The 56,903-nt window shown below is 47.2% G+C and carries 57 protein-coding genes (2 of these 57 cut by a window edge); 9 read left to right on the top strand and 48 right to left on the bottom strand.

Features of this window, described 5'->3' with window-relative positions:
* Both E4V70_RS07440 and E4V70_RS07435 read right to left on the bottom strand, forming a co-directional pair.
* On the bottom strand, positions 1–591 hold the 5' portion of the coding sequence (locus E4V70_RS07440) for an ABC transporter permease (RefSeq protein WP_122862496.1). 207 nt of this gene lie to the left of the window's left edge; only the first 591 of its 798 coding nucleotides appear in the window; it begins with the start codon at positions 589–591; its stop codon lies beyond the left edge, outside the window.
* The gene (locus tag E4V70_RS07435; RefSeq protein ID WP_122862495.1) at positions 588–1,550 is read right to left on the bottom strand and encodes an ABC transporter substrate-binding protein; all 963 of its coding nucleotides are present in this window, start codon (positions 1,548–1,550) and stop codon (positions 588–590) included. Before E4V70_RS07435 ends, E4V70_RS07440 begins: the two co-directional genes overlap by 4 nt.
* 641 nt (positions 1,551–2,191) lie before the next feature.
* Here E4V70_RS07435 and E4V70_RS11115 point away from each other — a divergent pair.
* A complete protein-coding gene (locus E4V70_RS11115; RefSeq protein WP_269472423.1) occupies positions 2,192–2,317 on the top strand; it encodes a hypothetical protein in 126 nt (41 codons plus the stop codon).
* Here E4V70_RS11115 and E4V70_RS07425 read toward each other — a convergent pair.
* The 15 genes from E4V70_RS07425 to selA all read right to left on the bottom strand — a co-directional run bounded on the left by E4V70_RS07425 (position 2,307) and on the right by selA (position 21,168).
* A complete protein-coding gene (locus tag E4V70_RS07425) occupies positions 2,307–4,160 on the bottom strand; it encodes a TonB-dependent receptor domain-containing protein (protein ID WP_122862494.1) in 1,854 nt (617 codons plus the stop codon). The two genes, E4V70_RS11115 and E4V70_RS07425, sit on opposite strands and share 11 nt — an antisense overlap.
* A gap of 446 nt (positions 4,161–4,606) precedes the next feature.
* The gene (locus tag E4V70_RS07420) at positions 4,607–5,200 is read right to left on the bottom strand and encodes a hypothetical protein (RefSeq protein ID WP_122862493.1); all 594 of its coding nucleotides are present in this window, start codon (positions 5,198–5,200) and stop codon (positions 4,607–4,609) included.
* 109 nt (positions 5,201–5,309) lie between these two features.
* On the bottom strand, positions 5,310–5,807 hold the full coding sequence (locus tag E4V70_RS07415; protein WP_122862492.1) for a TlpA family protein disulfide reductase: 498 nt from the start codon (positions 5,805–5,807) through the stop codon (positions 5,310–5,312).
* A gap of 13 nt (positions 5,808–5,820) precedes the next feature.
* Positions 5,821–6,558: an ABC transporter ATP-binding protein gene (locus E4V70_RS07410; RefSeq protein WP_122862491.1), complete on the bottom strand. Its 738-nt coding sequence runs from the start codon at positions 6,556–6,558 to the stop codon at positions 5,821–5,823.
* Between the two features lies 1 nt (position 6,559).
* A complete protein-coding gene (locus E4V70_RS07405; RefSeq protein WP_122862490.1) occupies positions 6,560–7,699 on the bottom strand; it encodes an ABC transporter permease in 1,140 nt (379 codons plus the stop codon).
* Positions 7,686–8,966, bottom strand: coding sequence for an ABC transporter permease (locus E4V70_RS07400; RefSeq protein WP_122862489.1), 1,281 nt, complete (start codon positions 8,964–8,966; stop codon positions 7,686–7,688). The genes E4V70_RS07405 and E4V70_RS07400 overlap by 14 nt, the downstream gene beginning before the upstream one ends.
* Positions 8,963–10,330, bottom strand: a complete 1,368-nt coding sequence (locus E4V70_RS07395) for a Fe-S-containing protein (protein WP_122862488.1) — start codon at positions 10,328–10,330, stop codon at positions 8,963–8,965. The genes E4V70_RS07400 and E4V70_RS07395 overlap by 4 nt, the downstream gene beginning before the upstream one ends.
* Positions 10,331–10,395: 65 nt before the next feature.
* Positions 10,396–10,917, bottom strand: a complete 522-nt coding sequence (locus E4V70_RS07390; RefSeq protein ID WP_009492319.1) for an iron transporter — start codon at positions 10,915–10,917, stop codon at positions 10,396–10,398.
* A gap of 77 nt (positions 10,918–10,994) precedes the next feature.
* Positions 10,995–12,971 carry an FTR1 family iron permease gene (locus E4V70_RS07385; protein WP_122862487.1) on the bottom strand — a complete coding sequence of 659 codons (1,977 nt, stop codon included), beginning with the start codon at positions 12,969–12,971 and terminating at the stop codon, positions 10,995–10,997.
* 200 nt (positions 12,972–13,171) lie between these two features.
* A complete protein-coding gene (fdh3B, locus tag E4V70_RS07380; protein WP_122862486.1) occupies positions 13,172–13,732 on the bottom strand; it encodes a formate dehydrogenase FDH3 subunit beta in 561 nt (186 codons plus the stop codon).
* Positions 13,733–13,742: 10 nt separating this feature from the next.
* A complete protein-coding gene (locus E4V70_RS07375) occupies positions 13,743–16,703 on the bottom strand; it encodes a formate dehydrogenase subunit alpha (protein WP_122863694.1) in 2,961 nt (986 codons plus the stop codon).
* A gap of 11 nt (positions 16,704–16,714) precedes the next feature.
* A complete protein-coding gene (locus E4V70_RS07365; protein WP_002948952.1) occupies positions 16,715–16,924 on the bottom strand; it encodes a twin-arginine translocation signal domain-containing protein in 210 nt (69 codons plus the stop codon).
* A 334-nt stretch (positions 16,925–17,258) separates the two neighbouring features.
* A complete protein-coding gene (locus E4V70_RS07360) occupies positions 17,259–17,966 on the bottom strand; it encodes a thioredoxin domain-containing protein (protein ID WP_122863134.1) in 708 nt (235 codons plus the stop codon).
* A gap of 59 nt (positions 17,967–18,025) precedes the next feature.
* Positions 18,026–19,846, bottom strand: a complete 1,821-nt coding sequence (gene selB / locus E4V70_RS07355; protein WP_122862483.1) for a selenocysteine-specific translation elongation factor — start codon at positions 19,844–19,846, stop codon at positions 18,026–18,028.
* The gene (gene selA, locus E4V70_RS07350; protein WP_122862482.1) at positions 19,843–21,168 is read right to left on the bottom strand and encodes an L-seryl-tRNA(Sec) selenium transferase; all 1,326 of its coding nucleotides are present in this window, start codon (positions 21,166–21,168) and stop codon (positions 19,843–19,845) included. Before selA ends, selB begins: the two co-directional genes overlap by 4 nt.
* Before the next feature lie 161 nt (positions 21,169–21,329).
* On the opposite strand from selA, the gene E4V70_RS07345 reads away from it, so the two are divergent.
* The 3 genes from E4V70_RS07345 (at position 21,330) to E4V70_RS07335 (ending at position 25,357) form a co-directional block, all read left to right on the top strand.
* Complete coding sequence (locus tag E4V70_RS07345; protein WP_122862481.1) at positions 21,330–23,000, top strand: 4Fe-4S binding protein; 1,671 nt, start codon at positions 21,330–21,332, stop codon at positions 22,998–23,000.
* Positions 22,993–23,712: a formate dehydrogenase-specific chaperone gene (locus E4V70_RS07340; protein WP_122862480.1), complete on the top strand. Its 720-nt coding sequence runs from the start codon at positions 22,993–22,995 to the stop codon at positions 23,710–23,712. Before E4V70_RS07345 ends, E4V70_RS07340 begins: the two co-directional genes overlap by 8 nt.
* A 268-nt stretch (positions 23,713–23,980) precedes the next feature.
* The gene (locus E4V70_RS07335; RefSeq protein ID WP_232037840.1) at positions 23,981–25,357 is read left to right on the top strand and encodes an ankyrin repeat domain-containing protein; all 1,377 of its coding nucleotides are present in this window, start codon (positions 23,981–23,983) and stop codon (positions 25,355–25,357) included.
* Between the two features lie 305 nt (positions 25,358–25,662).
* On the opposite strand, the gene E4V70_RS07330 is transcribed toward E4V70_RS07335, so the two are convergent.
* From E4V70_RS07330 to gltX, 7 genes are all read right to left on the bottom strand, one after another.
* Positions 25,663–26,361, bottom strand: coding sequence for an MqnA/MqnD/SBP family protein (locus E4V70_RS07330; protein WP_122862479.1), 699 nt, complete (start codon positions 26,359–26,361; stop codon positions 25,663–25,665).
* A 406-nt stretch (positions 26,362–26,767) separates the two neighbouring features.
* Positions 26,768–27,316, bottom strand: coding sequence for an NAD(P)H-dependent oxidoreductase (locus E4V70_RS07325; RefSeq protein ID WP_122862477.1), 549 nt, complete (start codon positions 27,314–27,316; stop codon positions 26,768–26,770).
* A 402-nt stretch (positions 27,317–27,718) separates the two neighbouring features.
* Positions 27,719–27,985: a barstar family protein gene (locus E4V70_RS07320; RefSeq protein WP_122862476.1), complete on the bottom strand. Its 267-nt coding sequence runs from the start codon at positions 27,983–27,985 to the stop codon at positions 27,719–27,721.
* Positions 27,982–28,512 (bottom strand): ribonuclease domain-containing protein, encoded by a 531-nt coding sequence (locus E4V70_RS07315; RefSeq protein ID WP_122862475.1) that lies wholly within the window; start codon positions 28,510–28,512, stop codon positions 27,982–27,984. The genes E4V70_RS07320 and E4V70_RS07315 overlap by 4 nt, the downstream gene beginning before the upstream one ends.
* Positions 28,513–28,734: 222 nt before the next feature.
* Complete coding sequence (gene upp / locus E4V70_RS07310) at positions 28,735–29,361, bottom strand: uracil phosphoribosyltransferase (protein ID WP_122862474.1); 627 nt, start codon at positions 29,359–29,361, stop codon at positions 28,735–28,737.
* Positions 29,362–30,615 carry a malic enzyme-like NAD(P)-binding protein gene (locus E4V70_RS07305; RefSeq protein ID WP_122862473.1) on the bottom strand — a complete coding sequence of 418 codons (1,254 nt, stop codon included), beginning with the start codon at positions 30,613–30,615 and terminating at the stop codon, positions 29,362–29,364. It abuts the gene before it with no gap.
* The gene (gltX, locus tag E4V70_RS07300; protein WP_122862472.1) at positions 30,612–32,003 is read right to left on the bottom strand and encodes a glutamate--tRNA ligase; all 1,392 of its coding nucleotides are present in this window, start codon (positions 32,001–32,003) and stop codon (positions 30,612–30,614) included. Before gltX ends, E4V70_RS07305 begins: the two co-directional genes overlap by 4 nt.
* Before the next feature lie 88 nt (positions 32,004–32,091).
* On the opposite strand from gltX, the gene E4V70_RS07295 reads away from it, so the two are divergent.
* Positions 32,092–32,928, top strand: coding sequence for a peptidylprolyl isomerase (locus E4V70_RS07295; RefSeq protein ID WP_122862471.1), 837 nt, complete (start codon positions 32,092–32,094; stop codon positions 32,926–32,928).
* A gap of 197 nt (positions 32,929–33,125) precedes the next feature.
* Entirely contained in the window at positions 33,126–34,106 is a 981-nt protein-coding gene (locus E4V70_RS10975; RefSeq protein WP_232037839.1) for a DUF3137 domain-containing protein, read from the top strand.
* A 105-nt stretch (positions 34,107–34,211) separates the two neighbouring features.
* Here E4V70_RS10975 and E4V70_RS07285 read toward each other — a convergent pair whose 3' ends face one another.
* From E4V70_RS07285 to aroQ, 13 genes are all read right to left on the bottom strand, one after another.
* Positions 34,212–34,694, bottom strand: a complete 483-nt coding sequence (locus E4V70_RS07285; RefSeq protein WP_122862470.1) for a nuclear transport factor 2 family protein — start codon at positions 34,692–34,694, stop codon at positions 34,212–34,214.
* A 229-nt stretch (positions 34,695–34,923) separates the two neighbouring features.
* Entirely contained in the window at positions 34,924–35,940 is a 1,017-nt protein-coding gene (gene mnmA / locus E4V70_RS07280) for a tRNA 2-thiouridine(34) synthase MnmA (RefSeq protein WP_122862469.1), read from the bottom strand.
* Positions 35,941–36,532: 592 nt separating this feature from the next.
* Positions 36,533–36,748: a hypothetical protein gene (locus E4V70_RS07275; protein ID WP_122862468.1), complete on the bottom strand. Its 216-nt coding sequence runs from the start codon at positions 36,746–36,748 to the stop codon at positions 36,533–36,535.
* 40 nt (positions 36,749–36,788) lie between these two features.
* Entirely contained in the window at positions 36,789–37,385 is a 597-nt protein-coding gene (locus E4V70_RS07270) for an LOG family protein (RefSeq protein ID WP_122862467.1), read from the bottom strand.
* A 132-nt stretch (positions 37,386–37,517) separates the two neighbouring features.
* Complete coding sequence (gene fliY / locus E4V70_RS07265) at positions 37,518–38,354, bottom strand: flagellar motor switch protein FliY (RefSeq protein WP_122862466.1); 837 nt, start codon at positions 38,352–38,354, stop codon at positions 37,518–37,520.
* Positions 38,347–39,450 (bottom strand): flagellar motor switch protein FliM, encoded by a 1,104-nt coding sequence (gene fliM / locus E4V70_RS07260; protein WP_122862465.1) that lies wholly within the window; start codon positions 39,448–39,450, stop codon positions 38,347–38,349. Before fliM ends, fliY begins: the two co-directional genes overlap by 8 nt.
* Entirely contained in the window at positions 39,450–40,145 is a 696-nt protein-coding gene (locus E4V70_RS07255) for an RNA polymerase sigma factor FliA (RefSeq protein WP_122862464.1), read from the bottom strand. Before E4V70_RS07255 ends, fliM begins: the two co-directional genes overlap by 1 nt.
* On the bottom strand, positions 40,129–40,482 hold the full coding sequence (locus tag E4V70_RS07250; protein ID WP_122862463.1) for a hypothetical protein: 354 nt from the start codon (positions 40,480–40,482) through the stop codon (positions 40,129–40,131). The genes E4V70_RS07255 and E4V70_RS07250 overlap by 17 nt, the downstream gene beginning before the upstream one ends.
* Before the next feature lie 15 nt (positions 40,483–40,497).
* Positions 40,498–41,364 carry a MinD/ParA family protein gene (locus tag E4V70_RS07245; protein ID WP_122862462.1) on the bottom strand — a complete coding sequence of 289 codons (867 nt, stop codon included), beginning with the start codon at positions 41,362–41,364 and terminating at the stop codon, positions 40,498–40,500.
* On the bottom strand, positions 41,361–42,767 hold the full coding sequence (flhF, locus tag E4V70_RS07240) for a flagellar biosynthesis protein FlhF (protein ID WP_122862461.1): 1,407 nt from the start codon (positions 42,765–42,767) through the stop codon (positions 41,361–41,363). The genes E4V70_RS07245 and flhF overlap by 4 nt, the downstream gene beginning before the upstream one ends.
* A 110-nt stretch (positions 42,768–42,877) precedes the next feature.
* Positions 42,878–43,378, bottom strand: coding sequence for a 2-amino-4-hydroxy-6-hydroxymethyldihydropteridine diphosphokinase (gene folK, locus E4V70_RS07235; protein ID WP_122862460.1), 501 nt, complete (start codon positions 43,376–43,378; stop codon positions 42,878–42,880).
* Complete coding sequence (locus E4V70_RS07230) at positions 43,375–44,400, bottom strand: M24 family metallopeptidase (protein WP_122862459.1); 1,026 nt, start codon at positions 44,398–44,400, stop codon at positions 43,375–43,377. Before E4V70_RS07230 ends, folK begins: the two co-directional genes overlap by 4 nt.
* A 13-nt stretch (positions 44,401–44,413) precedes the next feature.
* Positions 44,414–44,896 carry a type II 3-dehydroquinate dehydratase gene (aroQ, locus tag E4V70_RS07225; RefSeq protein WP_122862458.1) on the bottom strand — a complete coding sequence of 161 codons (483 nt, stop codon included), beginning with the start codon at positions 44,894–44,896 and terminating at the stop codon, positions 44,414–44,416.
* Between the two features lie 91 nt (positions 44,897–44,987).
* On the opposite strand from aroQ, the gene mqnF reads away from it, so the two are divergent.
* Together mqnF and sppA are read left to right on the top strand one after the other, a co-directional pair.
* Positions 44,988–46,211: an aminofutalosine deaminase family hydrolase gene (mqnF, locus tag E4V70_RS07220; RefSeq protein WP_122862457.1), complete on the top strand. Its 1,224-nt coding sequence runs from the start codon at positions 44,988–44,990 to the stop codon at positions 46,209–46,211.
* Positions 46,212–46,375: 164 nt separating this feature from the next.
* Positions 46,376–47,245, top strand: coding sequence for a signal peptide peptidase SppA (gene sppA / locus E4V70_RS07215; protein WP_122862456.1), 870 nt, complete (start codon positions 46,376–46,378; stop codon positions 47,243–47,245).
* A 372-nt stretch (positions 47,246–47,617) separates the two neighbouring features.
* On the opposite strand, the gene thiF is transcribed toward sppA, so the two are convergent.
* From thiF to E4V70_RS07160, 11 genes are all read right to left on the bottom strand, one after another.
* Entirely contained in the window at positions 47,618–48,472 is an 855-nt protein-coding gene (gene thiF, locus E4V70_RS07210) for a sulfur carrier protein ThiS adenylyltransferase ThiF (RefSeq protein WP_122862455.1), read from the bottom strand.
* Positions 48,473–48,519: 47 nt separating this feature from the next.
* The gene (gene ribD / locus E4V70_RS07205; protein WP_122862454.1) at positions 48,520–49,611 is read right to left on the bottom strand and encodes a bifunctional diaminohydroxyphosphoribosylaminopyrimidine deaminase/5-amino-6-(5-phosphoribosylamino)uracil reductase RibD; all 1,092 of its coding nucleotides are present in this window, start codon (positions 49,609–49,611) and stop codon (positions 48,520–48,522) included.
* Between the two features lie 291 nt (positions 49,612–49,902).
* The gene (locus E4V70_RS07200; RefSeq protein WP_122862453.1) at positions 49,903–51,234 is read right to left on the bottom strand and encodes an acetyl-CoA carboxylase biotin carboxylase subunit; all 1,332 of its coding nucleotides are present in this window, start codon (positions 51,232–51,234) and stop codon (positions 49,903–49,905) included.
* Positions 51,234–51,686, bottom strand: a complete 453-nt coding sequence (accB, locus tag E4V70_RS07195; RefSeq protein ID WP_122862452.1) for an acetyl-CoA carboxylase biotin carboxyl carrier protein — start codon at positions 51,684–51,686, stop codon at positions 51,234–51,236. Before accB ends, E4V70_RS07200 begins: the two co-directional genes overlap by 1 nt.
* 157 nt (positions 51,687–51,843) lie before the next feature.
* Positions 51,844–52,503 carry a molybdate ABC transporter permease subunit gene (locus E4V70_RS07190; protein WP_122862451.1) on the bottom strand — a complete coding sequence of 220 codons (660 nt, stop codon included), beginning with the start codon at positions 52,501–52,503 and terminating at the stop codon, positions 51,844–51,846.
* Positions 52,504–52,644: 141 nt separating this feature from the next.
* A complete protein-coding gene (modA, locus tag E4V70_RS07185; RefSeq protein WP_122862450.1) occupies positions 52,645–53,346 on the bottom strand; it encodes a molybdate ABC transporter substrate-binding protein in 702 nt (233 codons plus the stop codon).
* A gap of 110 nt (positions 53,347–53,456) precedes the next feature.
* Positions 53,457–54,107, bottom strand: coding sequence for an energy-coupling factor ABC transporter ATP-binding protein (locus tag E4V70_RS07180; RefSeq protein ID WP_122862449.1), 651 nt, complete (start codon positions 54,105–54,107; stop codon positions 53,457–53,459).
* On the bottom strand, positions 54,104–54,751 hold the full coding sequence (locus E4V70_RS07175; protein WP_122862448.1) for an energy-coupling factor transporter transmembrane component T family protein: 648 nt from the start codon (positions 54,749–54,751) through the stop codon (positions 54,104–54,106). Before E4V70_RS07175 ends, E4V70_RS07180 begins: the two co-directional genes overlap by 4 nt.
* Positions 54,748–55,200: a hypothetical protein gene (locus E4V70_RS07170; RefSeq protein WP_122862447.1), complete on the bottom strand. Its 453-nt coding sequence runs from the start codon at positions 55,198–55,200 to the stop codon at positions 54,748–54,750. The genes E4V70_RS07175 and E4V70_RS07170 overlap by 4 nt, the downstream gene beginning before the upstream one ends.
* Entirely contained in the window at positions 55,194–55,781 is a 588-nt protein-coding gene (gene cbiM, locus E4V70_RS07165; RefSeq protein ID WP_122862446.1) for a cobalt transporter CbiM, read from the bottom strand. Before cbiM ends, E4V70_RS07170 begins: the two co-directional genes overlap by 7 nt.
* Positions 55,781–56,527 carry a DUF4198 domain-containing protein gene (locus E4V70_RS07160; RefSeq protein WP_122862445.1) on the bottom strand — a complete coding sequence of 249 codons (747 nt, stop codon included), beginning with the start codon at positions 56,525–56,527 and terminating at the stop codon, positions 55,781–55,783. The genes cbiM and E4V70_RS07160 overlap by 1 nt, the downstream gene beginning before the upstream one ends.
* Before the next feature lie 245 nt (positions 56,528–56,772).
* On the opposite strand from E4V70_RS07160, the gene dcd reads away from it, so the two are divergent.
* Positions 56,773–56,903: the start of a dCTP deaminase gene (dcd, locus tag E4V70_RS07155; RefSeq protein WP_122862444.1), read on the top strand. It continues 430 nt past the right edge of the window; 131 of the gene's 561 nt are visible here — the first part of the coding sequence; its start codon is at positions 56,773–56,775; its stop codon lies off the right edge, out of view.

The raw sequence follows: 56,903 nt of genomic DNA, 5'->3' as shown, positions 1-56,903 counted from the left end.
GACGCTTAGAGAGCTGATGATATGGCTAGTTAGGTGCGGAACGTATAGGTGGCGAATCTTTTTGCAAATGCCTAGTTTGTAGGCGTCAAACATCTCCTTTAGCTCCTCGCTAACGCTCATCATGCCGACCATCGAGCTAGCAAAGGTTAGCGGCAAAACCGTGATAATGATCGTAAAGATGGTGCTCGCGTTTCCAAACCCGAACCAAAATATAGCTAAAACGATCCAAATAATAGGCGGCATAGAAAGCAGCGTCGTGATCACGGGCTTTAAAAACGCGGCAAAGCTTCTATATGCTCCCGCAACCAGACCTAGCGTGATACCGATAGCACAGGCCGTACCGACTCCGACTAGCGAGCGCACGAGAGTGATGTTTATCTCGCTGTTTTTATAATCCGCCAAAAGCTCGTAAGCCCGCACGAAAACCGCCTCGGGCGCGGGGAGTAAAAACTCCCCTCCCAGCTCGCTGCCGATCTGCCAAAGCGCGATAATAAGCGCTATCGTGGCAAGTCCGCTAAAGCCGCCCCAAAGGTAGTCTGCGACCTTTAAAAATGCGCCGCGCTCTTTTTTGACGTTATCTATAAGTATCATAAAAATAGGCTCTTATCGGGCATTTTGCCGCCGAGCAGCTTTGGATTAAACTCGAAAATTTGCTCAAAAAACGCCATCACGTCATCTTGCAACTCATGCGCTTTTGTTACTGTTAAATTTGCCTTATCAAAAGCCCCGGCTAGCGCAGGCTCTGGAGCCGGCAGATACTCGGCGCCGATTTTAGCCGCGCTTTGTTTGTTTTCTAGGATCCATTTTAGCGCGCTCGTTAGATCGGCGTGCAGAGTTTCAAAAAGCGTGCGATTTGCCTCGTAGTAGTCCACGTTTACGATGATTCCGGCCATCGGGATGTATGGTTTGGCATTAAAGCTCTCGCCCCAAGTTTTAGGAAAATCAAGCCCGTAATGCACCGCTACGCCCGCTTTTTTACCGCGCAAAATCGTCGCCTCGCTAAGAGGCTGCGGCACGATAAGCACGTCGTAGTCCTTTTGGATAAACAGCCCAACCGCTTCAGGCGGCGTCTGGGTATACGTGATATCAAGCTTGCTCGCGTCTATGCCGCGTTTTTTGCAAAGCGCGCGTAGCACGAGATCGGGCATATCGTTTTTAAACGGCATTATGATTTTTTTGCCGACGAAGTCCTCGAGCGTCTTGATACTCTCGTCTTTTATCATCGCGTTCATAACGCCTAGCGTGAGCAAATTTAACATCGCAAAATTTAACCCCTGATTTCGCAGGTTCGCAGCGACGTTTGAGGGCGACATAGTGACCTTGATATCGCCGCTAGCCACGCCCGCGCGCAGGACGTCCGGAGTGTTCCAGATGCGCAGCTTCACGTCGTGCGTCTTTGCTAGCTCGCCTTGCATGCTTGCTACTGCCATTATCACGCTAGGGATCGCAGGCGCGCCCCACATCGTAAAGTTTTCCTTCGCAAAAAGGCTAGGAGCCATCGTAGTCGCGCCAAGCGCCGCGCCGAGTCCTAAAAATCCTCGTCTGTTCATAACTTTCTCCTTGTATTAAGATTTTAAATTTTATTTCGTTTCGCTTTTGTTCACGGTTAAATTTGAGCTCAAATTTAACCGCGCCGCCCGCCAATTTTTACGCGCTACGCCCTTTATAAATTCGGCTTTGCTTAAATTTGAACTTGCCGCATAGCCGAGTTCGTAGCGCGACTTTGTAAATTTAGATTACGTCGCGTTAAATTTGACTTTTACGCGCCGACGCCTGCTTAAATTTAGCTTTGCGTTAAATTTGACCCACCCAGACCCGCACCGCAAAAATGCTAAATTTACTCGAGGCAAATTTGAGCTTACCTCAACTTATTTTTGATAATTATATCCAAGATTTAAATATAAAACCTTGATTTAAATCTTGGTTTTTTGTTGACTTGGTTCATTAAATTTAAGCTCTCAAATTTATTTTTTTCTTGGGAGGCGGAAGGGGTTTCTACTTACGAAGCGTCGCCCCTTCCGCCCCCAAACCCCCACCAACCCCACTGCACGTGAGAGGTGGCGACATAGCTTTGCTGACGCAAAGCGTTGCAAATTTAAATTTACGTTTTTGCGGTACGGGCCTCGGCGACCCAAATTTGCAAATTTGACTTCAAATTTGAACATAAAACGATAAGGCGAAGTATCGTGAGATGGATTTGAGGGTTGCGAAGAAATTTTCGATCGAAGATAGAACATATAGTTCATCGAGAGAGAAAATTTCTAGCTCCGTTAAAGACGCTCACGATACGAGCCGCCGCTCAAATTTTAAAAGCTAGAGTGGAAGCTAACAAACACCGCCCTCCCCGGCGCACGCACCACCGGATCAGGATCCAGCGCTCCTACGTGCTCGCCGCTGATAAACTCGGCGTAATCTTTATCAAAGATATTCGTCACGCCAAGCCTCACGCCCCAGCTGTTTTTAAACTCAAATCCGCCGTAAACGTCCATCGTCGTAAAGCTCTTAGCCGCTTCGCGCTTGTCGATGCCAAAGCCGGTGGATTTATCGAAATCGCCTCTGTTTTGCTTTGCTACGTAGCGTACCGCCGTGCCGATGTTGTAGCTGCCAAAGCTCGCGTAGTCTTTGTAATCAAAGGCCAAATTTGCCTCAAACGGACGGATCTGATAGAGCGGTCTGCCGTCGGTTTTGTTTTGCCCGTAGTTGTAAAATAACGAAGTTTTTAGCCCGAAATTTAGCGCGAAATTATACTCGCCGCGCAAATTTACGCTGTAAATTCTAGCATCGACGTTGCGCGTGATGACGGCGTTTTTATTCATCGGCGCGGCCGCGGCCGAGTGACGGCGATCGTAGATAACCAGATCCTGCGCATCGTCTGCGATAAAGTACCCGCCCACGCTAAAGCTATCCTCGCCCTGACGCGAACTCATGTATTCTTTATAAAATTCGCTCTTATAGGTAAAGCCCAAATTTACGCGGTTGTGACGCTCGGGCTTTAGCAGCGGGTTGCTCACCCAGCCGTTATTCATCGGACCGTAAAGTGTGTTAAATCGCTCCATGTTGCCAGGTATGCGCTGCAAGCTCTCAAGCGCCGCGTAGTAGCTATCTAGCTCGTTTGGCGTAAAATCGTATTTTAGACTGGCGCTTAGGCCGTCTTGCTTGACGCTACCGTCAAAATCGTAGCCGTAAACGCTACGGACGAGCCCTTTTACCGTCCGAAGCGGCGCGGCGGGCGCAAAATAGGGCTCGTTTAGCCCCTTTAAATTTGACTTCATCCAGTCGTAGTTTAGCGCAAGGCTAAGCTTGTGAGCGTCGCTAAATTTATAACTCAGCGTATCAAAAATCCTCGTTCGCTTATTTGTCACGTCGGCAAATCTATAGCCGTTAAAAACCCAGCCGCCGGGTTGCCTCTGATACCTTTTGCCCTCGTGATTATCGTGCTGATAGCTGATACCCGTAAGATTGTGAAAGTCGCCAAAATCCGCGTCGTATTTTAGCTCGGCATCCACGATTTTTCTATCTATCTCGGCCTTGACCGTTGGTGACGTGCTTCTTAGATGATAGTTGTCGGCGTTTCTGCTCACGTCGCGCAGCATCAGCTCGAAATTTAGCGTATTTGATAGATCCTCCGCGCCGATGCGAGCGTTAAATTTACCGACGTATCGCTCGGTTTTGACGGCGTCCATGAGATGGTGAGGCTGCTTGTCGTCGTCGATATTATCGTGCACGAGCGTAAATCTAAACTCGCTTAGCTCGCTAGGCACGAAACCCACGACCGCGCTTTGCCCCTGCCTGGCGTAGCCGTAGTTCCACGTCCTGCCGCCGCCGTCTTTGTAGCGGTTGGCTTTAGAAAAGTTCGCGTTTAAAATCGTGTAGAAATTTGCGCCGCGGTATTTAAAAAGTCCCGAACCGTAAAACGTCCTGCCGTAAAAGCCGCCCGCGACGTGAAATTTATCCATAGAATTATCGAGCAAATCCGTCACGAAAAAATAATCATCCCTTGGCGCGCGGTCGAATTGATTTTCGGGAAACGCGCTTTGGGCGATGTTTGGCGTATAAGGCGGCGGAGGCGTGAAATCCTTTACCGGCTTTATGACGTCGGGATTTGCGCCGTTTGCAAATAGCGCCGTCGCAGCCGCAGCCAGACTGATAGCTAATCTCATTTAAGATCCTTTATGATAATTTTGATTTTTCGTATCACAATTATATAGAAAAGTATTTGAGTATTTCTTGATTTTCATTAAGATAAGATTTATAAATTTTCGCGCGGCTTGGTTTGCAGACGGCGGCAAATTTGATGTTAGCGGAGTTAAATTTGATAAACGTAAATTTTAGGCAAAGAGTGAATGGCCTGAATCGATACGTCAAAATTAAAAACTCGTATTAACATTTTCAGGGTGCAGGTCTTGGTGACTCAAATTTATAAATTTAATGTCAAATTTGAACGTAAAACGATAAGGTGCAGTATTTTTTTGCTAGACAAGGCGGAATTTAAATTTTAAGCGCAGGCTAGACCTCTGCTTGCAGTTGCGAGCAAAGCGAAGCAAAGATAGTCTGCCGAGCTTAAAATTTAAATTTCAACGCAGTATAGCGGAAAAAGACAAGCCGTTTAAGGATAAAAGAAACTAAGTATCTGCGTCGCCGCCTTCTCTTCTATATACGGGATTATGTAGCTTGGCGAATAAAGATTTTGGCCGCTTTCGATCTCGAGATTCGTCCTTTGTTCGCTGCCGTTTGCACGGATCATCACGCTAATAAAGGCTCTGTAAAGATAATAATCCGTCCTGTCGTAAAAATCATCGTCAAACGGGTCACCAAAAAGCATACCAAAGCCCATACTGCGCCTGTATCCGTAGCTACCGAAACCATAACCCATGCTCATATATGCGCGCGGACGTTCGCGTCGCTCAAAGCGCTGCAAGCTCGCAAAATCGCCCATTATCACGATATCGGCGCTCTTTTGATCCATGCTTTGGGTAAAGCCGTTTTGCAGTAGTTTGTTTCGCACGGTATTTTCTAGCGTGTTTGCGTAGCCGCAGGAGTTTTTAAAATAAACATAGACGCTGCGAGAGGCTTTTTTTACGTCGCCGTTAGTGATAAAAATAGGCATCGTGCTTCTAGCGTAAAGCTCGGGCGTGCGGGGCTCGCCGCAGCCTACGAAAAAAATCGCAAATAGCAAAAAAGAGAAAATTTTTAGTTTCATTTCGCGTCTCCTTATTCAAATTTGACCGCCGCAAATTTAACGCGGACGGGTCAAATTTAGGATCAAATTTAAGCGTATTTTACTACTAAATCTTTACGTTTGAGTAAATTTATAATACCAGCTTGATCTCGTTTTCTAGAGCGGCTTTTGGAGTGAGTCCTATGAAGCGCTTTTTGAGATTACCCTCGCCGTCAAAGACGAAGATCGCAGGCACGCCCATCACACCGCCGACGGCCTTGCTGAAATAATCGACCGAAACTTTATCGCTAATGACGTCGTAGTCGATATGATGCTGCCTTACCATGTCGATATCTTTATCAAATCCAAGGCTGGGTCCAAATATCCCGTAAACACCAAATTTGTCCTTAAACTCGGAGTAAATTTCATTTACGATCGGAGCTTGCGCTACGCAGGCGCCGCAGGATGTGCCAAAGAAAAAGAGCATATAGGGCTTGCCGTCCGTTTTAAGCCGCCTGCCCTCGGGAAAATAGTGCGTATCGACGCCCTTTGGCGAGTTTAGGCTAATGTGGTGCTTGTCAAAGCCGCTATTTCCGCAGCCCGCTATCATCGCCGCCGCAAAGACTAATAATATATATTTTTTTATCATAATTCTCCCAAATTTAAACCGTCGCAAAGGCGCTTTGACCCTTTGGCTCACTTGCTAGCCTCTCGCATGCCTCCGCGCGCTCGCCGTCGCTCACGTGGTGAATATTTTCCATCTTGCCGTGCCTTAGATAGACGATCTTATCGCCAAACTGCCCAAGATCAGGGTTGTGCGTGATGAGCAGGATCGTTTTGCCCTCGCTTCGCAGCTTTTGAAACAGCTCCAAAACTACGCGCTCGTTTGCTTCATCTAGGTTGCCCGTCGGCTCGTCGGCTATCAAGATATCAGGATCGTTGATCAGGGCACGCGCGATGCACAGACGCTGCTGTTCGCCGCCGCTAAGCTGACTAGGGCGGTGATCTAGCCTGTGTCCTAGACCAACCCGCTCGAGCGCCTTTTTAGCGTCCTCTTCATCCACGCTGCTGTGGTAGTACTGCGCTATCATCACGTTTTCGACGCAGTTTAGGTAGGGGATGAGGTGAAACTGCTGAAATATCAGCCCGATCTTTTCGCGGCGAAATTTGAGCGTCTCCTCGTCGCTAAGTCTGCTAGCGTCGTCTCCGCCTAGCGTGTACGTGCCGGCTGTAGGCTCATCCATCAGCGAGAGGATATTTACCAGCGTACTTTTGCCGCTGCCGCTTGGCCCCATTATGCTGACCCACTCGCCGGCGTTTACGTCAAAGGTAATGCCCTCTAGCGCTCTTACTTCGCCAAATCTTTTTTCTATCCCGTTTAATCTTATCGCGTATTGCATATCATTCTCCTCTTAAAATATCAGCCATCTTGTTTTCCAGCGCCCGTTTGATCGGATAGATCGAGGCTACGCCTGCGAAAACGAGCGAGATAACCATCGCTATCGGTATGCTCATAAATCTAAAATCTATGCTCGAATCAAAAATCGCGTAACCTAAAATTTGCGCTAAGCCGTAGCCCAAAATAGCGCCCGCCAAAGCCGCCGCAAATGCCGTAACGAAGGTCTCGACGCCGAACAAATTTAGCACGTTTTTCTTGCTGGCTCCCAGCGCTCTAAGCAGCGCGATCTCCTTTGAGCGCGAGAACAAAATCGCGCTTAGCGTCGTGTTTACGCACATAGAAGTGATGAGCAAGATAACAAAGCTAACAAGCGCCATCAAAAGCTTAATCTTGTCTAAAATTAGACCCTCTGATTTTGAAATTTTAGCCACGGGTTTAACGGAAATTTGCTCGTCGCTAAGACTTTTGCCAAGCTCGCTTATGTAGTCAAATTTGCCCGTTACTACGGCCTCAGCGTAGTTTAGCGTGTTTGGCTCGTTTGCTATCTTTTGCGCTAGAGGTAGCGAGATGATGAGCAGCGAGTCCTCTTTGTCGCCATCTTGGACTATACCGCGGATTTTTACCTTTTCGCCAGCGTTCGCACCGATTTGTCTTATCTCGATCGTATCGCCGACCTTAAAGCCGCTTTGTTTGGCTAGATCGGTGCCGATTAGCACGTTTCTATCATCAAAATCAATCGTGATGTCCTGCCCTTCTTTGACCTCCAAAAACGGCTTGACCTTTTTTAGGTCGCTAAATTTAACACCCATCGCGATCGTGTTCGTCGGTCCGATATTTACCTGCGTGAAAAGATACCCGCTTTGCCCCAGCAGCTTATCGCTTGGGATTTTGGCGATCTTTTCGTTAAATTTAGTCTCATTTATCGTGTCGCTCACCGGATCAGCTGGCGCGAAAACCACGTTTGCACCGTAGCTTTTTAGCTCTTTTGTCACCTTTGAGTCGATGTCAAGATAGACATTTACAAACGCCGCCGTCACGCACGCACCAAGCAATATGGAGACGACGATGACGCCCACGCGAGCCGCTCCAAAGCGCAGACTTTTGAAAATTACATTGTAAAAAAAGCCGTTATTTGCGATCATATAAAACCTCCGCAGGCAAGAGTTTGACGACACTTCTCATCGGCACAAGTGAGCCCACGATCGAGATCAAAAGCGCAAAGGCGATACTTAGCGGCAGCACGATCCACGCCACGCCGATACCGTAGCCAAAGATACTATAAGCGATCGCGTAGCTTAGCGCGTAGCCCAAAAACGCTCCCAAAATGCCGGCAAAAAATGCCACGACAAGGCTTTCGCTGGCAAAAAGGGCGTAAATTTCAAAGTTGCTTGCCCCGATAGCTTTTAGCAGACCTATTTCTTTTTTGCGTCTGTAAATTTCGCTGGTCATTAGCGAAGTAATGCCGATAGATGCGACCGCGAGCGCGATGATGCTCACGATCCCCATCAGACTTTGGATTTTTTTCACGATATTGCTCTCAGCGTCGCTAACCTGCATCATCGCCTTTGCCGAGACGCCAGCATAGTTTTCCTCGATCTGATAGGCTATCGAGCTAACATACGCCGAGCAGTACCACATATCGTATTCTGCGCTGTCGAGGTTGTCAAGGTTGCGCCTCGCCTTTACAGAGAGGTCATTTTCAGGGATCGTTATGGCTGAGACTTCGGCTTTTGAGTAAAGTCCGGGCTTATTTAACAGCTCCTGCGCAAATTTAAGAGAAGTCACGATCTTGTAGCTCTCCTCGCCAGCTCCTTTTAAGATACCAGCGATCTTCGCGCTGCGTCCGTTTAAATTTAACTCATCGCCCGTTTTTAAATTTTGCTTTTTGGCTAAATTTTCGCCCACGAGCACGTTTTGTGTGTCATCATCCTCGATCCATTTGCCTTCAACCGCCCAAAATCCAAACAGCGTCTTCACGCCCGTTTTAAACTCGGCTTCATCAGCGACATTTGCAAATTTATCAAACCACGTTCCCACAATCTTGTATTTCTCGCCATTTGCGGACTTCACTTCGCCATAAAGAAACGGCGCAAACGCGACGATGTTGTTTCGCCAAAAAATTTCTTTTACCTTGTGCAAGTCCTCTTCGTTTAGGTAGTTTTGCGATTTGAGCGGAGTGAAATTTTTGCCCTCGATCTCGATGGCTAGAGCTTCGCCTTTTGGCAAGACGACGATGTTTGAGCCATATCCGCGCAGCTCGCTGGCTATTTGATCGCCGATTTTGAGCGTGATATTTAGCATGCACGCTATCAAAACCGTCGCCAAAAGTATCGTGATAAACGCCATACCTTTTTGCACTTTGCTGCCAGTTATGGAGCTTTTGATGAGTCTTAGTTGCATATTTTTCATTTTAAAGTCCCGTTTATATCGACGTATTTTTCAGGGTGGGCTTCAAATTCCGCCTGCGTTTTTTCATTTTCAAAAAAGTAAGTCCTGTTGTAGTAAAGATACGATTTTGACGTGAGATTGCTTACTTTTTTGCGGCTGACGGGGTCAAGCACCATTTTTTCGACTACTTTTGAGAAGAAATTTGCCCCACCTTGGATAGTTTCAAGGCTCACGGTTACAAATTTACCGTCGTAGTCAAATTTCATCGGTATCGGGTTGCAGCCACCGTCTTTGCCAACGGACGGCAAGAAAATGCGCACATTGCACGAAATGCAGATTAGGTCGTTGCCCTTTTTGACGTAGCCCATATCGCCGCATATCGCGCACGAGTCAAAGACTATGACGGGCGAGGCGCGGTCGGCGAAGCGATTTAACAAGAAAAAGCGGATTTCCTTGCCTTCGTCGTTGATGTAAGCGTAGCGGTGCAGGTCATTGTCAGCGAGCTGTGCCACGTCAAATTTAAACTCATTATTCACTGGCTCGACGATGATCGGGGTCGAGATCTCAGGCGGACGCGAGGCGTAAAGGTCGTAATAAAGCCCGAAAACTAGGGCGATAACGACGATGAGCGATGAGCCGTTTGAGTTTGTCGCCATAAAATCTCGCACGGCGTTGTTAAATCTAAATTTGTTCGAGCCCACGACTGATTTTACGAGTGGGGCGGGGCGTTTTTTAAAATTTATAGCCGCCAAAACTAAAACTAAAAATATAAAAAAATACTGCGAAAAGGTCGTGTAGTAAATGCCCTTAGCCACGAGCGAGAGCGCCCACGGATATGTAGGTATCATACCCGCTCGCATAAACTCGAGCCCCGTGTTTGAAAGAGCCTGCACTATCAAAACCGCAAGCGAAAGAAGCGAAAACATCCATAAGACGTGCTTGCATAGGCACTCTTTTAAATTTGAAACGACGAAAAATAAAATCAGTAAAAGCAAAAATGCAAATATCATCAAAAATAGGCTGATGATGGACTGCGTATCGAGTAGTTCGCCGGCAAATACCGGAAAATTCGCGCTAGCGTGAGCGTAGGTTAAACCGTAGCCCGCGCCCAAGGCGAAAAACGTTATCATCTTTGCAGGGTTAAATTTGATAAAAATCCAAAGCGCGCTAACTAGCAAAAATACCAAAGTAGCCGCATCAAATGCCATTTTCACGCCTGCGTCGTGAAGCGTGAGTCTAGCGATCTTAAAAACAACTATGCCTGCTGCAATACCCAAAACCGAGGGTAAAAACAGCGCTTTTAGGCTCTTTTTGTCGTTGTTTAACGCTGCAAAAAGGACAAATCCCAGTAACGATGAGATAACTTGGACAAAATATATAGACATGATTAGCCCTGTAATTTGAGAATTTGAATAAAATTTAGAGCGGACTTAGCCGCTCTAAGCCCGAATTATTTAGCAGGCGCTCCGGTATATTGGAATTTATAGGTTGTAGTGAACGGCTCAAACCATTTACCTACGCCGGTTTCTTTGTCCGCGTGACGACCGAAGCCTTGTTTTTCAGGATTTTCTATATGAAATTTTAGCTCGTAGTTGCCCACGCCTGCGTCCATTTTTAGGTTAGCGCCGTAGTGTGGGCCGTCGCTTGCAACCATAGGCATAAATGTTCCTTTTTTGACTTTGCCGTTATCAAGGTTTTTTAGCTCGTAGTTGATTTTTAGATACGGTATCCACTCGCCAGCACCAAAGCCGTTTTTGTTGCCTTCGATAGCGTGGATGTCAGCCTCTAGGTGGATGTCAGCTTTGCTTGGTGCAAGGTCGATGCCTTTTGGCTCCATGTCAATCGGCTCTAGATAGACCGCAGCTATCTCCATGCCGTTGATCTCTACCGGATCGCCGATAGGAAACTCGCCTGCAACGGCAACTGAAGCGGCAAGGCTAAATGCCAAAGCTGTTTTAACAAATTTGTTCATACTTTCTCCTTTAAATTTGGTTTGCAAATTTTAGTTTTACACCTTTCGGAAACCTGCGCGAGCAGGAAAGTTTAAATTTAAGCCTGCTTAGCTTGCTTTCTTTTCATTATGATTATACCAACGACCAAAGCCGTGATCATTAAAATTTGTGGTATCAAGCTCTCATAGTATGGCTTCAAGCCAAACCAATCGCCCATCCATTGCGGGAATTCTAGACCGTTTATGATACTCGGAACGAAAATTTTACCCTCGACCAGCTCCATCACGCCCTTGCCGACAAAGACGATCGACATATAAAATATGATCGCTGATGTAAAGATGAAAAATGGCTTGATGGGAATTTTGATAGAAAATTTCTTAAACACAAAATACACAACAAGCAGTATCGCAAGACCGATGACAAAGCCAGCGCCGATAGCCGAGTAGCCACTACTGTCTTTGGCATCAAATATAAGCGACTGATAAAATAGCACCGTCTCTGCGCCCTCTCTAAACACGGCTAAAAATACCGTCCACCAAAGTGCCGCAGTAGATTCATTTTTTAAAGACTCGCTGACATGAGATTTGATATATTCGTTCCATTTTTTCGCACCTGCGTTTGATAGTAGCCAAAAGCCAACGTAAAAGAGTAGCCCTGTGGCTATGAGCATGACGATGCCCTCCATCAGCTCGCGCTTTTGACCAGCTGCTTGACCAAAGATGACGTTCATGATCCACGCCATGACAAAGCTCAAAACGACTGCCACGCCGACCGAGCTATATACAACCTTGCCCATTTTGGCGTTATTGCCAGTTTTTATTAGGTAGGCAACGACGGCTGCTACGATGATGAGAGCCTCAAAACCCTCGCGCAAGATGATGGTAAATGCCGAGATGAATAAAAACCAAGGTGAAGTCGGAGTGCTGGTTTTGCCCAGAGCCGTGTTTAGCTGGTCGCTCATAGTGGCTGCGGCGGCTTCTATCTTATCTATGCTAGCACCTGATTTCATCAAAGCCGGGATAGCACCAAAGCTTCCCTCGATAGCGGTTTTTAAATTTACATCGCGAGCTCCGACGCTGTTTTCCATACCGCTGCCTTCAAACTCGTCAAAATATAAATCCTGCACGTCAGCGATCGCCTTTTGGACGTTTCCAGCCTTGTAGTCTTGTATCGCTTCTGCGATCTTGGCATTGATATTTGCGACAACTTGGGTAAAGTCTGTCGCGCCACTATCCTCGCCATCATCAGGCAAGGTTACATTTGTAGCCAGCGCGCCAGAGTCGGCAGGCAGCTTTGCTACGGTTTCAAATATGATCTTATCAAGCTCTTCTAAATTTGACTTTAACACATCAGCTGCGACGTCGCCGTTTATCGCGATGATCGCCGAGCCCATTCTTTTTTGGATGTCGCCATCTATTCCCTGCCCGCCATCTACAAATTTACGCACGGCCTCTTCGAGCTTGGTGTTGCGATAAAGCTCAAATTTAGCCTTGTTGTTTATCGCTTGTTTTGCGGCTTCTTTATCACCCTTTTCGTATGCGGCGGACGCGGCGTCAAGGGCTGATTTTATATCATTATAAACGACTTGCCAGTGTGGCTCAATGTTTGTGCTCGCTGTTTGCGTGGTGGCTGGCGCATTCGCGTCGGTAGCGGTATTTGCGGCAGTGTCAGCATTTTTTGGGTCGGAGTATTCGGCTATAAGCTTGTGTCCTGAATTTATGATAGGCAAGACCTCGTCCATCTCTTTTGAGAGATTATCCATAATCGCTTGTATCTCTTCGACCGACTTTTTGGCGACGATGGCTTTTCTTATATCACCAAATTGCTTCTCCATCGCATAGGCTTTTTTCTGTCCTAAATTTATCCTTATGCCAGCTTCTATATTTTCAAAATGCCCAAAATACGCATTTTGAACGTTTGTCTTGGCTTCATCTATCTTGCCGTCCTTGTACTGCTGCATGATACTTACAAACGAATCTTTTATGCTCTGTATCTCAGGACCGTAGTCGGCGTCCTGTGCACTTAGCATAAAGGGGATAAACAAAGCAAGTATAAATTTCAAAAATTTACTCATAAAAACTCCGATAAAATATGTTTTAATCCCCTATTTTATCATTTCAAAACTTTAGCGAAAATAAAAACGGCTATCAAGTATCAATCTTATCAACAAGCTATTTTTTTTGATTATCAGATTGATCCGACTTTGAAATTTGAGTAAATTTAAGAGGTAAAATTTGAAAGAAAATTCGGGAGCGAGCCGCCCCCGAAATTGAGTTAGATAGTAGTACCCGCTTGTCTCAGCATAACGCGCTTGCGAAATACATTTGAAACTTCGGCTGCGTCGCCCACAAGTAGAGCGTTCGTAGCGCAAACGGCGGCACACATAGGGACTTTGCCCTCTGAGATACGGTTTTGACCGTACATATGAAGCTCCTCGTGAGAGTTCGTCTCCTCAGGGCCTCCCGCACACATGGTGCACTTATCCATAGCGCCTTTTATACCAAACGCCCCGTCTCTAGGGAACTGCGGCGCACCGAACGGACATGCGTATAGGCAGTATCCGCAGCCGATGCATTTGTTTTTATCGTGAAGCACGATACCGTCGGCTCTGATGTAAAAACAATCCACCGGACACACCTGCTCGCAAGGAGCATCGGTGCAGTGTTGGCAGGCTATCGTAGTCGATACTTCCTTGCCCTCTATACCGTCGTTTAGCGTGATCACCTTGCGGCGGTAGAGCCCCACAGGGAGCTCGTGAGCCGAAGAGCAAGCGACCTGGCATCCAAAGCAGCTGATACATCTGTTTGTATCTACGAAAAATTTCATTCTTGCCATCTCTTACTCCTTAGACTCTATTTTCGCCATATTCGTGGAAGAAGGTGTTAAAGCCCTCTCCGTCCGCTTTTTCTATCCTGCAAAGTCCGGCGTTAAATTCCGAAATTTGAGTAACCGGGTCAAAGCCGTAGTTTGTTACGGTATTAAAGCTCTCGCCGATCGTATAAGGCTTAGTGCCCTCAGGATAGCGATCCTCTAAGCTCACGCCTTGCATAACGCCCGCGAAGTTATACGGCATACAAATTCTATCCGGCGTAACCATCTGAGTATGGTAGCAACGAACCTTGATCTTAGTGCCTTGCGGAGAGTGGATCCACATCATATCGCGATCTTGGATGCCGTATTTTAGAGCAAGCTCAGGGTGAACGTTAGCAAACATCTCAGGTGTGATCGCCGCTAGATACTTACTCGTTCGCTCGATCATACCAGCACCGCTTAGGTTTACTAGGCGCAATGTACTAAATACGATAGGGAATTCCTTACTCCAGTCTTTTGCTTGTTGCTCGGATTTATATTTCGTTTCGACGCGGAAGTTTCTAGCCTGATCGTCGAAAGTCGGGTATTTTTGTACCAAATCCCAGCGCGGAGAGTGGATAGGCTCGCGGTGTTTAGGGATTGGATCTAGGAATTCCCAAACGATCATTCTAGCCCTTGCGTTACCAAACGGCACTACGCCTTTTTCGCGGCATTTTTCTAAGATAAGTCCGCTATGGTCCGTACTCCAAGTAGCTCCCATCAGCCTTTTTTCTTCTTCGGTTAAGGTTATGCCTAGGACTTTTTCGATATTTTCTTTAGTAATTTGCGGATAGCCGCCTTTTACGTCCGATCCTACCAAAGTCGTATCCTCGCTAGCTAGCTGACTAACGCCGTTATGCTCTAAGCCGAAACGATTTCTAAATCCGCAACCGCCCTCTGCGTAAGACTTGCTCATATCATAAAGTATCGGCGTACCAGGGTGTTTTTCGTCCCATGCCGGCCAAGGCTTACCGTAGTATTCGCCTTTTACGTCGCCGCCGATACCCATTAGCGTATCAGGGTCGAAATTTTGCCAGTTAGCCTGATGTCTTCTAAACATCTCGGCCGTTCTACCGGTGTAGCCGATAGATTTGCCCATACGAGCTATCTCGTTTGTAGCGTCGTCAGGCCATACAAAGTCGTCTTTAACTTGTTTTGGCTCGTGATTCACGGTCGCCATCTTCATGCCTTTTACGTACTCGTCATAAAAGCCAAATTTTTTAGCAAATAAGAACATAACGTCTTGGTCAGCCTTGCTCTCGTAAAGTGGCTCAACGACTTTCGTTCTCCATTGACCAGAGCGGTTAGTCGAGCTTATATGACCTTCGTTTTCAAACGCAGTAGCCACCGGAAGTACGTAAATTCCGTCTTTTCTATCTGAAAGGATAGCAACCTCGTTTACGAACGGCTCCGCAACGACTAGCATATCTAGCTTGTCGACGGCTTGCTGAATTTTTGTAAGGTGCGCCATAGAGGTGATACCTGTTCCTTGCACCCAAAGAACGCGAAGTTTGCCGCTAGTAAAAGTCTTTTCCTCTTTTAAAACTCCTTGCCACCATTTTGATAGCGACCAGCCTTTTTCGTTTCTCCAGTTTCTATCTTCCGGATTTTGCGGATCGTGATAAAAATACTCTTCAAATACGGTATTTTTTACCGGAGCGCCGCCTTGTTTCGGCTCTTTTGTCGAAACCGCAAATCGTTTGATAAACTCGTCGTAATCAACGCCCCAGCCTTTGCAGTAGTATTTCCAAGAAGCATCCGTTAGCCCGTAATACATCGGCAAGCTATCGGAAAGGTTACACATATCGGTAGAGCCCTGAACGTTATCGTGACCGCGGATGATGTTACAGCCGCCGCCCGGTTTACCCATATTGCCTAGGATTAGTTGAAGGATAGGTAAAATTCTGGTATTTGACGTTCCTACCGAGTGTTGAGTGATACCTAGAGCCCAGATAACCGTTCCAGGTTTCGTATGCGCCATTATGTTAGCAGCCTCTATGAGTCTATCTACCGGTACGCCCGTAACGTCCGAAGTAAGCTCAGGAGTCCAGTGTTCGGCCTCTTTTCTAACCTCTTCGATACCGTAGGTTCTGTTTTCTAAAAATTCTTTATCTTCCCAGCCGTTTTTAAGGATAATGTGAATAAGTCCGTAAATAAGAGCTACGTCCGTTCCTGAACGCTGACGCAAGTAAAGATCCGCGTGCGCAGCCGTTTTAGTAAAATTCGGATCCGCTACGATTAATTTTGCGTTGTTTCTATCTTTGGCTTGCAACATATGCTTCATGCCACCGACGGGATTTGCCACAGCCGAATTCGCACCGATACAAAAGATCGCTTTTGAATTTGCCGTCATATCTCCAAAGTGATTCGTCATCGCGCCATAACCCCAAGTATTCGCCACACCGGCGACTGTTGCGCTATGTCAAATGCGTGCTACGTGATCGTTGCTGTTTGTACCCCAAAACGCCGCAAATTTGCGGAAATAGTAAGCCTGCTCATTGTTAAATTTGGCTGAGCCCAAGAAAACTACGCTATCAGGGCCGTCTTCTTTACGGATTTGTAGCATCTTGTCGCCGATTTCGTTTACGGCTTGTTCCCAGCTGATGCGCTCCCATTTTCCGTTTACTTTTTTCATCGGAAATTTGATGCGTTGTTTTGATTTCGTAAGGTCGATCTGATCGATTCCCTTAGAGCAGTGCGAACCTTGAGAGATCGGGTGGTACATAGCCATATCTTGGCGTACCCATACTCCGTCTTTTACCTCGGCTTCGATACCGCAGCCCGCCGAACAAATAGAACAAATCGTTCTAACCTTTTTTGAACCTTCGTAAGGATTTTTTATCTCCTCGTTGGTTGCCTTTCTAAACGTCTCGTTTTCGCCAAATGCCATCGTGCTACCGGTACCAAGAGCGGCAAGCTTCAAAAACGAGCGTCTTCCTATGCGTGAATCACTCATGGTTTTCTCCCTTAGTAAGCGATCTTATAGTAGTATTCCCACTCTTTGCTTTTTTTGTAAAGCACCTCTTTTTTGCTCGACTTGCCGACAACTACGCCGTTGTCGTCAGGAGCAAGCTCGTCGCTAGTCGGTTTTGCGATAGCTGCGGCGGCCAATACGGTTCCGCCTACCGCGCCGACCTTCAGAGATTTTTTGAGAAAATCTCGTCTTGATCCTTGCATGTTTTCTCCTTATTAATCCCAAATTTGAAATTTTTGAGACGTTTTTAGAAAGATATTGTTCAAATTTTGCATATTTCCTAGGCGTAGTGCGCCTTACAGGCGCGTATTTTAGGGCACTTGCATATTTTAAAATATCACTGTGCAAATTTAGCATATTTTGAGAATAAACGAAGTAAAAATATTAGATTAATTATGAAACTTAATAAATAGTTAAGGAAACCTAAAATTTAGCTTAAATTTCAATACTACATATCAAGTTATAAAAGTATACTTTATGAAAATTTAGGGCTTTTGAGCTAAATCTGGTAAATTTAGCTCAAATTTGCGTTAGTGATTATTTTTGTAGGTCGCTTAAATTTACTATAAAAGGCACGGAGCGAACGCCGGCGGCGGAGTATTTTTGTCTTAAATTATCCATCGCTTTAACGTCCGCGTCGCTAACGGCGCCGTCTGCTACCTTATAGTCGTCCGCGAAATATTTTCGTAAAATTTTGATCTTGTCGCTATCGGTTTTCGCGCTTGCTGCGTCTTTATATATCAAAAAGCTCTTTTGCAAAGACGAAACGTCGTGAACCGGAGTTAAGATTAGCTTTACGTTGCTTTCTTTTAGCGTCGCTTCGATCTTTTCAAGCTCTAGGCGGCAGTACGGGCACTCAGGATCCGAAAACATCACGATAGTAGGCTTTTTAGAGTCGTTTCCTAGAGTGATGATGTTTTCTTTTTGCTCGCTTTTATAGACTTTTGAGATGTTTTTCGCCGCTATTTCCTTTTTTATCTCTTGCATGTAGGCTTTTTGCGCTTTTAGGTCGATGATGTCGGGGAAAAGCAGGTCGCCTTTAGTAAAGATAACCTCGTCTTGGCTGACTTGGCCGTTACTCAAATTTACCACGACCGCTTCGATGCCGTCGGCTATCGGTTTACGCTCAGTTACGTTTACTTTCACGCCCTCGCCGACCATCTGTGAATAAAAACCTACCACTTGCTCGTTTGACGCCGCAAACATCGCAGAGGCCGCCATTAGCGACAAAACTATTTTTTTCATTTCATTCCTTTTTAAAAATTTGCGCGGATTATATTTGCTTTTTTTAAACAGATAAAAAATCACGCTTTTAAAACTCGGTCGGTGCCGTTTTTAACGATATTTGGATCTAGATCGAGTTGCTCGAGGTAGGCAATTATGTATTTTCGGCTCAAATTTAACGCCTCTTTCGCATTCGTTACGTTTACGAATCCCTGCGCGGCGATGATAGCTTTTAGCTTCGCAAGCGCTTCGTTTAGGGCTTTTGACGTTACGAAAAGATTATGCGCGAGCCTCACCACGCGTCCGATTCCGGTTAGCTTTTTTAGCGCGTTATCGCCGCTAACTCGGTCTATCTCAAGCTCGTCGTAGATGTTATAAGGCGCCAGGGGGGCTAAATTTCCGCTTTGCAAAATCTCGTAAATTTTCTCCTCGAGCCTGATTTTTAGCTTGCTCATATCGACGCCAGTTTTGGTGTAGACGCCCTCGTTTTTGGTTATCGCGCCCGTGCTTTCTAGCTCGTCAAGCGCCTTTTGAGCGATGCTTTCGCTAGCCCATGAGAGCTTTAGGCTGATGCTCGTAGCCGAAAATACCGCAAATTCGTTCTTTTCTATCATAAATTTGACCGCGCTTTTTATCCTATCGACTGCGCTTAAATCATAGATATTTAGCGCTTTTTCATCGACGAATACGTTTGGCGTCTGCTTTGCTATAGCTACGGCCTCCTCGTGGTTTAGCCCGAAACGCTGATAGGCCGATATGATGCCAAAGCCGTTTTTATGCGTATCTTTTAGCATCGCAAAGGCGTTTACGAAGTCCTTTTTAAGCAGCGCGTTTAAAAACGAAATTTTGCTTGATTTTTTCATCGGCTCGCTCACGGCGTTTAGCACTCTGCCGCCGCCTATGACGCGGCCGTTTGCGATGAGCACGAACGGCTCGTCAAATTTTAAAAACATATCCCTTTCAAATTTAAACGTCGCAAATATCCCGCCATCTTTTTGGCTCAAGACGAGCGCCTTTGCGGGCGCGGCCTTTGCGCCGACGCAAAACGTCACGCTCTGCCCGTGCGTTAGCTCGCGAGCAAAAACGATCGCGTCTATCTCGCGAAATCCCCTAAAAAAGCCCTTTTTGCTAAGTAGTTGGCCCTTTTTTAGATCGTTTAGCTCGATCCCCGTCAAATTTAGCGCCACGCGGCTGCTAACTCCTGCGCGGTCGACGAAGGTGTCATGGCTCTGCACGCTTCGCACCTGCACCTCTTTGCCAGCGTCGTAGTTAAACAGTTTCTCGTTTTTCGTTACGCTGCCCTCTATCACGGTGCCCGTGACTACGTTTCCGATACCTTTTAGGCTAAAAACGCGGTCGATGTAATACCTAAAAACGCCCTCTTGCTCGCGGTTAGCCGCCTTTAGCGTAAAAAGATAATTTCGCAGCTCATCAATGCTCGCGCTATCCTTGATACTAACCGGGAAAATCTCTAAAATTTGCAGATTTTTATACTTTTGCGCAGCGGCGTAAATTTCGCTTTTTCGATGCTCGATTAGCTCCGCGCTAGCTAGGTCGCACTTTGTTAGCGCGACGATAAGCGAGCGAACGCCAAGGATGTTTAAAACCTCCAAATGCTCCAAAGACTGTGGCATTAGCCCGTCGTTTGCCGCCACGACAAAAAGGCACGCGTCAAATCCGTACGCGCCGCTGATCATCGTTTTGATCAAATTTTCATGTCCCGGCACGTCGATAAAAGCGATATTTTCGCCGTTTTTGCTCAAATTTGAAAAGCTAAGATCGATCGTGATTCCGCGCTTTTGCTCCTCCTCTAGCCTGTCGCCCTCAAAGCCGTTTAGTTCCTTTATCAGCGCCGTTTTGCCGTGATCGATATGCCCGGCCGTTCCTATTATTAAGCTCATTTTTCATCCGTTTCGTTGATTTTTTCTATCAAATTTTGCACGTCCGCGTCCAGCACGCTGCGAAGATCGAGCAAAAATTTGCCCTCCTCGATGCGCCCGATCACGAGATTTTTCCTAAATTTAGCCTCGTTTTCGTTTGCGTTTCCTTTGACGGCCAGCGCGACGCTAGGTATGCGTTTGTTTGGCATCGTGCCGCCGCCCACATAGGTCGTAGTGTGCACGACTTCAAGCGGAGTTTTTAGCTGCGAGTTTATGAAATTTGCCGTGTTTTCCAGCTCCTCTACGCTTTTATATAGCTGCTTTATCGTCGTTATAAGCTCAAATTCGCGGTTTGCGTAGGCTTTGACGCTTTCAGCAAGCAGCGAGATGATCACCTTATCCACGCGCAGCATTCTTAGTAGCTGATTTTTCTTTAGTTTTGCGATGAGTTCGCGTTTACCTAGGATTATGCCGCACTGCACGGAGCCAAAGAGCTTATCTCCGCTAAAGCTAACGAGCGAGGCGTCTTTTAAATTTTTTAGATTCGGCTCGTTGCGCCCCAGACCGTAGGGCAGCTCGCCGTAAAATCCGCCGCCAAGATCGAAATAATCGATGAGATTTCGCTCTCTTGCCAGCGCGCTAAGATCCGGCATCGCTACTTCCTCGCTAAAACCCACGATGTCGAAATTTGAGCGGTGCACCTTTAAAATCAGCTTCGAGTTTTCGTTTATCGCATCCTCGTAGTCGCGCAGATTGGTTTTATTGGTCGTGCCCACTTCGCGTAGGATCGCGCCCGAGTTTGCCATGACTTCTGGCACGCGAAAGCTCCCGCCGATCTCGACTAGCTCGCCTCTGCTGATGATAGATTCGCCGCCTTTTGAGAAGGTGTTTAGCACCAAAAATACCGCACTTGCGTTGTTATTTACGACGATGGCGTCCTCAAAACCGAAAAGCTCCGCGAGCAGTCCGCCCACGTAGTCGTAGCGGTTTGAGCGGCCGCCCTTTTCGACGCTGTATTCTAAATTTGAATACCCTGTGATCACGGGCTGGGCTCGGCGTAAAATTTCGGGATCGATCGCGCTTCGGCCGAGATTGGTGTGGATGATGACACCGGTTGCGTTTATCAGGCTACGCAGGCTTAAATTTGACGCTTTTTCGTATCTTGCGAGCGTGTTTTGGACGATGGCGTCAAGCCCCGGACAGTTTTGTCCGCCTAAAATTTGCGCGCGCAGGCTCTCTAGCTCGGCCCTAGCGACCTTGGTCAGCAAGCTCGTATCAAGCCCGAAAAATCGCTCGTTTTTTATAAATTTATCTATCTGCGGGAGTTTTCGTAGTTCGTTCAAATTCGCTCCTAGTAAATTTGTGTTACCGAGCGCGATTTTAGCATAAATTTGGATAAATCTAATCTTATTAAAAAAAATAAATGTAAAATTTCAGAGCCTATTAATGCCTTTAGTATTAAAATGCGCTCAATTTTGATAACGCGTAGCGCAGGGAGAAAATCATGAAAGAATTCGGTTTTTACAACGATTTTGACGAGAATTTGATGCTAAACGAGCAGATCGAGATAAACGGCGAAGGCGACTATCTCGTCTCAAATTCGCCCAAACTAAAGGCAAGCGTCGTAGCGCCGGAGATAAATTTTTATCTAAAAAACACCGCCGACTCGGTGCTGGATAAAGCCAAAAACACGCTTTTGCTTTATGAGGCAAGAGCTAGCGCCTTTGACCTAGCGCGCGACATCGACTACGAAAAACCGGTCGGTAAAAACGTCGTTATCGTTAGCAACGGCGGCCGCGAAAATTTGGCGAATTTGCTAAAGGTTAAAGGCTTTAAAACCATCGAGCTCACGCATTTTGAGATCAAATTTATCTACGGAGCCGCAGGCGAGCTAAGCGTGCTAGTTTTACGTCCCGACGGCGAGTTTGAGGTGGACTGCGACTTTTTCCTCGTAGAAAACGCGCGCGAATACATGCTAAAACAAAGCGGCTGCTACGAGATCGCGGGCAAAAGCGACGACGAGATCGCCGCGCAGCTAGACGCGCAAAGCCCGAAATTTAAATTTAAAAGCCATGTCCACTACGACTCCACGATCTGCCAGTACCACGAGCGCAGACACGAGATCTGCGGCAGGTGCGTCGAGGCCTGCCCTACGGTAGCGATCCTAAAAGAGGACGAGACCAAGCACCTAGTTTTCTCGCACATCGACTGCGTAAACTGCGGCGGTTGCGTGAGCGTATGCCCTAGCGGCGCGCTTGATTACTCCGATATGCCGCGAAACTCGTTTGCCCAGATAGCCAAACTCTACCGCGGCAAGATCGCTCTAGTCGTGCCTGCAAAGGCGAATTTAGAAAACTTAAGCCTAAATTTACCCGCAAACGTGCTGCCTTTTGCCGTGAGCGGCGAGAGATTTTTGAGCGAGACGCATCTGCTCACGCTACTTCAAGAAAGCGGCGCGCAGGTCGTGATATACGAGCAAAATATCGGCAAAGGCACCAAAGACGCGGTGGATATTTTAAATCAAATTTACGAGCTTAAATTTAACGAAAAAGCCGTCCTGGTAGCAGGGAACGAAGACAAGCTAAAAAGCGCCCTATCTCAGGCTAAATTTATCGAGGGCTCGCAGCACTCCGTCACCGAGTACGCGCTGCCTAAACGCGAAATTTTCGCCAAGCGCCTAGAGTGGCTTGTAGACGGGCAAAATTTAGGATCTGTTAGCACCACCGAGCTCATCAGATACGGCCGCGTCGAGATAAACCGTGACACCTGCACGCTGTGCCTAAGCTGCGTGGGAGCGTGCAACGTCACTGCACTAGTTGCGGACAAGAAAACAAACTCCATCGTCTTTAACCCGAGCGTCTGCACCGCGTGCGGATACTGCGAGCTTAGCTGCGCGGAAAAAGACACGATATTTTTACGCCCGGGCAAGATCGATCTGGAGCCCGGATTTTTCGCGTTTAGCGAGCTAGCTAGAGACGAGCTTTTCGCCTGTATCGAGTGCGGCAAGGAGTTTGCGACCAAAAAGGCCGTCGAGAAGATCGCCTCGATCATGGCGCCTAAATTTAACGGCGACAAAGCCAAGCTAAAGACGCTTTATTGCTGCTCGGACTGCAAAGCAAAAGTGATGATAAAAGCGCAAATGGATCAAATGAAAGAAGAGGTTTTAAATGGATAATAACTTAACCAAGGCGCGCGCGTACTTTTACGAGTTTTTGGCCTATCCGCTGTTTTTTCACGAGCACGGCGGTAAATTTGACCGCTGGCGCGAGCAGCTAGCCTACCTAGCGACTAGTCCCGTTACGCCCCAGAGCGAGGCCGCGTTTGCGAATTTGGCCAAATTTGACTTTGAGAAATTCGCTAGAGAGCAAAACGACGTGCTTTTTGACTTTTCTTACTCCAACATCCCATTAAACGCCTCCTTTTACGAGGACGGGCGCGACGACGGCGCGGCTAGGCTGCGCGTGATCGAGTGTCTGAAGCTAAGCCCGTACCGCAGAGACAAGGAGGTCTGCAAGGACAGCGAGGACTACGTCGGATTTATATTTTTAGCCACGGCTACCTTTTTGCGCGACGAAGTAACGGGCGCGGCAAATATCAGCAGCAAGCTATTTACAGACGTTACGAATAAATTTATCGACGAATTTATCAAATTTTTATCCGCTCACAAAAATGCCGACTTTTTCGCCTCTTATGCGGTTATCTTGCGCGATTTTATCGATCTTGAGCGCGCGGTGCTAGGCGTGGAGGCTCCTGCGGCGCCGATCGGCGACAGCGCGGCGGTAGCCTCGATGAAAAAAGAGCCGTTTCAAAGCAAGATGCCTACGGCCAAAACCAAACTCCGCTGGGAGGAGTTTTCGCCCGTTATCTCGCAAGAGTTCGACGACTGAGGCTTGCGCGCTTAAATTTGCTTGCTAGGCTCGTGCCGGCAGGCAAATTTAACTTGCCCGAGTCGCCCGCGCGGCCGTTTCTCGTCAAATTTGCGCTTTAAATTTAGCCAGATAAACACGTCCGTTTTCGGCGCGATTTTTTAGCCTCTTTAACCCGCCTCAAATTTACTCCCGCATTTTTCAAAATTTATTGCCCCCAAATTCACTCAAATTTAACCGCCCTTTGGCTAAGATTTCGTAAATTTAGTCATGAGCAAAAGGATCGAATTTGCAAAGCTTTTTTAAATTTCTATTCAATCTCGTAGCCTTTGCCGCCGTCCTCTTTTATCTTTCGTTTTTGGGAGTTAAATTTGATAAATTTGGATCAAGCCCAGTGCCGACTGGTTTTACTATTACTCCGGACACCAAGATAGACCCAAACTCCGAGCTAGCTAAGTACGTAACGCAAGAGGAGATAGAGGCGTTTGGATTTGGTTCGTCCGATATAGTTTGCGATAAAGAGAAAAACGCTACGCTCGTGCCTTTAAGAGCCGCTCTTGATAGAAAAGATACCGATTTCGTAGTTAAATTTATAAAAGATAACAACCTAACCGCCGATGTGAGTATGAGAGATAAAAGAACCCCGCTGATGTACAGCTCTTTTAGAAACGACGTAAATACCTCTAGTGCTCTAATAAATTTAGGGGCCGATATAAGAGCTAAAGATAGATTCGGTCTATCTCCTATGGCTTATGCCATAATGCTAAACTCCGTTGATACCGCCAAAATACTACTGGAAAAAGGGGTTAAATTTGAAGAGGTGGAGTATGTATCTCCTCATATCCATACTAATAGATATTATGACTCTTCTAGGTTTGATTCTATAATAATAAACGATGACGATAATATAACCATACGCTACAAATACGATCAGGGGCGTCCCGAGACGGATTTAAACGATCCTCAATGCGTAGAGTCGAGCACTAGATATAAATCAGATCCGTTTTTCTACGTAGTAAATAGAAATCTACCCCAAATGGCAGAGCTAATGCTAAGCACGGGGTATAAACCTAAAAAATTTGAAATGGGTATCGGGCTAGAAGGCATAAAAGAAGAAGAGAAAAACAGACCGTTAGAACAAAGCGGCTGGGCATATCTAGGCAACTACGAAAACTACGAACCTATGCTTGAGGTATTTATAAAATACGACCTACCGAGCGCTCCAAATAAAGAGCAGTTAAAGGAGACATATAAAGTGTGCAATGATAATTTAAAATATTATACAAAAGAAAAAGAAAAATACATCTATAAAATGAATCAAGGCAGAGACGAAGAGGCCGAAGAAAAGATAAAGAAAAAGTATGATAAATACAAATATGCTCCTTATTCGCTACTATATGAAGACGGTCTTTTACAATACAAACCAAAGCCGATAGACCCAAAAATGATAGAAGAATTTGACAAAGATATAAATTTCTACAAACAACACTGTCCCGACGAAAATGCAACGTTTAAAGACGCAAGAGCTTTTATAGTATGGGCAAATGATGAAAAAAAGATAAAAAAAATATATAGGTTTTTAAGTAGATACAAAAACAACCCAACCAAGGTGATTTACGTAGATAGCAACCGAAGTAAATCTAGCCCAAGCTCAAATTTGAAGTAAGATAATCTCGTCGTAAAGACGAAGCCAAAATATAAATTCGGACGAATGAAATTTTAGCTCGCGGCGGCGCAAATTTGAAATTTAAGCGGGCGAAATTTGACGAGACCGTACGTAAATTTGCCCCTCAAATTTCAAATTTGACAGGGTCCTTGCTAGCTTCTAAAAAACGCGATCGCCGCTTAGCGAGGTTAAATTTAGCGCTATGCGGCAGATCAAGCTCCAATCTACGGCATTTAAAGCGACTGCGAAAACCGCCCGATATAAAAGGCAAATTTAAAAAGCGGCGCGCTAGAGTAAATTTGCGCTTACCGCTCGCCTCGCGCCAAAAGCTTCGCCGTCCGCCCGTTTTTTCGCACTTCTTTGAAAAATATCCGCAGCGCCTTTTGCTCTTTCGCGCCGATTTCGTAGCTGATAAATTTGAGATACCATTTGATATCATCCGCGCTGATGCCCCTAGTTTGGGCGTATTTGGCGAGGATGTAGTTTGGGATTTTGACATTTGCTCGCAAAAACTCGCGCGCCAGCCGCTCATACGCGCCACGCCCCTTCACGCAGGAAAATCGCCCGAAAACAAACGGCAAGCCCGTCCGCTCGCGCCATGCCCGCCCCAGATCAAAAAACGCCTCCTCGCCCTCTCGCAGATACGCCTTTAGCGCGCGGTCGCCGATGAGTACCTCGCCCTCAAGCCCCAGCACTCCGGCTAGCGCGTTTGAGCTCGCAGACGCTGGATCCGGGCGCGTGGCGGTGCCCCTTCGCACGAGCACGCTTTTGACGTCGCCCTTAGCTACGATGCCAAGACTCACTTTTTTGTAGCGTTTTTTGCGGCTTTCGATGCTCGAGATCACGGCTGCGTCGATCCTGCGGCAGCACAGATCGCGGTTTAGTTTGCTAGGCACCCCCTTTTTAAATTCGATGATTTTTTTGTCCTGCGAGCTTAGGCGCGAGCGCTTTAAAAATACGTGAAAAGGAAGCAAATTTAGATAATCAATCTTGCCAAAAATCATAAAAACTCCGAATTTATAAGGATTTGCGCCGTTTTAAATGCGGCAAAACGTGCTAAATTTAAAACCAAAATCCTAGTCTATAAAAATCAATTTTCGTAAAATCCAAATCATAGCCCGCGTTAAAAAGGCACGGCTTGCAAGCCTTGCGACTATAGCGCAAATTTAACCGATTCGCGCCGCAAAATGCGCCCGCGACAAAACAAAGCACCAAAAAGGCGCGGGTCCGGCCGCCCAGAAATCGCTCCAAAATGCGGCAATGAAAAACCGCCAAAACGCGCCGAGCTTCTCATATAGCTTGAGTTCCGAAGCTATCTTTTTAAGGCTAAATTTGAAAAGCGGCGACTCCGCGCAGGAAATCGCCGCTAGCGGTGCAAATTTGAGCTCAAAGACGCGCTATTTTGCGCCATTAAATTTGATACTCGTGCTCTTCAAGCTCGTCGTTTAAGAGCTTCGTAAATCTCGCCGCATGCGCCTCTATCACGCTATCAGGCACGCCCGGCTCCACGCCGCAGCTAGCAAAAATGCGCCCATAAACGAGCTCGCAAAAATCCGCGCAGCACTGAAGCGGTAGCAAAATCTCGTTTAGGCTAAATTTGATCGCGCCGTGCTTGGAGTATTCGCCTAGCCCGCCGCCCGCGCTCACGGCGATTTGCAGCCGTTTGCCCGCAATCTTCGCGCCCTGCCCGTAGGCAAAGCCGCGGCTGAGCACGTAGTCGATGTAGGCCTTTAGCATTGACGGCACGTTAAAGCCCATCATCGGAAACAAAAACACGATGCGATCGGCGCGCAAAAACGCCTCCTGCTCTGCCGCAACGTCGATTTTCATGGCGTCGGTGCCGTATAGTCCCTCTAGATGGCGAACCTCGGCGCCCGCGCTTTTGGCGGCGTTTGCCAGCGCCTTGTTTAGGCGAGAGGCGGCGAAATTTGGATGGGATAAAACTACTAGCGTTTTCATTTTGGCTCCTTTTTTGATAAATTTTAGAGCGTCTGCGCTTTTGGGGCGTTAAATTTAAGCTGATTAAATTTGCTGATTTTTAAACCTCGCCCCAAACCGCAAAAGTCTTATTTTTGAGAAATTATATCATCAAAAGCCTAAAAACGGGTTAAGGCTAGCGGTAACGGCGCGTAAAATATACGAAAGTAAATGCCGCCTAATTTGATTAAATTTTCGGCTTTTGCGTGTTTTATATGGACGGGAGCTCCGCACGGAGTAAATTTGACGCGCGTTCGCGCATCCTCGTCACAGCAACATACTCTCAAATTTACCGCATACGAGCTTTAGATAGTTAAATTTTAAAAGCTACGGCGCCTAAACCCGCAAATTTAACCTAAAACTTACCTCACGAAAGGCAAAAACTCAAGACAAAATCTCAAATTTTACCCACTCGTTTTCCTCCGCAAGGTCGGTAAAAACGGCGATCAGATCGTCTGCATAACCCCCTAGCGCGGCAAGGGAGGAGTGATTTTTTAGTTTGATTTGCGTGGGCTCGTTTATCTCGCCGAGCGCGTCGTAAAGCGCGTCGAGGTTTTTTATCTCGGGGCCCAGGCTAAATTTTCGCGCCAGATACTCAAAGGCTGCCGTTTTCTCGCGCATTTTCGCGCCGTTTAGAGTTATGATTTTCACTGCCGCCTCCGCTCATAAAGTAGATAAAAGTTCTCGTAATGATCGGGCGTGTAGTAGATCAGCCCGTCGTTAGAAAACACGATACGCTCGGCTCCGCGCCGCCCTCCACGGTATCCGATATCGCACTCAAACCACTTGCGACCGTTAGCCTCTGGCAGCTTCTTTTCTCTGTTTGAAAAGCGGTCGCCGCCGATACTTTTTTTGTCCACGACCTGCCACAGATTGCCGCTTTTAGCGTCCCATCCGAGCGCGAGAGCCTCTTTTTTGGTGATGAAGTTTCGCGGCAACCCGCCGAATCTATAAATATACGCCGCAACCTCGTCTTTTGAGGTGTAGACGCCCTCTTTTACGACATTTACGCTCGGCGCGGCGGCTACATTTTTCTCTGCGCCGCCGCCTCTAAATTCGCTTTGCGGCTGATTTTGACCTGGAGCGGTCGAGCTATCCGGGACGATAAATTTAAACAGCGCCGCGATCAACAAAACAGCCAGCGGCAAGATGACGTTTCTAATGAGTTGTTTGTTCAAAAAAGACCTTTTGGAATAAATTTGAAGCGCTTGCTTCGGAGTTAAATTTGCCGTCAAATTTTACGGACTAAATCTAAATTTGATGATTTGGGGCCGTAAAGACGAGAGTAAATTTGCTCTCCCGCCAAACGTTTGCGTCAAATTTAGCGCGCTAAAAAGTCAAATTTGACCGCATAGATCGCAGTCAAATTTGATAAAACCGCGGAAAAATGCGGGCTAAATTTAAAGCGTATTAAACACCCTATCGCCCGCGTCGCCAAGACCCGGCACGATGTAGTTTTTCTCGTTTAGCCGCTCGTCTATCGCAGCTGTATAAACCTCGACGTCCGGGTAAACTTCGCTAAAGCGCTTTAGTCCCTCTGGAGCGGCGATGATGGAGATAAATTTGATCTGTTTTATGCCGTTCTCGCGTAAAAATTTAACCGCGTCGATAGCCGTGCCGCCGGTGGCAAACATCGGATCGATGATGATGGCTAGGCGGTTTTTGGCGTCGCGAGGCAGCTTGGCGTAGAAAAACTCCGCCTCCGCGGTCTTTTCGTTTCGCTGAAAGCCCAAAAAACCGACGCTAGCATCGGGGATGATCGTAAATACGCTATCTAGCATACCCAGAGCCGCTCGCAAAATCGGGCAAATCATCACCTTTGTCGCGAGCTTTTTAGCCTTAGCCTGGGCGACCGGGGTCTGCACGCTCACGTCGCGCAGCGCCAGATCCCTAGTCGCCTCAAATATCATCAGGTGGCTGATCTCATCCACGAGCATCCTAAACTGAAACGGCTCAGTGTTTTTATCCCTTAAAATCGCTAGTTTGTGCTCGATGAGCGGATGAGAAATGAGCCTGACGTTTTTCATTTACAGACCCTTTGCTAGCTTTTCGGTATAGGCTTTTACGTCAAAATCCTTCACTCTAGCTACGCCGTCGTCGACCGCAGCCTGCGCGACCGCAGGAGCGACCGCCGTTAGGACGCGTTTGTCAAACGGTTTTGGTATGATGTAGTCTTTGCCGAATTTTAGCTCTTTTACGCCAAACGCCTCGCAAACTTCCGCAGGTACCGGCTCTTTAGCCAAATTTGCAAGCGCGCGCGCCGCAGCCATTTTCATATTTTCGGTGATTTTTTTGGCTCTGACGTCAAGCGCTCCGCGGAATATAAACGGAAAGCCAAGTACGTTATTTACCTGGTTTGGATAGTCGCTGCGGCCGGTTCCCATCATTACGTCGTTTCGTACGCTAGCGACGTCTTCGGGGAAGATTTCCGGAGTCGGGTTAGCAAGCGCGAAAATAATCGGCTCGTCGTTCATCGACGCGACCATTTCCTTGGTCACGACGCCTGGTTTTGATAGACCCAGGAACATATCCGCGCCCTTCATCGCGTCCGATAGCGTTCTATCTGCGGTTTCAAGGGCGAATTCGACCTTTTCCGGAGTTAGATCGGTGCGGCCTTTATGGATCACGCCTTTACTGTCGATCATTACGATATTTTTCGCGCCCAGAGCCTTGTACATCTTCGCGCATGCGATACCAGCCGCGCCCGCGCCGCTAACTACGATTTTGATTTTTGAGATGTCTTTACCGGAAATTTCCATCGCGTTTATTATGCCCGCACTTGTTATCATCGCCGTGCCGTGCTGGTCGTCGTGCATGACCGGGATATCGACTGCCTCTTGTAGCTTGCGCTCGATCTCAAAGCACTTCGGCGCGCGGATATCTTCTAAATTTATACCGCCGAAAGTCGGAGCTAAGGCTTTGCAGATCTCTACGATCTTATCGGGATCATGCTCGTTTAGCTCGATGTCAAAGGCGTCTACGTTTGCGAATTTTTTAAACAAAACCGCCTTGCCCTCCATCACGGGTTTGCCAGCTACCGCACCGATATCGCCTAGGCCTAGCACGGCTGTACCGTCGGTGATGACGGCTACTAAATTTGCCTTATTGGTGTATTTGTAGGCTAGTTCGTTGTCGGCCTCGATCTCTTTACACGGTACCGCAACGCCCGGCGTATAGGCCATAGATAGGTCTTTTGCCGTGGCGCATGGGGTTTTTACTTTTATCTCTATTTTACCGCCCTCGTGATACGCGAGAGCCTCTTCGTTAGTTACGTGTGTCATTTATTCTCCTTTAAAATATTTCTTATTCGTTTTTTCGTCTCGTCCGTGCCCAAAACTTCGAGCACCTCAAATATCCCCGGGCTTACGCTGTTTCCCGTTAGCGCGATGCGAAGCGCCTGAGCTAGGTCTTTTAGCTTTAAGCCGTTTGCTTCTAAAAATTTAGCCGTCATCTCCTCGTAGCCTTTTGCGTCTAAATTTTCGCCTAAAATTTCGGCAAATTTAGCCAAATTTTCCTTACTTTGGGGCGTGATAAATTTAGCATACGCTTTCTCGTCGTATGCGCTTGGAGCGTTTATGATCGTCCTTGCGCTTTGGCTCATCTCGACAAGCGTTTTTGAGCGCTCGCGCAATGAATTTAACAGCACCTCGCCCTTAGGCATCGCTTTAAAATCTATGTCAAACTCAAGCATCTCGCTTGCCAGCCTCTCGTACGGTAGAGTCTTGATATAGTGGGCGTTTAGCCACTCTAGCTTGCTTGCGTTATAGGTGCTTGAGCTTTTGTTTATATCGTGTGGATCGAAATACTTTAGCATATCGTCCATGCCGAAAATTTCGTCGTTTCCGTGGCTCCAGCCTAGGCGTACGAGGAAATTTAAAAGGGCTTCAGGCAGATAACCCATGCGCTTATACTCCATCACGTCAGTCGCGCCGTGGCGTTTGCTTAGCTTGCTGCCGTCCTCGCCGTTTATCATCGCGACGTGATAAAATTTCGGCGCTTTAAAGCCTAGCGCATCGTAGAGCACGATTTGTTTCGGGGTATTTGAGAGGTGATCGTCGCCGCGGATGACGTCGGTTACGCCCATCAGCGCGTCGTCTATCACAACCGTGAAGTTATAGGTCGGCGTGCCGTCAGAGCGCGCGATGATGAAATCATCCAGGATATCCTCGACTCTAAATTTGACCTCGCCTTTTATGCCGTCGTCTATCACGATCTCGCCGCTTAGAGGCGCTTTGATACGGATGACGGGCTCGATTCCCTTGGGCGGAGTACCCGTAAATTCGCGGTAGCGATTGTCGTATTTGGGTCTTTCTTTTCTCGCTTCTTGCTCGGCGCGCAGAGCGTCTAGCTCGTCTTTGCTCATGTAGCATTTATAGGCTTTGCCCTCGGCTAGCAGCTTGTTTACGTACTCTTTATAAACGTCGAATCTACGCGACTGATACGTCACCTCGCCGTCGTGATCTAGTCCGCACCAAGCAAAGGCCTCTTTTATCGCTTGCGTCGCTTCTTCGGAGTTGCGTTTTAGATCGGTATCTTCGATGCGTAGCAGAAATTTCCCGCCGTTTTTGCGCGCGTAGAGATAGTTATATAGCGCTGTTCTTAGTCCGCCGATGTGCAGATATCCGGTCGGAGAGGGGGCAAATCTAGTTACTATTTGTGAATTTTGCATTAAATTTTACCTTGTATAGCTTGCGCTTAAATTTAAAATGTTATAATGCTCAAATTATATTTACTTTAGACTTAAACAAAGGTTTTATATGTTAAAAAAGATCTCATTCGCCGCGTTTTTTCTCAGTTTTTGTATGGCTAACGCGAGCCAGATCTCAAACGGCATCGCCGTCATCATCGAAAACGAACCCATCACCGTAAACGAAGTGCGCAAAGCCGCCGCGCAGCTGCAAACAAACGAAGCCAACGCGCTAAATTTACTGATCCGAGATAGGCTCGAAACCGCGCAGATCAAAAACCTAAAAATCGAAGCCAGCGACTACGAGCTAAATCAAAGGCTACAAAAGATCGCAAGCGAGAGCGGTATGAGCGCCTCAGATCTACGCTCGGCCGTGCTATCAAAGGGCGGCGACTACGCGCAGTTTAAAGACGACGTCGCAAAGACCATAAAACAAGAAAAGCTGTATCAAAGCATATTTGCCGACGCTAAAATCAACATTTCAGAAAACGCCGCGAGAGCGTATTTCGAGCAAAATCGCGACCTTTTCGCGCACTTTACCGACGTGAGCGTGACTAGGTACGTGGCGCCTTCGATGCAGCTTTTAGAGGCCGCCAAACACAGCTCCCCGATGAACACCAACCACAGCGTGCATATGGACGTACTTGATCTAAAAAGCGAGCAGATCCCGCCTCAACTACGAACGATATTTCAGCAGACCACGGACGGCACTTTCACGCAGATTTTCCAGACTCCCGAGGGCTTTGAGATGTTTTACGTAGCGTCTAAAAAGGGGCAAACTATGCCTGAATTCGACGAGGTCAGAGACGAAGCGATGAACGCGCTTTATAAACTCGAGCAAGACCGCGTCATAGGCGAATACTTCAACAAACTCCGCGCCAAAGCTAACGTCAAATATCTACGATAAACTCAAATTTTAAGCCGATTTGATTCGGCTTAACTTCTTTTATTTTCGGCCAAATTTGACCTATTTTTCTTTAAATTTATTTGCTTACTTGCCAAGACCCGCACCTTTACGGCGTAAATTTCGCTAAAATTCGCTTGACCGCGAGCGAAAAAGAAATGCAAGCCGTCCGCTGCGTAAATTTTAGATAAAGGCAAAATTTGAACATAAACGAAGCTATAGAAACTACTAGAAAAAAACAAAAAGAATATCTTAAAAGCTACTCAAAAAATCTACTTTTTATACTTTTGTTTGGATTAACCGTGCCAGCCTTAGGAGGATATATCGCTAGCTTGATATTCTATAAAGGCGAGGCTGGAGCTTTTGTTGTTATGGCCTATTACCCTTTTATTCACATGACTTTTATAATAAATCTTTGCAGAATGAGTGAGATAGAAATTGAGTATGAAAAATTTTATAAAGAAGTTTTTATAAATGCAGCGATTCAAAATATCGACCCGTTGTTTACATACAACCCAACGGCAGGCATAGACCATGAAATTATCGATAAGAACAAAATTTACTCTCGTAAGAAACTTGTGGGCGAAGATAAAATAGAAGGCACTTATAATAATGTCAAATTTAGCTTCAGTGAAGTAAAAAAGTTGGACGGTAGTGGCGTTTACATCACCTCTGGATCGCTAGAGCTGGCTGCAACAATTCTTGTGCTAGTTGCAACGTGGAAAATTTTTGAGGACAGCCGGCAACCTTTTAGAGGTTCGGTCTTGGTCTGCGAGTTTGATAAGAAATTTAGCGGTCAAACGACGGTGGCAAGCCGCACGCTAAATACTAAATTTTTAGGCGAAAAAGAGCGGATGGACGATACTCTTTTTAACGATGAATTTAGAGTTTTTACGGACGACAAGGTCGAAGCGAGATATCTTTTGACGCCTACGTTTATGAGACGTTTGTACGAGCTAAAGGAAAAATTTGCAGGAGCTATGGGAGTGAGCGCTGCGTTTATGGACGATAAATTTTATCTATTTTTAAACGGAGCGGAAAATAAATTTGAGACGACGCTCTTTTCGCTACCGCCGAGCCTTTATGACGTAAAGCAGATAAAAAAGGAAATTTCAGAACTTTTATCTATCATAGACGAATTAAATTTGAACCTTGATATTTTTAAGCAAGAGCAAATTTGACGGCTACGATTTTTGCAACTAAATTAGCGTTTTTGCGGTGCGGGTTTTGCCGATAAATTTATACGTAAATTTACGGCTCAAAGTCTCGCGTGCATAAATCAAATTTCACTTTTCCCCGCTAAATTTATCGTAAATTTGACCGAGTTTTGAGCGTTTTTTGCGTGCTTGCAGCTCTTTTAGGAAGTTTTTATTGCCCCTTTGTACGGCGGCGGCAAACCGAAACGAAGTGATCTTGTATTCGCCCGAAACCCTAAATATCTCAAAAATCTGACGCCCAAATATCTCCCACGGCTCGATGCCGGGCGCGGTGTAAACCATGTGCGCGTGGCACTCGGCGCTGATGCCCTCCTGCGCGGGCAATAGCTCAAAGTTGCTAAGCGAAGCGTAGGTCTGCGCGTCCTCGAGCAGCTGCTGCCACGACGTCACGAACTCGTCCGCGCTCACGAGCGCGCCGCGCATACCGTTTAGGCTCGAGTGATCGACGAATACGACGTCGGCGAAGCACTCGCGCACGCGCTGGGTTTGCTTGCGATCGGCGGCGTTGATCATTTTGATGATGAGCTCCTCGGCGATCTCTTTTGGATTCATCTTGCGTCCTTTGATTATTTTTGTATATTTTAGCGATTTTAGGCTAAATTTGAAGCATGAAAGCAGACTGTAAAATAAAGAAAATTTGAGGATTTTGCGCGGCGGGCGGTAAATTTGACTAGATCTTAAATTTGATCAAATGCAGGTAAATTTGACCAGCCTTGCCCGTAAACGCCGATCTAAATTTGACAAACTTTACCGCTCCAAGCGATCAAATTTAAGATAAAATTTACAGGATAAATCCGCTGCCGATAACCAGCTCGCCTCTATAAAATACCGCTAGCTGCCCGCTAGCCACGCCAAACGCGCTCTGTTTTAGCTCGACCTCGGCGGTGCCGCCGTCTAGCACTTTTACGCGCGCGTTTAGCCCTATACTGCGGTAGCGCACCTTCACGTCGCAGTCAAACTCGCTCTCGTCTGTGAACAAATTTAGGCTATTTACCGCGATCTTACCGCGCTCAAGCTCCTCTTTGCTACCCACGACGATGCGGTTATTTGCCGCGTCGATAGCTAGCACAAAATGCGGCTCGTGCGCCCCAAATACCTCAAATCCGCGCCTCTTGCCGATCGTGTAGCGCATGTAGCCGTCGTGCCGCCCGATCACTCGCCCAGAGCTATCGACCACGTCGCCGGGTAGATCCGTCTCGTAGTGCTTGTTTAGCACCTCGATATAGGTGTCCTCGACGAAGCAAATCTCGCTGCTCTCGGCCTGCTCGCCGTATTCGCGAAAGTTCGGCAATGACTTTGCCAGCTCTTTTATATCTTTTTTAAATTTATCCCCGAGCGGGAAAATCATATCGGCGATTATCTCTTTTGGCACCTGCGCGACGAAGTAGCTCTGGTCTTTGCTAGGATCGGCGGCGACCCTGATGAGGCCGTCTTGAACGCGGATGTAGTGGCCTGTAGCGAGCTTTTCGCAGCCGATACTTTTGGCGAATTTTAACAGCTCGCCGAATTTTATAAAACGGTTACAAAGTGCGCACGGATTTGGCGTGCGACCCTCTTTATAGGCGCCGACAAACGGCGTATAGACGTATCTGTCAAACTCATCTTGCAGGTCGATCACGTGATATTTTATGCCCAGATACTCGCACGCGCGGGCGACTTTGCCGATGTTTTGCTCGTGGTAGCCGGGCTTTTTGTGTAGTTTCATATAGCAGCCCACGACCTCGTGACCCGCCTCCAGCAGCATTTTGGCGCTCATGGTGGAGTCGACGCCGCCGCTCATGGCCATTAGTATTTTCATTTTTTCTTTCCTATTGCGAGGGCTTGTCTTTTTAGCGCTTTTTGCGGAGCTTGTAAATTTTCGGCTCGATGAACTATGTGTTCTATCTACGCCGAAAATTGACGGCACAGCCGCAAAAATCTTCTAAAAATACCGCACCCTAAAGTTTTGTATTTTAAATTCGGCTTTAAAAATTTACAAATCTCGCCCTAGCCCCACAATAAGACAAATTCGTATAAATTCGGTGCGATTATATAAAAAATAGCTTAATAGGCTATAAATTTGCGAGCCAAGGATAGCGAGCTAAGCGGGCATTTAGCTTTTGTGTCTTGATCGGCTCTGAATTTTACGCACCGAGACGGCAACGCAGAATTTGCAAACGGCGATGACGCAGTTAAATTTACCGAATTTTACGTAGAAAATAGACTTCGTGAGCTGAGAAAATTTATAAATTTAAACAGGGTGCTTGGAGTGTAAATTTAAAAGGTTTGCTCATTAAATTTACTAAAATGTAGGCGGGCTAAATTTGCAAAAATCAAAATTTAACGCCGAACGCTAGATATCCGCACCCAGCAAATTTGCAGACCGAATTTACCCTCAAGCCTGCTTGCGGCTATTGGTCTTGAGTTTCGCCGTCTTTTAGATCTTTATCTAGCTTTAAATTTTCATGTATCATGTCCGCCGCCAGCGCAGTGACGAAAACTACGGCGGTTAAAATCAACAAAGGGACGCGCGCGCCGTCAAATTTGACGGCGATATAGCCGAAAATAGCGATAAAAACGAGGCAAATCAGCACAAAAGCGATCCTATCTCGCATCCTGTCAAACATCGCCAAATCCTCAAAATTCGTAAAATTTTATAACGCTCGCCTAGTCTAAAATCCGCAAAATTTCATCTCTCACGGCATCCAGATCGTCGCTGATCGTATAAAGCGACAAATCCTCCTCGCTAACGGCTTTTTCGCGTATCAGCGTAGTTTTGATAAAATCGTCGAGCTTGCTCCAAAACTCGCTGCCGATAAGGAAAATTTTAGTTTTTTTGGCGCCTATTTGCGCGAGTACCAGGATCTCAAACAGCTCATCAAGCGTCCCAAAGCCGCCCGGAAACACCAAAAACGCGCTCGAGCGCTCGATGAGGGCAAATTTGCGAGCGGATAAATTTGAAAAGACAAAATTGCTCGTGGCGTATCTGTTCGTCACTTGCTCAAACGGAAGCACGATGTTTAGGCCCACGGACGGACTTTTGCCGCTCTCGTACGCTCCTTTATTAGCAGCCTCCATCACACCCGGCCCACCGCCGCTAACGACAGCAAAACCGCCGTCGGCAAGCTCTTTTGCGAGGCTAAAAGCCATTTTACAGTATTTGCTATTTTCGTCAAATCTAGCCGAGCCGAAAAACGTAACGCTAGGATTTTTATAAGTCGCAAAATCCCTAAATTTGGCCAGATCGTTTAAAATTTCATCCATTATTTCTCTTTGCGGTTAAATTTGCGCTTGCGGGGTTAAATTTATGCGCCGTAGTTTCGCGCTCAAATTTGAGCAAAAGCGCACCCGAGATAAAGCGAGGCTAAATTTAGCCTCTTATTTCTAAATTTAACCTTATCTAAGCTGCTCTAAGCGCTCTTTTTTCGTGCCGATCTGAGTGATCTGGATGCCGAAGTTGCCGTCCACGATGACGACTTCGCCTAGGGCTACGACCTTGTCGCTGATCAAGATCTCAAGCGGGTCGTTTGCGAGCTGATTTAGCTCGATGACCGAGCCTATGTCCATCGTGAGCACGTCTTTTAGCAGCATTCTTTTTGAGCCGATGCGTACGTGAAGCGGCAGGCGCACATCCATGATGAGCCCGATATTTCGCATCTCTTCGGCGCTTAGATCGCTTTTTGCGGCAGCTGCTTGCTGGGCGGCGGGCTCTTTTTGATCTTTGTTAAAAAACTTAACTAACGAAAAATCAAGCACGATAGCGATATGTTCGCTGATGTCGCCGATTTTTACGGAGTAGATGTAGATTTTTTCAAACGCGCTTACGTCTAAATTTGCGCTCTCGTCGAGGAAATTTACCTTCGCGACCTCGAAATTTAGCTTCGGCATGCCTTTTTGCGCGCCAAGGCTCGTAGAAAATGCGCCGAGGATATTTGAAAATACCTCTTTTGCGGCGTCTAGCTCGTCCTCGCTTAAATTTTCGTTGCGCGAGATCTCTTCTTCTCCGAGCATCCACTCGCCGATCGCGCTCATCAGCACGGGCGTAGCTACTAGCATCATCTTTGCCGTCGTATCGCCGCCGACGGTCACGTTTGCCACGGCTAGAGGCGGTTTTATACCTTCTTGCTTGGGCGCGTCGTATTCGTTTCTCTCGCCTATCTCAGGCGTCCTGCCCGTTAGTCCCTCGATCGTAGCCTTTACTTCATTTACGAAAATTTTCAAAAAATCATTCATCGTCTTCACCCTCGCCTAATATATTATCCTCGTCGTCCTCGTCTTCTTGCTCGTAGCTCATGAGCTTGGCTTTGCGCTCCTCTTCGTACTGCTCGAGGATGTTTTTGATCTCGTCCTTGTCGCTTCTGATTAACTCTTCTATGCGGATAGATTTTCTAAATCTATGCAGCCCGACCTCGGCCAAAAATACCTCTTTTTTATCTATCGTGACGATAGCTTTGTCGTTTGCCGAGCGGTCAAGACGCAGTATGTCGCCCTCTTTTAAATTTAAAAACTCGTTTACGCTAACGACGCTTTTGCCCAGTATCGCCTCATACAGCACCTCAGCGCGCCCGATTAGCGTTTTTAGCTCTTTGTTTCGGCTCTTTTTCGCGCTCGTTTCGCCAAGCATTATGTCGCGGTTGGCTAGGCGGCTCAAGATCGGCTCTAGGTAGATGACCGGATAGCAGATGTTTATCATGCCGCTTGAGTTACCTACGATGATCTCCATGACGACCATTATCACGATCTCGTTTTGGCTGACGATCTGCACGACGTTTGGGCTACTCTCTTTAGCCTCGACGTTTGGGTACATATCGGTGATCATCGCCCAGCTCTCTTTTAGGCGCTGCATCATCATCCTTAGGATCGCATCGAGCAAATTTACCTCGATATCGGTTAGCTCCCTGCTAGCCTCAAAGCCCTCGCCGTTACCGCCTAGTAAGCGATCTATCATCGGAAATGCGATGCTCGGGTTTATCTCCAAAACGCAGTTGCCGTCAAGCGGCTTGATCGAAAAGACGTTAAAGCTAGTAGGACTCGGCAAACTCATCAAAAACTCGCCGTAGGTCATCTGATCCACGCTATGTAGGCGGATCTCCACGATACTTCTCATAACGCTTGAAATTTGAGAAGCCAAATTTCTCGCAAGCTTGTCGTGTATGCCCTTTATCGCGCGCAGTTGTTCCTTGCTGACGCGGTTTGGGCGTTTAAAATCATAGATTATTACCTGGCGCTGCTCTTCCTTGCCGCCCTCGCCGATCGACCCGCTCGCCTCTTCGTCGTCTACGACTTCTAGTAGCGCGTCTATCTCTTCTTGACTTAAAATGTCCGCCATTATTTGCCCTCAAGCTTTTTTCTTATTTTTTCCATCAAGCGCTTATGGATCTGCGATATCCTACTCTCCGTGATGCCCAAAATCTCGCTGATCTCCTTTAGACTCAGCCCCTCGTAATAATAAAGCTGCACGATGAGCTGATCGCGCTCCTCAAATTCGTTTAAAATTTGAGCTATCTTTTCTATCAAGTCCTCTTTTTCGATCCGCTCGAGCGTATTTTCTTCGCTCATTAGCTCCATTTGATCGTCGATATTTAGGACGGCGACGACCGCGCTCACGTTTCTTGCTTCGCTTACTTTTTCTATATCGACGCCAAGCTTTCCTGCGATATACGCATCGTCGGGCTCGTGCTCAAATTTATTAAAATACTCGTCCACCAAAGCCTCGATAGACTTTACCAAAGTGCGGTCCGAGCGGCTAACCACGTCAAGCCCGCGTAAAAAATCAAGCATCGCGCCGTAAACTCGCTTTTGAGCATAGCCCCAAAACGAGTCGTTTTGCTCTTTGTCGTACTTTCTGGAGAGCTTTACCATCTCCTCAAGCCCGGCGCCTATCAGGTCGCTAACGTCGATATGAGCCGGCAAGCGCTCCTTTAGCCTAAAAGCCATCGCGCGAAGAGCTGGCATGTAGGCTAGTACGATGTCGTCTTGCTCTTTTTTTATCGTCTGAGCGTATGGATTAAGCGGCTTTTGCATTACTTTCGTTGCTCTTATTTAACGTTTGCTTTATCAGTATATTTTCGTTTGCGAGCTTGCTTAAGAGATTATCTATTCGTTTTTCTCTAAGCGCTAGTTCGCCGATTAGATAATCGGCCCTTTGCTCGTATAGTTCCTTATCGAACCGCCTTTTTAGCGACGCTTTGGCGTCTAAATAATTTATAATAACCACGTGTACTAAAAGATAGAAAAAAAACGTAATGAGAAACGTATAAACCAGCATGTCTATCGGGTCGTTCAGCTTTAACGCCGAAAAAGTCGCGCCGATGAAAAATCCACAAACCGTAAAAAATGCTATAAAATTTTCCGCTCTCAAAGTAAAATCCTAAATTTAAAATTGCTCCATTAGCCGCCTAAAAAAGCCGCTGAAGCTGTTAGTCGTACTTGGATTAAGCACTTTTTGTTCCAATCTATAAAGTAGCTTTGATGCCACCTGCTCAAGCTCCATGCTCGCGGCATCATACCTGCTGTCGTCGGTAAAAAGCGTGCGCTGTTTTATGCTGCGAGAGACGTTTTTATCCTCGCTAATAGCGCCCAAAAACTCCAAATTTAACGGATTTTCGATATTTGCCCTGGCTACCTTGCGCACATGCTCAAATATCCTAACCGCCTCCTTTTCGCTCCTTACCATGTTAAAAAGCATTAGCAAGTTGTCTTTGTTTTTCGAGGTGATTTTGATGACGGCGTAGGCGTCGGTTATCGCGGCGGGATCTGGCACGGTGACTACTATAACCTCGTCTGCGGCTTCTAAAAACAGCTGCGTGTTTCCGCCGATGCCAGCGCCCGTGTCGATGATGATAAAATCAAGATCATCAAGGCTCGAGGACTCCTCAAAAAAGCGCTCGTATAAAAATTGGTTGTTAAATTTAAGTATCTCGTCTCCGCTCTCGCCGGGAATCAGCGTCAAATTCGGTTTTACCTCGATCAAGATATCCTTTAACGAGCACTCGCCTTTTAGCACGTGGAGCAAATTTTTGCTTATGCGCACGTTTAAGATAACGTCTAAATTTGCTAGCCCTATGTCCGCGTCAAAAAGCGCGACTTTGTAACCGTTTCTAGCGAGGATATTTGCCAAATTTGCGCTTATGGTGCTCTTGCCAACGCCGCCTTTACCGCTGGTTACGGCGATGAAGCGCGTATTTTTCGCATTTGATCTAGAGGCTACTATATCTTTTAATTTCTCGGCTTGAGTGTTCATTTTTTATCCTTATTAAACCCTTGCAAAAGGCAATCGACCAAAAACTCGCTCTTAGCAACCATGATATCATCAGGCACCTCCTGCCCTAAGCAAAAGAAGCTAACGGGTTTATTTATCTCGTAAACTAGCGAAAATACGTTACCGAAAATTTTGGTTTCGTCAAATTTGGTGATGATCAAAGTGTCGATATCAAGGAAGCTAAAGCCGTTGTAAATTTCAAGCATATCATCGATCTTTGAGCCTGCGGAAAGCACCAAATTTACGTCTATTTGCGCGTCGCTATGCTTTAAAAACATTTCAAGCCTAGCTAGTTTTTCTTTATCGTACTGCGAGCTGCCCGTGGTATCTATGAGGATTACTTCGCAGTGATTTAGCTGTTTTAGCGCGTTTTTAAAATCCTCTACCTCGATAACGTCAAGGATCGGCAGCTTCATCATCTTTGCGTATTGAAACAGCTGCTCGACCGCGCCGATACGGTAGGTATCAAGCGTGATGATGCCCGTTTTTGCGCGTCTGCCCTCGCCGTAGGCAAATCTCGCCGCAAGCTTGGCTAGAGTCGTGGTTTTACCAACTCCGGTAGGTCCAACTAGCATCATGATTTTTTGTTTTCTATTGTCCTCTTCGCTCCTGCACGGAAGCATCTTTCTAAGCAGCGAGCTAAAATATCTCCTCACCGCGGTCGGATTGGCCTTCATCTGAGGCGACATATTTTCCGCGGTTATTTTCATTATCTGCTCGAGGTGTTCTTCTTTCATGCCGCTATTTTTGGCGTCTTTGTAGATGCCGGCAAACTCTGGCGGTATGATTAGGTTGTTTCTGGCACCCGCTCGCTCCTCCCAGAACATATCGGCTATCATATTTACTTTTTCGCTTAGCATACTTACTTGCCTTGCGACGTCGTCGATCTTTTTGTCGTAAATTTGATCCTGACGGCCGGGCGCGGTTTCGATATTTGCTATCTGGCTTATCTCTTTTGCGGCTTTTGAGATGTTTAGGAGTATGTCCTCGCCGCTGTTTTGAGCGGTTTTGTAGTTTTGATTCCCCGGCGCGGTTCTTGTGGAATTTTGGGTCAAATTTACCGCCGCTTTGGCGTTTTGCTGCTCGGCTCTAAAAAGCTCGCGCTCGTCTAAAATGATCTTTTGCGGTCTTTCATCTTTGGGTGTTTGAGCGCGCAAAAACTCCTCGTAGCCCTTTAAATTTTGCTTTTGTGGCTGATTTTTTTTCTGCTCGCTCGCGTCCTCTTCGACGCTAACTAAAATTTCATAAAGCGGCTTTTTATTGATCGTCTTTGGCTGAATTTGCTTCGTCGTTACCAAGATCGCCCTCTCGCCGCACTGAGCCTGCGCCTTTTTTAGCGCTTCCATACTGCTCTCGCCGGTAAACGTATAAAACTTCGTCGCCAAATCTTCTCCTTCGTTTCTCGCTAAATTTCGCCGCCGCACCGAAATCGTCGCGGCAAAGGCTATGCATTTTCCGTTCCCGCTTCAAATTTAGGCTTTGCGGCCGCTAAATTTTAAAATTTCACTCCGCTTTTGCTAACGCGCTTCATCGTTCCAAGCGGCAAAATCACGCTAGCCCTGCTTCTTGCGCCCGGATGCGGTAGTACTAGCCGCGCATCGTTTCTACTTCGTCCGCTAAAATACAAAATATCTATATCAAGCGTTCTAGGCGCGTTTTTAAAGGTTCGCACGCGCCCAAAACGCCTCTCTAAATTTGCCGTTATTTTTAAAATTTGCCTTGCGGCAAGGCTCGTTTGTACGAGCGTTACGGCATTTGTGAAATCAGCCTGCTCCTTAAACCCAAACGCCTCGTTGATGAGGAGAGCAGAGTTTTCGACGACGTGAAACCTGCTATCACGGCTAAGTTTAAAATGCAGCCGACAAAAGCGCTTTTTCACGTCGCCGATATTGCCGCCAAGGCCCAAAATAACGCTATTTTTAAAGCCCGGTTTAAAATCAAAAACCTTCGGGAAAAAGAGGCATTTGCTAAAGCGCCTCGCTCCCGCTACTCTCATAAAATTTCAGCCCCATTTTCGCGCACGACGACGACGTCCTCGATGCGCACGCCAAATTCGCCGGGCAAGTAAATCCCAGGCTCCACGCTAAAGACCATGCCCTCTTTTAGCACGGTATCTCCGCGCTTTGAGACGAACGGAAGCTCGTGGATATCGACTCCCACACCGTGTCCGGTGCTGTGAAAAAACGCCTCACCAAAGCCATGCCTTGCAATAAAATCCCTAGCCGCCGCGTCGATCTCGCGCGCCTTTTTGCCAGGCATAACCGCCGCGATAGCAAGAGCTTGCGCCTCTTTTACGATCTCGTAAATTTCTTGCCGTTTGGCGTTTTTAAAATTTTGCTCCTTGCCGAAGTTAAAATTTTCGTCAAAGCACGCCGTGCGCGTCCTATCGGAGCAGTAGCGATTAAATTTAACCCCCGCGTCAAGCAGGAGCAAATCGCCGTGCCGCAAACGCTTTTTACCGGGCAGAGCGTGCGCCTTTGCGGCGCTTTCATTGATCGCGACGATAGGCGAAAAGCTAAGCGCGAGCTCGCCCTTTTTCTTAAAGATGAGCTCGGCGTTAAAAAACAGCTCCTCTTCGCTCATGCCTTCGCCCTTGGCGCGCACGAACGCGGCAAATTCGTCAAACCTCTGGGCACCTAGCTGCGCTGCTTGCTTTAAAATTTTTATCTCGTCTTCCGATTTTACTATGCGCGAAATTTGCGAAAAATTCGCCCGCGCCTTAAATCTTATCCAAAGCCCTTTGCTAAGCGCCTCCCACTCGCCCGCGCTAAAATCGTACGGGTTGTAGCTAAGCTCCTTTACGCCCGCCTTTCGCAAAAACAGCCGCGCGTCTTTTATCAAATTTCGTTCGACCTCGATAACTTCAGTATCGCGGCAAAGCTCGCGCGCCTCGATACTATAACGCGCATCGGTGAGGAAAAATTTGCGCCCCGCGAGACTTAAAAATATCGCGTTGTCGCAGCTGTATCCACACTCGTGAAATACGGCGTTTTCGTCCTTTAGGATAAAATTTTTCAAATTTTGCCTCGTTTTATTCCGCTTTTTCTCTCGCGGCTTTTAGCGCTTTTATCTGCTCGAAAATTTGCAGCATCGCGATCATAGCTAGGTGGTAGCCCACAGGCCCAAAGCCTACGATTTGTCCCGCAGTCACCGGCGCTATGAGGCTTTTTTGGCGGAATTCTTCGCGGCGGTGGATGTTGCTGATATGCACCTCGATAACCGGAAGTCCGACGGCTGCGATAGCGTCGCGGATCGCGATAGATGTGTGCGTGTAGGCGGCTGGGTTTATGATGATGCCGTCAAATTCGCCGAAGCACTCTTGGATTTTATCCACTAGTTCGCCCTCGAAATTGCTCTGAAAAAACTCGATCTCGATGCCGTTTTGCTCCGCAAAAAGCTTCATCTGCCCGTGGATATCCTCCATCTTCATCGAGCCGTAGATATCGGTCTCACGCGTGCCAAGCATGTTGATATTCGGGCCTTGGATGACCATTAGTTTAGATTTTGTTTCCATTTTTAGCCTTTTAAAAGATTTAAATTTAGCCTTGATTATACATTTTTTAAGCTAAATTTTCGCTACAATCACGAAAAATAGGAGCTTAAAAATGATCATCGTTAAACCGAAATTTACAATGCCGTGCGACGAAAATTTTACCGTTTTAGAGAACGCGGCAGTCGCCTTTGATGAGCGTATCCAGGCCGTTGGCGAGGCTGAGCAGCTGCGCAAAAGATACCCTAACACGCAGTTTTTCGAGTATCCTGACGCCGTTTTGGCGCCAGCTTTTATCAACCCGCACGTGCACCTGGAGTTTAGCGCGAACAAAACCAGCCTCGTTTACGGCGACTTTTTAGAGTGGCTAAGCTCGGTTATCGCCTCTCGCGGCGCACTCTCGCAGGCGGCAAACGAGGACGTCATCGCCTCTGCGATAAAAACCATGCAGCGTAGCGGCGTGGCGAGCTTCGGAGCGGTGTCGAGCTTTGGCGGGGATTTGGACGCGTGCGCGAACTGCGGCAGCAGGGTCGTGTTTTTTAACGAAATTTTGGGCACGAATGAAGCTGCATTAGAGCAAAATTTGGCAAATTTCACCGCCCGTTTTGAAGAGTCGCAAAAGCGCAAAAGCCCGCTTTTTACGCCTGCGGTTTCGGTGCACTCGCCCTACTCCACGCACCCTGATTTAGCCGCCGCAGCGCTAAATTTAGCCCGCGAGCGGAAGCTGGTCGTCTCGACGCATTTTATGGAGAGCGAGCATGAAAAAAGCTGGCTAGAGGGCGGCTCTGGCGGCTTTAAAGAGTGGCTGGGCAAATTTAACCCCGCGGCGCGTCCGCTTTATACGCCAAGCTCGTTTGTAGCGATGTTTGCTGGCGTTCGTACGCTCTTTACGCACTGCGTTTGGGCGGATGATCTTTCGGGCTTTGACCCGGAGCTTCACAGCCTCACGCACTGCGCGGTTTCAAACAGGCTGCTTAGCAAACACACGCTAAATTTACGCGCCGCTCTAGATGCCGGAGCGAGTATAAACATCGGCACGGACGGGCTTAGCTCAAATATGAGCCTAAATTTCCTTGACGAGCTGCGGGCGAATTTGCTCATTCACGCCGAATTTGATCCGCTAGATCTTGCTAAAATCTTGCTTCTAGCATCGACAAAAAACGCGGCAAAGGCGCTAAATTTAGACACAGGCGAGATAAAAACGGGCAAGCTAGCCGATCTCGCGCTCTACGGCGGTTTTGCAGACGCCGACGCTGCGCAGCTGCCTCTTATGCTCATCTTGCACGCAAGGGGTTGCGAGCGGCTATTTGTCGGCGGCGCGGAGGTAAATTTAGAGTAAAATTTGAAGCCGAAATTTTACGGGTTAGACCTTGGCGCGACAAAATAAAATGCCAAATTTAAACTCAAATTTGACGCCAGCCCCTCAAATCCGGCTCGCTAGCTAAATTTATAAATTTAAATGGTAAAATGCGCCCGATTTTAAATGAATTAAAGGAAAAAAAAATGGGATTTTTAAGATTTATTTTTGCACCGATTGCGGCGATTTTTAGGTTCATAAACACCTATTTTAAGGCGATGCTCTTTTTGCTCATCGTCTTTTTGATATTTTTTAGCGGCAAAGGCGAGAGCGTAAATCCGCCCAACCTAACCCAGATCAACCTATCGGGCGCAATCATGGACGCCGGCGAGGCGCTAGAAAAGATCGAGGCAGCGCGCAAGGACGGCAACATCAAGGGCGTGCTGCTTTATATCGATAGCCCGGGCGGCGCGCTGGCCCCTAGCGTCGAGCTGCACCTCGCGGTCAAAAATCTACGCGCCGCAAAGCCCGTGGTCGCGTATGCGGGCGGGTCGATGACGAGCGGCAGCTACTACGCGGGCGCTGGCGCGGACAGGATTTTGGCAAATCCGGGCGCATTTATCGGGTCGATCGGCGTGATAATGCAAGGCGCCGACGCCAGCGAGCTAGCGGCTAAAATCGGCGTCTCGCAGCAAGTCGTAAAAGCGGGCGAGTATAAAGAGGCGGGGACGTTTCTGCGCCCGTGGAGCAAGATCGAGCGCGAGCAGCTACAAGAGCTCGTAAACGCCAGCTACGAGATGTTCGTAAGCGACGTGGCGGCGGATAGAAATCTAGACGCAAACAAAAGCAAAGAGTGGGCAAACGCGCGGGTATTTCTCGCTCGCGATGCCGCAAAACTCGGGCTTATAGACGGCGTGAGCGATTATTATTCCGCGCGCGCCGAGCTAGAAAAGCTAAGCGGCGTGGCCGAGCCCGTCTGGGCAAAACCGTCCGTCTACGAAAAAGCGATGCAAAAATTTATAAATCAAGGCGCAAACTCGCTAATCTCGGCGTTTTTTGAGGCTAAGGCGAGGTAAATTTAAAAACGGCTAGATTTTATCGTCTTAAAATCTAGCCTTTCACGACCGCAAAACTCGGCTCTAGTCGGCACGGATAAAAAAGTTTTTAAAACGAACGTCAATTCGGAAATTTAGTCCTTATTTTTGCCTCGTAAGGCAAGATTTACGCGAAATTTTGATTCTAAATTTGTAATGGCAAAAGAGTCGCTAATGTACTGATTTTGTCGCTACAAATTTGCTCAAATTTAGAGCAATTACAAAAAACTCGTCAAAACCAAAAATAAGCGTGACGACAAAATCAACTTCAAGCGATTCTCAAGCAAATTTATAAAAAATAAGCAAAAATCCTAGCCGCAACCAGTGCAAGCTAAAACGCCGCCGCAGTCAAATTTAAACCTCCTCAAGCCCCATCAAAAGCCTAATAGCAAGGTTTGCCTCGTGATTTGCGCAGATCGCCACGCGCGCGGCCATGAGCCCCTGCCCTACGCCCGCAGCATTTTGCAGATCGCCACACAGATAGACGTTTCTGGCAAATTTGACCGTTTTTATGAGGTTTGAGCTAAAGTGCCCCGCCATGCCCGACGCGCCGACGATCTTTTTGTCCCGCAGGCTCGCGCCCGCCTCGTTCACCATCATCGCCTTGCCCGCGACGTTGTCAAAGGCCTCGCAGATAATGCTGCACGGCGCGAAAATCTCGGCGACGTTGGTAGCAGTTAGCGTCACGTCGTGCGTCACGACCTCGACGAATGGATTTACCTCGGCGATGAGCTCTTTTAGCGCGTCCGTCTTTTTCATGCCGATGTGGCGGACGAAGTACTGCTGACGGTTTAGGTTGCTAGGCTCCACGACGTCAAAGTCGGCCAGCACGAGCTTGGCGACTCCCGTGCGCGCTAGGCTTAGCGCGATATTTGAGCCAAGACCGCCAAGTCCTGCCACTCCCACGCAGCCGCTAGCTAGCGCCGCATTTAGCTCGGGGCTGTTTCTGGAGGCGATCATAGCTTTTAGCACTTCGCGTCCAGGCATCGCGCCGCGCCTAATGAATACGACGTTTGAGCCGTCTTTTATCTCCAAATTTTCCTTCGTCGCAAAGCCGTCGAGGATAAAGATATCAGGCTCGCTCGCGTTAAATTCGGCTAGAAATTTATACATCTCGCCGTTTTTATCGCTAAGAGCCTCGTTTTTTAGCTCATCCATCGTATTTGCTGCGACCTGGAATTTCGCTCCGTTTAGCGTTATCTCTTTCATTTTTCTCCTTTAAATTTACAAAATCATTTGGCTAAATTTGACGCGCTCTAACCCAAATCCTGCTCGATCCTATACCACCCGTAAACGTCGCCGTCAAGCTCGCCGTGGAATAGCGGTTTGAGTTTTAAATTTAGCCTTGCCGCGGGCGCCTCCAAAAGCTCGCTCGAGCGGTAGAGCAGCAGCCATTTTACGCGTTCATCTAGGATTTTTAGCGCGTTTTCGCCGCCCTCAAACATCGTTAAGCGCGGCGCGAAAGCTTCATTTATATCGCTTGTTACGCGCACGCTCCTACCCGCTACGCCAAAAAGAGGTATAGACGCGTCAAACTCTCGCTCGCGCGAGTAGATCATCACGTTTGGATTTTTGCCGCCCTCTATCAGCCTGGTATCAAGCCTCGGGCGGTCGGCGCGGACGGTAGCGCCGCCGATAACTAACAGCTCGGCCGCGCTGCGAAGGCGGTGAGAGTGGGTGCGGCTGGCCAAATTTGAGATGATTTTGCTCTGCGCGGTGCCGACTGCGACGCCGTTTGCGCTAAGAGCGAGCTTGAAAAAGCTAAAATTCCCCCTCTGCCACGCTAGAAACGGCTCTATTAGCTCGTCCGCCTGCTGCCTTAGTACGTCAAATTTGACCGCTACGCCGCCGCTTTGCAAAATATGCGCGCCGCCGCTAGCCACGGCGTTTTCGTCGCCTCTAGCGATAACGACTTCGGCAAATTTTAGCCGCCTTAAAAGCTCGGCGCAAGGCGGAGTTTTGCCGCGGTGAGCGCAGGGCTCGAGCGTCACGTAGGCCTTGGCGCCTTTTAGCAGATCGCCGTGATTTTGCAGGATGTATTCATACGTGAAATTTGGCTCCAAGTCCGCATTTTCAAGCTCTGCGGCGTTTTTAAATTTGACACCCAGGGCCGCATGATACTCACGTAAAAAATCGCTCAAAAACGCCTCGCTTTTTTTACAGAGCGCCAAAAGTACCGCGCTTGGCTCGGCGTGTAAAAAGCCCGCCTTTTTATGCGCGGCGACCGAGAGCAGTCTGCCGCCGGCATCTAAAACCGCGCAACCGACGGCTGGATTTGGGTAGGTTAAAATTTGAAACTCCCAAGCCTTTTTTATGGCTAGAGACATGTAAAATTCGTCGTTTATCATCGCTTCCGCCTCGTTAAATTTGAGCGTATTATACTAAAATTTGCGCGGCTAATTTTTAAATTTGACGCCCGTATTTTATTTGCTTGTTCGCCCAAACCCGCACCTTTAAGGCGTCAAATTTGATCCAGTTTGTGATATTAACGCTACACGGATAAGAGTTTTATAAATTTGATATTTTGAGCGAGAGTAAAGCGGTGCGGGTTTTGCCGATAAATTTAGACGTAAAACAGTCGCACCGAAGAAAATTTAAACCCGCTTCGGCGCGTAAACCGCCTCGCTCTGGCCGCGAATTTAGCGGCGAGAGAGGTAGTTAGTATCGTAGTTGTTGTTGATGAAGTCCTTGTTCTCCATCATCGCGATGTGGAAGTCGCGCGTGGTTTTGATGCCGCTTATGACGAGCTGTTCTAGCGCGACTTTCATCTTGCGTATCGCGCGGTTGCGGTCGGTGTCCCAGACGATGAGTTTGCCGATCATACTGTCGTAATACGGCGGGATCGAGTAGTCCTGATAGATATGGCTATCCATGCGCACGTTTCGGCCGCCCGGGCAGACGTATTTGGTTATCTTGCCGGGACTTGGCGTAAACGTGTTTGGATCCTCGGCCGTGATGCGGCATTCGATGGCGTGACCTTTTAGCGTGATGCTTTCTTGCGGCGGTAGCGCCTCGCCCTGGGCTACTTTTATCATCAGTTCGATGATGTCTAGGCCGCTAACCATCTCGCTCACGCAGTGCTCGACTTGCAGGCGCGTATTCATCTCGATGAAGTAGAAATTTAGATCCTTATCGACCAAAAACTCAAACGTTCCCGCTCCCTCGTAGTCGATCGCTTTTGCCGCGCGGATCGCCGTTTCGTGCAGTCTAGCGCGAATGTCGTCGTCTAGCAGGATAGCAGGGCTCTCCTCGATCAGCTTTTGGTGGCGGCGCTGCATAGAGCAGTCGCGCTCGCCGATGTGCAGGACGTTGCCGTGACTATCACCGATAACCTGAACCTCGATGTGGCGCGGGTTTAGGATGTATTTTTCCATATACATCGTTCCGTCGCCAAACGCGCTCATCGCCTCGCTCTCGGCCGACCAAAACGCCTTTTCGATGTCCTCTTCGCGCTCGACCACGCGCATACCGCGTCCGCCGCCGCCGGCTGCGGCTTTTAGGATGACCGGATAGCCGATTTTTTTAGCTAGCTCTTTGGCCGCCTTAGTATCTGCTACGGCGCCGTCAGAGCCCGGGATCACCGGTACGCCCGCTCGCTGCATCATCTGCTTTGCTTTGCTTTTGTCGCTCATGAGCGCCATCGCGGCTACGCTAGGGCCGATAAATTTTAGCTTGTGATGCGAGCAAATTTCGACGAAATTTTGATTTTCGCTGAGAAATCCGTAGCCCGGAAATATCGCGTCGGCTTCGCTGATCTCGGCTGCGCTGATTATGGCCGGGATATTTAGGTAGCTGTCGCTTGAGCGCTCCTTGCCGATACAGATCGCCACGTCGGCGTATTTGACGTAGAGCGCGTCTTTATCGGCCGTGGAGTAGACCACGACTGCTTCTTTGCCCATTTCCTTTATCGTTCGCAAGGCTCGCAGCGCTATTTCGCCGCGATTTGCGATTAAAATTCTTTTTATTTCCATCAAATTTTCTCCACGCCAAATAGCGGCAATCCAAACTCGACCGGCTGGCCGTCGGAAACGAGCAGCTCGGTGATCTGACAGTCAAATTCGGCCTCGATCTCGTTCATTATCTTCATAGCTTCTATGATGCCCACGACGTCGCCTTTTCGCACGCGCTGACCGACTTTTACGAATGGCGCCGCGCCCGGGCTCGGAGCTGTGTAGAAAGTACCGACCATAGGCGATTTTATGCTGTCTTTTGGAGAATTAGCAGGAGCTTTGACCTCTGAGCTTACCACGACGTTTACCGGAGTCGGAGTCGGGGCGGGAGCTTGGACGACGGGCTTTGGCAGCTCGCAGCAGTCGGCGAATTTTTCAAGCTCGACCTCAAAATCCCCGCTTTTTACTTTTATGCGGTTCATGTCCATCTCGTTAAAAAACTCGATCAGCTCTTTTATGTCTTCTTTTTTCATAGAAATTTCTCCTAAATAGTTAAAGTTCAAAACTTCTTATTGTAGCAAAAAAATAATGAATTTATGCTCGTAAAGGCGTATTTTGTTTTTACGCTCGGGGTAAATTCGGGGCATTTGCCTCTTTAAACGTTTAAAATAGCAAATTTACGATGCCAGTCTATTTTTTAGCTCGCTCGAGAAAATTTATAAATCCGAAAAGCACCAAGCTAAGCACGACTAAAATCACGCTCAAAACAAGCGCGCGGCCGTTTTCGCCGTCGTAAACCGCATTATATATCGCTAGCGAAACGGTGTCGGTTTTGCCTACGATGTTGCCGCCCAGCATCAGCGTGATACCAACCTCGCCAAGGCCGCGAGCCAGGGCTAAAACGAGCGCCGAAACGACGCTTTTAAATACGTTTGGAATGAGGATAAAAACGGCGATCTCAAAGCGATTTTTGCCTAGGCTTTGACCCGCTTCGATTAGGCTTTTGGGCAGGCTTTCAAGCGCGCTTTGAATGGGCTTTACAAACAGCGGCAAGCCCGCCAAAAACGAAGCGATAACGAGGGCTGAAAAGCTAAAAACGATCTGTAAATTTAGCGCCTTGCCGATCACGCCGTTTCGTCCCAAGACGTAAAGTAGCAAAAATCCCGTAGCAATCGGTGGAAAAATGAGCGGAAACATCACGGCTGCTTCTAAGATGGCCTTAAATTTGCCGCGGTAAAACGCCAAAAAATAAGCCGCACCAAGCCCCAAAAATAGAAGCAGCACAAAGGTTACGGCAAGTGTTTTGGCGCTTAAAAGTAGCGGGTGAACGAGCCAGGCAAGTTCCTGCAAATTTTTCCTTTTTTCGTTAAATTTTGCTTTTCGTTTGAGTTAAATTTAGCGAGTAAATTTTAGCGTTTAAATCAAATTTGACGCAAATTTTACGTCAAATTTGAAGACAAATTTAACCGAGCCAAAAGCCCTCGATTTAAATTATTTTAGCCCGAATTTAGCGAAAATTTCCTTCGAGCGAGGAGTTTTTATCTCGTCTATAAATTTAGCGCACGCCTCGTTACCCTCGCATACAGCAAGCTTTGCCGCCGAGATGAAAACCGGGCTATAAAGCGCCTCGTCGATATAGATCACGCTGCCAAACTCGCCCTCTCTAGCCACTGCTTCGGTCGAGTTGATAAAGCCCGCGTCCACTTCGCCGTTCGCGACATAGGCGACTACTTGCGGTACGCCTGCAACCGGTAGCATCTTAGGCGCTAGATCAGCCTCTAGTCCCGAGTTTTTCAAAAACTCCGTCGTCCTCACGCCGTATATCGCTTTTTTGGCATCGGGCATCGCTATTTTGGCGAGATTTTTTAGCTCAGAGACATCTTTTATCTGCTTGCCTTTTGGCGTGACTAGCACCAAAGCGCCCTTGCCGATGCGCTCGTAGCCCTTTATATCCAGATCCGTTTTCTTTAAAAACGCCTCGTCACCCACGATCGCAGCCATCTTGCCCTCTTTTGCTTGGATGGTGATTTGGCCTAAATTTGCAAATGCGCCTTCGATCTGCACGCCGTCTTTTTTGAGATTTTCTATCACTTCAGTGACCGGTTTTTTGTATCCGCCGCCGGCACCCACGAGCAAATTTTCGCCACCAAAGGCAACCGCGGCCGCGATAGAAATAAGTAGTAATTTTTTCATAAAATTCTCCTTTGTAATAAAATTTAGTAATTTTATGAAATATATCATTATACATTGATAAATTTTGCTGTTTTCGGAGATTATTTTAAAAAAGTATAAATAAAAATATTTTATATTGACTCTAGTCCGTTTTTGGTTAGGCGGTACATTACGCTCGCTACGTCGCTTATAAATTCCTTGTCGTGAGAGACGATTATCTGCGTGACGTCGAGGGATTTTAAGATAACGGCTATCCTTCTTTGCATATCCGCATCAAGCGCGGTCGTAGGCTCGTCAAGTAGTAAAATTTTAGGCTCGGCCACTAGTATCCCGGCTAGCGCGACGAGCTTTTTCTCGCCTCCGGAGAGATTAAAAACGATCTCGTCTTTTAGGTGCCAAATTTCAAGCTCGCGTAAAATTTTCTCGGCTTTTGCCTCGGCCGGCCCTTTGTCCTCGCCGCGGCTAAGTAGCGAAAACATCACGTCATCAAGTACGCTCGGGCAGATGAAACAATCGTTGCTTTCTTGAAAAAGATAGCCCACGTCGCGGCGAAACGGCTTATACTCCTCGAGATTTGAAATTTTATGATGAAAAAGCTCTATATAGCCCAAAGAGGGCGCTTTAAGTCCGGCCATTATCTCGAGCAAGGTGCTTTTACCGCAGCCGTTTGGGCCTATGAGAGCGATTTTATCCTTGTGCGTCGCGTTTAAATTTAGATTTTCAAAAAGCGTTCTTTCGCCTATTTTGGCGCAGACGTTTTTTAGGCTTATCGTGCAGCTCATATCAGGACTCCTAAACTAAAAATGTAACAACACGCCGTCAAAGCGATTATAACGGCGTCTTTCGCGCCTATTTTGAGGCTTTTATCTCCGTAAAGTTTGCCCTCAAATCCCCTACAAACAAAGGTTTTTTCAAGGACGCTGGCCTTATAAAACGCCTCTAAAAAAAGCATAGCGACCAAATTTGCGTAAATTTTATAGGTAAAAAGCGAGGCCTTAGGCTCAAATCCACGAACTTTTAGAGTCTTTTTTAGCCTTATAAATATCGTTTTAAGATCGGCCGTAAATTTAGCGCTAAAATAAAAAATCGCCGTTAGCTTATCGCCCAAATTTAGCGACGAAACGGCAAGCGCGATACTGAAATAATCGCTCCTATAAAAGGCCAGCCGCCCAAAAAGTATGATCAAATTCGACCTTATAAATATCAGCTTTGCAAGCGCGTATTCTTCGTAAAGAACGAGGCTTAAAACGACTAAGATTATAAAAATATTTAGTTTTAAAACGGATTTTAAAATTTCAAAAAGATTTTTAAAATTTAAAATCGCTAAAAAGATCACGGGTGCGATAAAAATAGCGTCCGTGCCGCTTGAAAGCGAGACTCTAAAACTAAAAAAAGTAAAGCAAACGAGCAAAACGGATAGGTTCATTTGCCTCTTTTTACTAGATAAATTCCGCCAAAAAACAGCCCGATCCCCAAAAACGCAAGGATAAATTTAAGCGTGTAAGCCCTAAAATCCTCCTCGCTTTCGTCAAATTTGACCTTTGAGGCGTCGCCTGGCTCGTTACTTTCGGCGCTTTTTAGCTCGGCTTTGTTTGCGGTAAATTTTATCCTTTTTTCATGCGCCAGTCCGCCGTCGATTACGATTTCAAATTCGTCAGCCGGGATTTTAACCCTAGCAAAGCCCTTTTCGTCGGTTTGCGCCCTTGCGATCCGGGCGCCGTCTTTTATGAAAGATACGGGGCAATTTTTACAAGGGGAATTTCCGTAAAAATAGCTTTTTATCTCGACGAATTCGCCCTCCTGCTTTGCAAAGCCTTTTAGCGAGTGCGCGTTTAGGATGCTTGCAAAAAGCATGATCAAAAATATTTTTAGCAAATCAAAAGATCCTTTTTAACCCTGTAAATAAAAGAAAGCGCAAAAAGCGAGATGATCCCCTCAAGCGCCATAAGGGCTAAATTTGAAGTAAAAACGAGCGCGGCTACGGGGGCGAATTCTTTACCGTTTAAAACGAGCGTCAAGGATAGCAAAGCCGAGGAACAAAGTATAGGCAAAAACCCGACTAGAAACCAGAAAAACGACCTGTATCGCTTAAAAGACAGCTTTAAAAGATAGGGGCTAAGAAGCGCGGGAGAGGCGATGATCAGCAAATTTACGCCAAGGGCGCTCAGGCCGCCGTAACCAAAAAGCAAGGCCTGAAAAAACAGCGCGATGAAAATAGCCAAAACCGCGTTTGCGCCCAAAAACGCTCCCGCAAGGCCGCTTAACACGAGATGTATCGACGTAACGCCGATAGGCATATGGATAAAAGACGCCGTAAAAAACATCGCGCTGACGGCCGCTACTTTGGGTATCTCACCGGTTTTTAGCTTGTAAAGCAAACTAGACGCCCAAACTACGCAAATAGCCGAGCAAGGCACGACGATCTCGGGTTTTAAAACGCCTTCGCTAATGTGCATTATTTATACTCTTTGGTTTGCACCCAGATGACGGCTCCAAGCTCTACGGGATACTCTTTGCCCTCGTGTTTTATCTTTTGGTCGTCGTCTATGAGCGCGGCAAATCCCCACCAGCCCTCAAGCGGCATAGCAAAGCTAAATTCGCCCTGCTCGTTAGTGTTTACGACCTGCGTCACGTGTGCATCGGACGGAGCTTTTAGCCCTTTGGTGTTATAGTACTCCACCTCTACGGTTACGTTTTTAGCGCGTTTTCCTTTATAGTAAACCACGCCTGAAAATAAATTTCCCTTATAAAGTCCGTATGGGCGCGTTAGCGGCACTATCTCGGCTTTCAGTCCGGCCGGTTTATCCCAGCCCTCGCCGTAGCCGTAGGCATCGACGACGGTTTTTGTTATATGCCTTATAAATTTATCCTCCGCAGGCTCGAAATAGGGCTTTGGATCCATATAAAACTGATAGATGCCCGGCTCCTTTACGTCGTAGTTAGCCGTAAAGTAGCTAAATTTATCCTCTTTAAGCTCTTTTAGGTCTTTTATCGCCTCTTTTTTACCGTTTATAAAAACGCCCGCCTCGTTTGGAAGGGCTAGGTTCATCATATCGCCCTCAAAAGGATGGCTAAATTTGTAAGTAATCTGCAAATTCGCCTCTTTTTCGTCGTCTACGGTCGAATTTGACGGTACGACCATACCAAAATGCGCATAAGCGCTAACGCCTAAAAGCATAAGCGCCAAAGACTTGATTTTCATTTTTGCTCCTTTTGAAGGTATTTTGTAAATGAAATTGTACCCCCGTAAAGCTTATTATTTATTAAATTTTTGAGATAAATCATATTTAAAGTATAAGAAAAATATTTTGGTATTATTTATAACTGTAGAAAATAATAAGCCGAGTTTTTCAAATTTAAATTTAGCAAATAGCGGGAATGCATGCTCAAATTTTAGGTAAATTTAAATTATGTTATAATCGCGTAAATTTAAAATAAAGGTAAAAAATGGGGCTGAAATCTGACGCCTGGATACGCAAAATGTCGCACCAAAAGGCGATGATAGTGCCGTTTGCCGAGGAGCAAGTCGGGCGCGGCGTGGTTAGCTACGGAGTGTCTAGCTACGGCTACGATATCCG

The organism is Campylobacter showae, from assembly GCF_900699785.1.
In the GTDB taxonomy this organism is placed as follows: Bacteria; Campylobacterota; Campylobacteria; order Campylobacterales; family Campylobacteraceae; genus Campylobacter_A; species Campylobacter_A showae_D.
This window is presented reverse-complemented; position numbering and strand designations above follow the sequence as displayed.

What these genes read in the sequence shown, in the direction of transcription:
- aroQ (WP_122862458.1), bottom strand. Translation starts at nt 44,896, where the DNA reads ATGGAAACAAAATCTAAACTAATGGTCATCCAAGGCCCGAATATCAAC.
- upp (WP_122862474.1), bottom strand. Translation starts at nt 29,361, where the DNA reads ATGAAAAACGTCAGGCTCATTTCTCATCCGCTCATCGAGCACAAACTA.
- E4V70_RS07305 (WP_122862473.1), bottom strand. Translation starts at nt 30,615, where the DNA reads ATGACACACGTAACTAACGAAGAGGCTCTCGCGTATCACGAGGGCGGT.
- folK (WP_122862460.1), bottom strand. Translation starts at nt 43,378, where the DNA reads ATGAGAGTAGCGGGAGCGAGGCGCTTTAGCAAATGCCTCTTTTTCCCG.
- E4V70_RS07325 (WP_122862477.1), bottom strand. Translation starts at nt 27,316, where the DNA reads ATGAAAACGCTAGTAGTTTTATCCCATCCAAATTTCGCCGCCTCTCGC.
- E4V70_RS07330 (WP_122862479.1), bottom strand. Translation starts at nt 26,361, where the DNA reads ATGATTTTTGGCAAGATTGATTATCTAAATTTGCTTCCTTTTCACGTA.
- modA (WP_122862450.1), bottom strand. Translation starts at nt 53,346, where the DNA reads ATGAAAAAATTACTACTTATTTCTATCGCGGCCGCGGTTGCCTTTGGT.
- E4V70_RS07180 (WP_122862449.1), bottom strand. Translation starts at nt 54,107, where the DNA reads ATGAGCTGCACGATAAGCCTAAAAAACGTCTGCGCCAAAATAGGCGAA.
- E4V70_RS07425 (WP_122862494.1), bottom strand. Translation starts at nt 4,160, where the DNA reads ATGAGATTAGCTATCAGTCTGGCTGCGGCTGCGACGGCGCTATTTGCA.
- E4V70_RS07415 (WP_122862492.1), bottom strand. Translation starts at nt 5,807, where the DNA reads ATGATAAAAAAATATATATTATTAGTCTTTGCGGCGGCGATGATAGCG.
- E4V70_RS07275 (WP_122862468.1), bottom strand. Translation starts at nt 36,748, where the DNA reads ATGTTTGACAGGATGCGAGATAGGATCGCTTTTGTGCTGATTTGCCTC.
- E4V70_RS11115 (WP_269472423.1), top strand. Translation starts at nt 2,192, where the DNA reads ATGGATTTGAGGGTTGCGAAGAAATTTTCGATCGAAGATAGAACATAT.
- E4V70_RS07245 (WP_122862462.1), bottom strand. Translation starts at nt 41,364, where the DNA reads ATGAACACTCAAGCCGAGAAATTAAAAGATATAGTAGCCTCTAGATCA.
- E4V70_RS07395 (WP_122862488.1), bottom strand. Translation starts at nt 10,330, where the DNA reads ATGTCTATATATTTTGTCCAAGTTATCTCATCGTTACTGGGATTTGTC.
- ribD (WP_122862454.1), bottom strand. Translation starts at nt 49,611, where the DNA reads ATGATAAACGACGAATTTTACATGTCTCTAGCCATAAAAAAGGCTTGG.
- E4V70_RS07360 (WP_122863134.1), bottom strand. Translation starts at nt 17,966, where the DNA reads ATGAAAAAAATAGTTTTGTCGCTAATGGCGGCCTCTGCGATGTTTGCG.
- E4V70_RS07175 (WP_122862448.1), bottom strand. Translation starts at nt 54,751, where the DNA reads ATGAACCTATCCGTTTTGCTCGTTTGCTTTACTTTTTTTAGTTTTAGA.
- E4V70_RS07270 (WP_122862467.1), bottom strand. Translation starts at nt 37,385, where the DNA reads ATGGATGAAATTTTAAACGATCTGGCCAAATTTAGGGATTTTGCGACT.
- E4V70_RS07405 (WP_122862490.1), bottom strand. Translation starts at nt 7,699, where the DNA reads ATGATCGCAAATAACGGCTTTTTTTACAATGTAATTTTCAAAAGTCTG.
- E4V70_RS07390 (WP_009492319.1), bottom strand. Translation starts at nt 10,917, where the DNA reads ATGAACAAATTTGTTAAAACAGCTTTGGCATTTAGCCTTGCCGCTTCA.
- accB (WP_122862452.1), bottom strand. Translation starts at nt 51,686, where the DNA reads ATGAAAAAAGAAGACATAAAAGAGCTGATCGAGTTTTTTAACGAGATG.
- selB (WP_122862483.1), bottom strand. Translation starts at nt 19,846, where the DNA reads ATGAGCTTAATAATAGGAACGGCCGGGCATATCGATCACGGCAAAACG.
- E4V70_RS07435 (WP_122862495.1), bottom strand. Translation starts at nt 1,550, where the DNA reads ATGAACAGACGAGGATTTTTAGGACTCGGCGCGGCGCTTGGCGCGACT.
- E4V70_RS07160 (WP_122862445.1), bottom strand. Translation starts at nt 56,527, where the DNA reads ATGAAAATCAAGTCTTTGGCGCTTATGCTTTTAGGCGTTAGCGCTTAT.
- fdh3B (WP_122862486.1), bottom strand. Translation starts at nt 13,732, where the DNA reads ATGGCAAGAATGAAATTTTTCGTAGATACAAACAGATGTATCAGCTGC.
- fliY (WP_122862466.1), bottom strand. Translation starts at nt 38,354, where the DNA reads ATGAATGATTTTTTGAAAATTTTCGTAAATGAAGTAAAGGCTACGATC.
- sppA (WP_122862456.1), top strand. Translation starts at nt 46,376, where the DNA reads ATGGGATTTTTAAGATTTATTTTTGCACCGATTGCGGCGATTTTTAGG.
- E4V70_RS07365 (WP_002948952.1), bottom strand. Translation starts at nt 16,924, where the DNA reads ATGCAAGGATCAAGACGAGATTTTCTCAAAAAATCTCTGAAGGTCGGC.
- E4V70_RS07345 (WP_122862481.1), top strand. Translation starts at nt 21,330, where the DNA reads ATGAAAGAATTCGGTTTTTACAACGATTTTGACGAGAATTTGATGCTA.
- E4V70_RS07295 (WP_122862471.1), top strand. Translation starts at nt 32,092, where the DNA reads ATGTTAAAAAAGATCTCATTCGCCGCGTTTTTTCTCAGTTTTTGTATG.
- E4V70_RS07400 (WP_122862489.1), bottom strand. Translation starts at nt 8,966, where the DNA reads ATGAAAAATATGCAACTAAGACTCATCAAAAGCTCCATAACTGGCAGC.
- E4V70_RS07255 (WP_122862464.1), bottom strand. Translation starts at nt 40,145, where the DNA reads ATGCAAAAGCCGCTTAATCCATACGCTCAGACGATAAAAAAAGAGCAA.
- mnmA (WP_122862469.1), bottom strand. Translation starts at nt 35,940, where the DNA reads ATGAAAATACTAATGGCCATGAGCGGCGGCGTCGACTCCACCATGAGC.
- thiF (WP_122862455.1), bottom strand. Translation starts at nt 48,472, where the DNA reads ATGAAAGAGATAACGCTAAACGGAGCGAAATTCCAGGTCGCAGCAAAT.
- E4V70_RS07285 (WP_122862470.1), bottom strand. Translation starts at nt 34,694, where the DNA reads ATGAATCCAAAAGAGATCGCCGAGGAGCTCATCATCAAAATGATCAAC.
- E4V70_RS07410 (WP_122862491.1), bottom strand. Translation starts at nt 6,558, where the DNA reads ATGCAATACGCGATAAGATTAAACGGGATAGAAAAAAGATTTGGCGAA.
- E4V70_RS07340 (WP_122862480.1), top strand. Translation starts at nt 22,993, where the DNA reads ATGGATAATAACTTAACCAAGGCGCGCGCGTACTTTTACGAGTTTTTG.
- E4V70_RS07200 (WP_122862453.1), bottom strand. Translation starts at nt 51,234, where the DNA reads ATGGAAATAAAAAGAATTTTAATCGCAAATCGCGGCGAAATAGCGCTG.
- mqnF (WP_122862457.1), top strand. Translation starts at nt 44,988, where the DNA reads ATGATCATCGTTAAACCGAAATTTACAATGCCGTGCGACGAAAATTTT.
- fliM (WP_122862465.1), bottom strand. Translation starts at nt 39,450, where the DNA reads ATGGCGGACATTTTAAGTCAAGAAGAGATAGACGCGCTACTAGAAGTC.
- cbiM (WP_122862446.1), bottom strand. Translation starts at nt 55,781, where the DNA reads ATGCACATTAGCGAAGGCGTTTTAAAACCCGAGATCGTCGTGCCTTGC.
- E4V70_RS07385 (WP_122862487.1), bottom strand. Translation starts at nt 12,971, where the DNA reads ATGAGTAAATTTTTGAAATTTATACTTGCTTTGTTTATCCCCTTTATG.
- gltX (WP_122862472.1), bottom strand. Translation starts at nt 32,003, where the DNA reads ATGCAAAATTCACAAATAGTAACTAGATTTGCCCCCTCTCCGACCGGA.
- E4V70_RS07420 (WP_122862493.1), bottom strand. Translation starts at nt 5,200, where the DNA reads ATGAAACTAAAAATTTTCTCTTTTTTGCTATTTGCGATTTTTTTCGTA.